The sequence below is a fragment of the Streptomyces sp. NPDC031466 genome (assembly GCF_055581265.1).
Genome location: NZ_JBVIJT010000006.1, coordinates 297,310 through 350,995, shown reverse-complemented (window position 1 = coordinate 350,995; position 53,686 = coordinate 297,310). Strand labels below are relative to the sequence as shown.

41 protein-coding genes and 1 pseudogene (1 of these 42 cut by a window edge) are annotated in these 53,686 nt (G+C 73.4%); 23 read left to right on the top strand and 19 right to left on the bottom strand.

Features of this window, described 5'->3' with window-relative positions:
• Window positions 1–156: 156 nt before the first annotated feature.
• From ACZ5GP_RS16825 to ACZ5GP_RS16810, 4 genes are read left to right on the top strand one after another with little or no spacing between them, the layout of a single operon-like run.
• Window positions 157–2,514, top strand: a complete 2,358-nt coding sequence (locus ACZ5GP_RS16825; RefSeq protein ID WP_468751556.1) for a tetratricopeptide repeat protein — start codon at window positions 157–159, stop codon at window positions 2,512–2,514.
• The gene (locus tag ACZ5GP_RS16820; RefSeq protein ID WP_468751555.1) at window positions 2,511–3,932 is read left to right on the top strand and encodes a VWA domain-containing protein; all 1,422 of its coding nucleotides are present in this window, start codon (window positions 2,511–2,513) and stop codon (window positions 3,930–3,932) included. The genes ACZ5GP_RS16825 and ACZ5GP_RS16820 overlap by 4 nt, the downstream gene beginning before the upstream one ends.
• Window positions 3,929–5,095, top strand: a complete 1,167-nt coding sequence (locus tag ACZ5GP_RS16815; protein WP_468751554.1) for a hypothetical protein — start codon at window positions 3,929–3,931, stop codon at window positions 5,093–5,095. The genes ACZ5GP_RS16820 and ACZ5GP_RS16815 overlap by 4 nt, the downstream gene beginning before the upstream one ends.
• Window positions 5,092–6,378, top strand: coding sequence for an extracellular solute-binding protein (locus ACZ5GP_RS16810; RefSeq protein ID WP_468751553.1), 1,287 nt, complete (start codon window positions 5,092–5,094; stop codon window positions 6,376–6,378). Before ACZ5GP_RS16815 ends, ACZ5GP_RS16810 begins: the two co-directional genes overlap by 4 nt.
• A 13-nt stretch (window positions 6,379–6,391) precedes the next feature.
• Here the strand turns inward: ACZ5GP_RS16810 and ACZ5GP_RS16805 are convergent, their stop codons facing one another.
• The gene (locus ACZ5GP_RS16805; RefSeq protein WP_468751552.1) at window positions 6,392–8,251 is read right to left on the bottom strand and encodes an MFS transporter; all 1,860 of its coding nucleotides are present in this window, start codon (window positions 8,249–8,251) and stop codon (window positions 6,392–6,394) included.
• Between the two features lie 204 nt (window positions 8,252–8,455).
• Window positions 8,456–11,071 carry a D-alanyl-D-alanine carboxypeptidase gene (locus ACZ5GP_RS16800; RefSeq protein ID WP_468751551.1) on the bottom strand — a complete coding sequence of 872 codons (2,616 nt, stop codon included), beginning with the start codon at window positions 11,069–11,071 and terminating at the stop codon, window positions 8,456–8,458.
• Window positions 11,072–11,270: 199 nt separating this feature from the next.
• Between ACZ5GP_RS16800 and ACZ5GP_RS16795 the strand changes: the two genes are divergently transcribed.
• The 3 genes from ACZ5GP_RS16795 to ACZ5GP_RS16785 all read left to right on the top strand — a co-directional run bounded on the left by ACZ5GP_RS16795 (window position 11,271) and on the right by ACZ5GP_RS16785 (window position 13,714).
• Entirely contained in the window at window positions 11,271–12,032 is a 762-nt protein-coding gene (locus tag ACZ5GP_RS16795; RefSeq protein ID WP_468751550.1) for a GOLPH3/VPS74 family protein, read from the top strand.
• A 389-nt stretch (window positions 12,033–12,421) separates the two neighbouring features.
• Window positions 12,422–13,279 carry a helix-turn-helix domain-containing protein gene (locus ACZ5GP_RS16790; protein ID WP_468751549.1) on the top strand — a complete coding sequence of 286 codons (858 nt, stop codon included), beginning with the start codon at window positions 12,422–12,424 and terminating at the stop codon, window positions 13,277–13,279.
• A 225-nt stretch (window positions 13,280–13,504) separates the two neighbouring features.
• Complete coding sequence (locus ACZ5GP_RS16785; protein ID WP_468751548.1) at window positions 13,505–13,714, top strand: DUF397 domain-containing protein; 210 nt, start codon at window positions 13,505–13,507, stop codon at window positions 13,712–13,714.
• A 142-nt stretch (window positions 13,715–13,856) separates the two neighbouring features.
• Here ACZ5GP_RS16785 and ACZ5GP_RS16780 read toward each other — a convergent pair whose 3' ends face one another.
• Window positions 13,857–14,696: a hypothetical protein gene (locus ACZ5GP_RS16780; protein WP_468751547.1), complete on the bottom strand. Its 840-nt coding sequence runs from the start codon at window positions 14,694–14,696 to the stop codon at window positions 13,857–13,859.
• A 90-nt stretch (window positions 14,697–14,786) separates the two neighbouring features.
• Here ACZ5GP_RS16780 and ACZ5GP_RS16775 point away from each other — a divergent pair, with 90 nt between their 5' ends.
• Both ACZ5GP_RS16775 and ACZ5GP_RS16770 read left to right on the top strand, forming a co-directional pair.
• Window positions 14,787–15,584 (top strand): SDR family oxidoreductase, encoded by a 798-nt coding sequence (locus ACZ5GP_RS16775; protein ID WP_468751546.1) that lies wholly within the window; start codon window positions 14,787–14,789, stop codon window positions 15,582–15,584.
• Window positions 15,585–15,790: 206 nt separating this feature from the next.
• On the top strand, window positions 15,791–17,350 hold the full coding sequence (locus tag ACZ5GP_RS16770; protein WP_468751545.1) for a sodium:solute symporter family protein: 1,560 nt from the start codon (window positions 15,791–15,793) through the stop codon (window positions 17,348–17,350).
• Here the strand turns inward: ACZ5GP_RS16770 and ACZ5GP_RS16765 are convergent.
• Together ACZ5GP_RS16765 and ACZ5GP_RS16760 are read right to left on the bottom strand one after the other, a co-directional pair.
• Window positions 17,335–18,453, bottom strand: coding sequence for an ADP-ribosylglycohydrolase family protein (locus tag ACZ5GP_RS16765; protein WP_468751544.1), 1,119 nt, complete (start codon window positions 18,451–18,453; stop codon window positions 17,335–17,337). The two genes, ACZ5GP_RS16770 and ACZ5GP_RS16765, sit on opposite strands and share 16 nt — an antisense overlap.
• A gap of 166 nt (window positions 18,454–18,619) precedes the next feature.
• The gene (locus ACZ5GP_RS16760) at window positions 18,620–21,037 is read right to left on the bottom strand and encodes a tetratricopeptide repeat protein (protein WP_468751543.1); all 2,418 of its coding nucleotides are present in this window, start codon (window positions 21,035–21,037) and stop codon (window positions 18,620–18,622) included.
• A gap of 194 nt (window positions 21,038–21,231) precedes the next feature.
• Here ACZ5GP_RS16760 and ACZ5GP_RS16755 point away from each other — a divergent pair, with 194 nt between their 5' ends.
• Together ACZ5GP_RS16755 and ACZ5GP_RS16750 are read left to right on the top strand one after the other, a co-directional pair.
• Window positions 21,232–22,662, top strand: a complete 1,431-nt coding sequence (locus ACZ5GP_RS16755; RefSeq protein ID WP_468751542.1) for an FG-GAP-like repeat-containing protein — start codon at window positions 21,232–21,234, stop codon at window positions 22,660–22,662.
• 46 nt (window positions 22,663–22,708) lie between these two features.
• Window positions 22,709–24,121: an FG-GAP-like repeat-containing protein gene (locus tag ACZ5GP_RS16750; protein ID WP_468751541.1), complete on the top strand. Its 1,413-nt coding sequence runs from the start codon at window positions 22,709–22,711 to the stop codon at window positions 24,119–24,121.
• A gap of 67 nt (window positions 24,122–24,188) precedes the next feature.
• Here ACZ5GP_RS16750 and ACZ5GP_RS16745 read toward each other — a convergent pair whose 3' ends face one another.
• Window positions 24,189–26,810 carry a bifunctional FO biosynthesis protein CofGH gene (locus tag ACZ5GP_RS16745; RefSeq protein ID WP_468751540.1) on the bottom strand — a complete coding sequence of 874 codons (2,622 nt, stop codon included), beginning with the start codon at window positions 26,808–26,810 and terminating at the stop codon, window positions 24,189–24,191.
• Window positions 26,811–26,873: 63 nt separating this feature from the next.
• Window positions 26,874–27,461: pseudogene (locus ACZ5GP_RS16740) on the bottom strand (LLM class flavin-dependent oxidoreductase); the annotation flags it as partial.
• Between the two features lie 135 nt (window positions 27,462–27,596).
• Between ACZ5GP_RS16740 and ACZ5GP_RS16735 the strand changes: the two are divergent.
• The gene (locus ACZ5GP_RS16735; protein ID WP_468751539.1) at window positions 27,597–28,013 is read left to right on the top strand and encodes an ankyrin repeat domain-containing protein; all 417 of its coding nucleotides are present in this window, start codon (window positions 27,597–27,599) and stop codon (window positions 28,011–28,013) included.
• A gap of 188 nt (window positions 28,014–28,201) precedes the next feature.
• Window positions 28,202–29,749, top strand: a complete 1,548-nt coding sequence (locus tag ACZ5GP_RS16730; protein WP_468751538.1) for a CehA/McbA family metallohydrolase — start codon at window positions 28,202–28,204, stop codon at window positions 29,747–29,749.
• Between the two features lie 52 nt (window positions 29,750–29,801).
• Here ACZ5GP_RS16730 and ACZ5GP_RS16725 read toward each other — a convergent pair whose 3' ends face one another.
• From ACZ5GP_RS16725 to ACZ5GP_RS16700, 6 genes are all read right to left on the bottom strand, one after another.
• Complete coding sequence (locus tag ACZ5GP_RS16725) at window positions 29,802–31,286, bottom strand: aldehyde dehydrogenase family protein (protein ID WP_468751537.1); 1,485 nt, start codon at window positions 31,284–31,286, stop codon at window positions 29,802–29,804.
• Complete coding sequence (locus tag ACZ5GP_RS16720) at window positions 31,283–33,022, bottom strand: N-acyl-D-amino-acid deacylase family protein (protein WP_468751536.1); 1,740 nt, start codon at window positions 33,020–33,022, stop codon at window positions 31,283–31,285. Before ACZ5GP_RS16720 ends, ACZ5GP_RS16725 begins: the two co-directional genes overlap by 4 nt.
• A 271-nt stretch (window positions 33,023–33,293) precedes the next feature.
• Window positions 33,294–34,421, bottom strand: coding sequence for an LLM class flavin-dependent oxidoreductase (locus tag ACZ5GP_RS16715; RefSeq protein WP_468751535.1), 1,128 nt, complete (start codon window positions 34,419–34,421; stop codon window positions 33,294–33,296).
• Window positions 34,422–34,570: 149 nt separating this feature from the next.
• Window positions 34,571–35,380, bottom strand: a complete 810-nt coding sequence (locus tag ACZ5GP_RS16710; protein WP_468751534.1) for an SDR family NAD(P)-dependent oxidoreductase — start codon at window positions 35,378–35,380, stop codon at window positions 34,571–34,573.
• A gap of 42 nt (window positions 35,381–35,422) precedes the next feature.
• Entirely contained in the window at window positions 35,423–36,331 is a 909-nt protein-coding gene (locus ACZ5GP_RS16705) for an LLM class F420-dependent oxidoreductase (RefSeq protein WP_468751778.1), read from the bottom strand.
• Window positions 36,332–36,535: 204 nt separating this feature from the next.
• Window positions 36,536–37,774: an amidohydrolase family protein gene (locus tag ACZ5GP_RS16700; protein ID WP_468751777.1), complete on the bottom strand. Its 1,239-nt coding sequence runs from the start codon at window positions 37,772–37,774 to the stop codon at window positions 36,536–36,538.
• A gap of 311 nt (window positions 37,775–38,085) precedes the next feature.
• Between ACZ5GP_RS16700 and afsR the strand changes: the two genes are divergently transcribed.
• The 3 genes from afsR (at window position 38,086) to ACZ5GP_RS16685 (ending at window position 41,841) form a co-directional block, all read left to right on the top strand.
• Window positions 38,086–41,061 (top strand): SARP-family global regulator AfsR, encoded by a 2,976-nt coding sequence (afsR, locus tag ACZ5GP_RS16695; RefSeq protein WP_468751533.1) that lies wholly within the window; start codon window positions 38,086–38,088, stop codon window positions 41,059–41,061.
• A 205-nt stretch (window positions 41,062–41,266) separates the two neighbouring features.
• The gene (locus ACZ5GP_RS16690) at window positions 41,267–41,443 is read left to right on the top strand and encodes a sigma-like protein (RefSeq protein WP_468751532.1); all 177 of its coding nucleotides are present in this window, start codon (window positions 41,267–41,269) and stop codon (window positions 41,441–41,443) included.
• A gap of 224 nt (window positions 41,444–41,667) precedes the next feature.
• The gene (locus ACZ5GP_RS16685) at window positions 41,668–41,841 is read left to right on the top strand and encodes a hypothetical protein (protein ID WP_468751531.1); all 174 of its coding nucleotides are present in this window, start codon (window positions 41,668–41,670) and stop codon (window positions 41,839–41,841) included.
• Window positions 41,842–41,876: 35 nt separating this feature from the next.
• Here the strand turns inward: ACZ5GP_RS16685 and ACZ5GP_RS16680 are convergent, their stop codons facing one another.
• Window positions 41,877–42,743, bottom strand: coding sequence for a hypothetical protein (locus ACZ5GP_RS16680; RefSeq protein WP_468751530.1), 867 nt, complete (start codon window positions 42,741–42,743; stop codon window positions 41,877–41,879).
• Between the two features lie 77 nt (window positions 42,744–42,820).
• Here ACZ5GP_RS16680 and ACZ5GP_RS16675 point away from each other — a divergent pair, with 77 nt between their 5' ends.
• Window positions 42,821–43,435 (top strand): hypothetical protein, encoded by a 615-nt coding sequence (locus ACZ5GP_RS16675; protein ID WP_468751529.1) that lies wholly within the window; start codon window positions 42,821–42,823, stop codon window positions 43,433–43,435.
• A gap of 70 nt (window positions 43,436–43,505) precedes the next feature.
• On the opposite strand, the gene ACZ5GP_RS16670 is transcribed toward ACZ5GP_RS16675, so the two are convergent.
• The 3 genes from ACZ5GP_RS16670 to ACZ5GP_RS16660 all read right to left on the bottom strand — a co-directional run bounded on the left by ACZ5GP_RS16670 (window position 43,506) and on the right by ACZ5GP_RS16660 (window position 45,369).
• Window positions 43,506–43,841 (bottom strand): hypothetical protein, encoded by a 336-nt coding sequence (locus ACZ5GP_RS16670; protein WP_468751528.1) that lies wholly within the window; start codon window positions 43,839–43,841, stop codon window positions 43,506–43,508.
• Between the two features lie 18 nt (window positions 43,842–43,859).
• Window positions 43,860–44,765 carry a radical SAM/SPASM domain-containing protein gene (locus ACZ5GP_RS16665; protein WP_468751527.1) on the bottom strand — a complete coding sequence of 302 codons (906 nt, stop codon included), beginning with the start codon at window positions 44,763–44,765 and terminating at the stop codon, window positions 43,860–43,862.
• A gap of 82 nt (window positions 44,766–44,847) precedes the next feature.
• A complete protein-coding gene (locus ACZ5GP_RS16660; RefSeq protein ID WP_468751526.1) occupies window positions 44,848–45,369 on the bottom strand; it encodes an NUDIX domain-containing protein in 522 nt (173 codons plus the stop codon).
• 206 nt (window positions 45,370–45,575) lie between these two features.
• Between ACZ5GP_RS16660 and ACZ5GP_RS16655 the strand changes: the two genes are divergently transcribed.
• Complete coding sequence (locus tag ACZ5GP_RS16655) at window positions 45,576–46,931, top strand: tetratricopeptide repeat protein (protein ID WP_468751525.1); 1,356 nt, start codon at window positions 45,576–45,578, stop codon at window positions 46,929–46,931.
• Between the two features lie 138 nt (window positions 46,932–47,069).
• Complete coding sequence (locus tag ACZ5GP_RS16650; RefSeq protein WP_468751524.1) at window positions 47,070–47,420, top strand: hypothetical protein; 351 nt, start codon at window positions 47,070–47,072, stop codon at window positions 47,418–47,420.
• Window positions 47,421–47,566: 146 nt separating this feature from the next.
• Here ACZ5GP_RS16650 and ACZ5GP_RS16645 read toward each other — a convergent pair whose 3' ends face one another.
• Window positions 47,567–49,246, bottom strand: coding sequence for a FadD3 family acyl-CoA ligase (locus ACZ5GP_RS16645; protein WP_468751523.1), 1,680 nt, complete (start codon window positions 49,244–49,246; stop codon window positions 47,567–47,569).
• Between the two features lie 115 nt (window positions 49,247–49,361).
• Here ACZ5GP_RS16645 and ACZ5GP_RS16640 point away from each other — a divergent pair, with 115 nt between their 5' ends.
• From ACZ5GP_RS16640 to ACZ5GP_RS16625, 4 genes are all read left to right on the top strand, one after another.
• Window positions 49,362–50,513, top strand: a complete 1,152-nt coding sequence (locus ACZ5GP_RS16640; protein ID WP_468751522.1) for a lipid-transfer protein — start codon at window positions 49,362–49,364, stop codon at window positions 50,511–50,513.
• An 85-nt stretch (window positions 50,514–50,598) separates the two neighbouring features.
• Window positions 50,599–51,060, top strand: coding sequence for a Zn-ribbon domain-containing OB-fold protein (locus ACZ5GP_RS16635; RefSeq protein ID WP_468751521.1), 462 nt, complete (start codon window positions 50,599–50,601; stop codon window positions 51,058–51,060).
• Entirely contained in the window at window positions 51,057–51,845 is a 789-nt protein-coding gene (locus tag ACZ5GP_RS16630; RefSeq protein ID WP_468751520.1) for an enoyl-CoA hydratase/isomerase family protein, read from the top strand. The genes ACZ5GP_RS16635 and ACZ5GP_RS16630 overlap by 4 nt, the downstream gene beginning before the upstream one ends.
• A 101-nt stretch (window positions 51,846–51,946) precedes the next feature.
• Window positions 51,947–52,549 (top strand): hypothetical protein, encoded by a 603-nt coding sequence (locus ACZ5GP_RS16625; RefSeq protein WP_468751519.1) that lies wholly within the window; start codon window positions 51,947–51,949, stop codon window positions 52,547–52,549.
• Window positions 52,550–52,583: 34 nt separating this feature from the next.
• Here ACZ5GP_RS16625 and afsK read toward each other — a convergent pair whose 3' ends face one another.
• On the bottom strand, window positions 52,584–53,686 hold the end of the coding sequence (gene afsK / locus ACZ5GP_RS16620; protein WP_468751518.1) for a protein serine/threonine kinase AfsK. 1,264 nt of this gene lie beyond the right edge of the window; 1,103 of the gene's 2,367 nt are visible here — the last part of the coding sequence; its start codon lies beyond the right edge, outside the window — the gene reads right to left on this strand; it ends in the stop codon at window positions 52,584–52,586.

The window sequence follows — 53,686 nt, the reverse complement described above, 5'->3', positions numbered from 1 at the left end:
CGAACCACAGCGGCTCCTGATGGCCGGCCCCTGCCCGCTCGCCGACGCGGAACGGGCCGTCGAGGCCTTCACCCGCGTGGCGCGGCGCCTGGTCGCGGTGGGCGGTGGCGTGTGATGTCCGTCAAGGCCTGTCCGCATCCCGGGTGTTCGGGCACGGTGACGCCCACCGGTTTCTGCCTGGCCAGCGGGGAGCGCGTGGACCCCTCGACGGGGCGGCACTCCATGGAGCCCGCCCGGCCCTCGGCCCCGGCGCCTTCCCCGGTGTCCAGCCCCGCCCCACCCCCGTACCCCTCCCCGGGCCTCCCCCGCGAGCGCGCCTCGTCCCGGCAACGGAAAGCCGGCGCCGCCCCCTCGGCGCGCCCGGCGCGGGTGACGCTCCCGGCGGAGAACCCCGACCCGACGGTCCTGCCCGAGATCGCCCTGCGGGACCGCGCCGACAGCGCGGACGCGGAACCCGGCGCCCCGGGTGACCTGCCGCTGCCGCCCGGCACCCTGCTCGCGGGCCAGTACCGCCTGGTGCGGGCGCTCGGCTACGGCGGGATGGGCGAGGTGTGCCTGGCCCACGACACGAAGGTCGACGGCCGCGCCGTCGCCATCAAGATGCTCCACGCCGAGCTGGCCGCGGATTCGTACAGCCTCCTGGAGGGCGAGCGCAGGGAGCTGGTCGAGCTCAACCACGACGGTTTCATCCGGGTGTTCAACTACGGGCACCACCCCGGGGTCGGGGACTTCCTGGTCCTTCAGTACGTCGACGGCCTCAACCTCGAAGAGGTGCGGGCGCGCGCCCGCGAGCACCCCGAGGAGTTCGGGCACGCGCGCTTCAGGGAGTTCGCGCTCGCCTACGGGGTGCGGATCCTGGCCGGGCTCGCGTATCTGCACGCCCCCGGGCGCAGCAAGGTCTACGGCGACCTGAAGCCGCCCAACGTGATGCACGACGGGTCCACCACCAAGCTCGTCGACGTCGGCAGCGTGCGCCGCGCGGGCGCGCCCGGCCTCACCACGCCCCTGTACCGCGCGCCCAGCGTCGGCGACCACGGCGAGTCCGAGCCGCAGGACGACCTGTTCAGCCTGGGTGAGACGCTGCGCACCCTGTGCGGCCTCGGTGCGAGCCGCCACGACCTCGCGGACCTCGCGGCGCTCGACCCGCTGGACGATGCCGCGGCCGGACACCGCGGGCTCGGCCTGGTCTCCCTCGCCCGCGCCCTGCGCCGCGCCACCCGCACCCGGCGCGCCGACCGCTTCGCCACCGCCAAGGAGATGGAGGAGCAACTTCGGGGCGTGTTCCGGGAGTTGCGGTCCCTGCGCACGGGCGTGGAGACCTTCGAGCCGTCGCCGCTCTTCCTGCAGTCCGCGTACGCCCTGGACGCCGGCCTCGGCTCCGCCCCCGAGGTGTCGCGCTGGGCGGCCCCGCCGTCCGCGCCCCGCCATCCGCCGCCCGCCCCGCCCGAGGTGGCCCGGCGCCTGCCCGTGCCGCGCCCCGACCCCGACGACGACCACCACGGCGAGCTGAGCAGGCTCAGCGACGACGACCCCGTGGCGCTGCTCCAGCACACCGGCGACTGGCGGGACTCCCCCGAGGTGCATCTGCTGCGCTGCCGGCTGCGGCTGCGCACCCGGGAGGGGGCCGACCCCGAGGCCCTGTCCGCCGCCGAGACCGCGCTCGCGCTGGCCGAGGACGCCATCGGGCCGGCGCGGGCCCCGCACGACTGGCGGCTCGACTGGCACCGCGGGCTGCTCGCACTCGCCCGCCGCCGGGTCGCCGAGGCCCGCGACCACTTCGACCGGGTGTACGGCGCGATCCCCGGCGAGTACGCGCCCAAGCTGGCCCTCGGGCACTGCGCCGAGCACCTTCGGCGGCCCCACGAGGCGCTGACGTTCTACGAGGCCGTCCGGCTGCGCAACCCGTCGCTGGGCAGCGCGGCCTTCGGCGCCGCCCGCGCCCGGCTCGCCCTCGGCGGCCCCGACGCCCTCGCCGACGCCATCGCCGCGCTGGACGCGGTGCCCCAGCACTCCCGGCACCGCACCGCGGCCCGCACCGCCGCCGTGCGCGTCCGCGCCGACCACGCCCACGACGCCGAGAGCCTCGGCACCGCGGTGCGCGGCCTCGCCGCGCTCTTCACCGCGCACGGCCTGACCGACGAGCAGGCCCGGGTGCGGATGAAGGCGGAGGTGTGGGGCGTGGCCCACCGCCTGCTCGCCCCCGCCGAGGGCGCCCCGCGGATGACCGGCGCCGAGCTGCGCGCGATCGCCGAGCGGGCCGACCCGCTCCTCGACTTCCCCCGCGACGAGCGGCGGCTGTGCAAGGACCTGTCCCGCTTCTACCGGGGCCTGGCCCTCCAGGCCGCCCGCGACGCACCACCGCGGGACGCCGAGATCCCGCTCGCCGAACTCCTCCTGGACCGCGCCTACGCGGTACGCCCCTTCGCCTTACGACACCACAGGGACACCCCATGGCCGGGCAAGAAGATCAAGACCTGGATCAGGAACAGCACCTCCGCTCAGCGGGGCGGATGAGAGGGGCCGGGGCGGAGCCACGCGCCCGCGTCACCCTGGAGGTGAGCCAGGTCGTGGAGCTGGCGCGCCCGCGCGAGTCCGCCGCCGAGGAGCCCGCGCGGATGTACGCCGTCCTCACGGTGACGGTGCGCAGGCCCGGCGCCCCCGTGCCCCGCGCGGCGGACCGGCCGGCCGGGCCCCGGCTCGCGCAGGTGCTTCTGATCGACCACTCCTCGTCCATGGTGCTGCCGCCGAGCCGGCTGGGCGCCGCCCGCGCGGCCGCCGTGAGCGCCCTCGCCAAGCTCCCCGACGGCTCGCTGTTCGCGCTGGTCGCCGGGGGCGACAGGACCGCGATGATCTATCCGAGGCGGCCCGGGTTCGCCGTCGCGCACGCCGAGTCGCGGGCCGCCGCCGAGGCCGCCCTGCACGACTGCACCCCGGGCGGCGGCACCGCGATGGGCACCTGGCTGGAGCGCGCCAGGACCCTCTTCCGCGACCACCTGCCGGACGCCGGACCGGGCACGCACCTGCGCCACGCCCTGCTGCTCACCGACGGCAGGAACGAACCCGGCTACGAGTCGCCCGCGGAGCTGCGCGAACGCGTCGAGCGGTGCGCGGACGCCTTCGACTGCGACGTCGTGGGCATCGGGGACGCCTGGCGGACCGAGGAACTCCTGCTGATCGCGGGCGCGCTCAGTGGGCGGACCCGGGCCGTGGCGGACCTGACCCGGCTGCCCGGCGAGCTGGCCGCCCTCACCGGCCGCGCCGCCGCACGCGATGTGACCGGCCTGCGCCTGCGGCTGCGCCACCGGGCCGGGGTGCGCCCGCACTCCTTCGAGCAGGTCCACCCGACCCGCGCCCCCCTCGACCCCGCCCACACCGACCTGACCGGCGTGCACAGCGGGGCGGGCGGCCCCGTCGTGGAGTACGGCCTCGGGCCGTGCGGCGAGGAGACCCGCGCCTATCTCCTGTGCGTCGCCGCGCCCTACGACCCGGCGCAGCTCGGCAGGGAACTCCTCCTGACGGAAGTGGAGATCGACACCGCCGGCCCCCCGCAGGACGTCGAACTGCCCGCCCCGCGGCCCGTCCTGGTGCGCTGGACCGACGACTCCGACCTCTACAGCCGCCTGGACCCCCAGGTCGCCCACTACCGGCACGAGGAGGAGCTGCACCGCGCCTTCGAACGGGCCTGCGCCGAGCTGAAGCGGGGCGCGCGGGAGGCGGCCGAGGCGCTGCTCGGCACGGCCTGGCGGCTCGCGGTCGAGACGGGCGACACGGCGATGCGCGAACACCTGCGCCGCCTGGTGCGCGTGAGCGACGCGGAGCGCGGCACGGTACGCCTCCTGGACCGCGTCGCCCGCTTCGACGTGGAGGCGGCCCGCATCCAGTCGAGCATGACGGTCCTGCCCGGGACCCGCGCCCCCGGTGAGCTGCGGTGAGCGCGTCCTGGCGGGCGGCGCGGCTCGTCGCCGCCGACGCGCTGCGCCACCTGCACCGCCACCTGTGGCCCGCCCCGCTCGACCCGCGCACCCGCAACCGCGCCTACCTGCGCGAGCGTCTGATCGCCCTGCCGCTGCTCGCCGTCGTCGCGTCCCTCGCGCTCGGCTGGGCGTACGCGGACATCCGCGCGGACGCGGCGGAGCTGCGCGCGAGCCGGCTGCCGGCCCTCGCCGACCTGGCCGACGCGGAGATGTCCCTGCGCATCGCCGACCGCGAGGCCGCCAGGAGCCTGGGCGCCGGGGAGTCGGTACGGCTGTCCGGCATCGGCAGGCGCTACCTCACCCGCACGACGCGGGCCACGCAGCGCCTCAACCAGGTGGCCCGCAGCGGCGCCCTGACCACCGCCGAGCGCCAGGAGCTGGACGTGGTCTCCGGGCTCGTCGTCGACTACGGCACCTGGATCGTCTTCGCGCAGAACAACGTCGGCGACCCGGCCCTGCGGGACGCCGGCCTCTCGTACGCCCGCAGCATGCTCTGCACACCCCCCGTGCCGCCCCGCCGCACGGGCCCCGGCGGCTATCCGCCGTGCGAGCCCGGCACCGGGTCCGACGCGACCGCCGTGGTGGACCGCATCTCCGCGCTGGAGACGAGCCTGCGCGGCCGCCTCGCGGAGCGGGCGGCCCTCGGCGGCGGTGTGCTCGCCGCGTCCGCCGTCGCGGGCTGCGCGCTCGTCCTGCTCGCCGCCGGGCTGTGGCGCACCCAGGTCTTCCTCCGCCACCGCTTCCGCCTGCGGGTCAGCGTGCCGCTGCTCGCGGCCGGGCTGCCGCTGCTCGCCGTGCCGTTCCTGACCGCCGACGCGGTGCTCGCCCACCGCGCGCAGCAGCGGGTGGTGACCACGGCGGACCGGCTGGCCGACGCGACGTCGCCGGCGATCGAGTCCACCGTCGACGAGCGGCCCCTGGGCCCCCCGCACCCCGGCCTGATCGCCTCCCTGGACGCCCGGGCCGACCACGAGCTGGCCCGGGGCCGGCTGGCCGCGCTCGACGGGGTGGCGCCCTGGGTGGCGCCCGCCGGGCTGCTCGACGCGGGCCTGATCTACGTCACGCTGCACGCCTACCGCCGCGAGTACGTCCTCATCTCCCGCTCCGGAGCCGCCGCATGACCCGCGCCCACGCCGTCCTGCGCGTCTTCCTCGCGGCCTGCCTGCTCGCCGTGACCGCCGGGGCCTGCGCCGAACGCCCCGACGAGACGCTCGTCGTACTCGGCCCCTGGACGGGCGACGAGGGCGAGGCGTTCGAGGCGATGCTGAACAGGCTCGACGACGGCACCGGGCAGACGTACACCTACCAGGGCACCCGCTCCCTGCGCGAGACCCTCGTCGCGCAGCTGGAGGCGGACGCCCCGCCCGACGTGGCGATCCTCAACAGTGTCGGCGAGCTGACCGAGTACGCCCGCGCCGGCCGGCTCAGGCCGCTGGCCGCCACGGCCGCCGCCCGCGCCTATCCGCCGTGGGCGCCGCCGCTCTCCGTCGACGGCACCCGCCGCACCTACTGGGTGCCGCTCAAGGTCGATCTGAAGAGCCTGGTGTGGAGCCGGGAGGGCGAGTCGGCCAGGGCGCCGAGGTGGTGCGTGGGCCTCGCCTCGCAGGCCACCTCCGGCTGGCCGGGCACCGACTGGATCGAGGACATCCTGCTCCACCGGGCGGGCCCCGACGTCTATGCCCGGTGGGCGACGGGACGGCTCGGCTGGCGCGACCGGCGGGTCCGCGACGCCTGGACGACCTGGGCCGACCTGCTCGGCGAGCGCTCCAAGGAGTCCGTCGACCAGTCGCTCACCATGCCGTTCGCGGGCACCGCCGACCCGGCGGCCGGGGACGGGGCGGCCCCGCGCGGACTGCTCGGCTCCATGAGGCCGCGCTGCACGCACGAGCACCAGAGCGCCTTCATCCGGTACGTCTACGCGCACGACCCGGTGCGCGTCGATCCGTCCGCGGGCTTCCTGCGCGGCCGGTCCGTCCAGGACGGCGCCTACGAGGTGGCGGGCGACATGGCGGCGGTGTTCGGCGACAATCCGGCGGCCCGCACCCTCGTCCAACGCCTGTCGGGCAGGACGGCCCGCTCGCTCTGGCGGTCCGAGGCGAAGGACGCGCTGCGGCCGTTCTTCCCCGACGCCGCCGACCCCCAGCCGAGCGACCCGACGGGGCGGCGCATCGCGCGGATCCTCACCGAGAAGGCCCGCACGCTCTGCTTCGACGCCTCGGACGTGATGCCGCCCGCCCTGCGCGACGCCTTCCACCGGGCCGTCCTGCAGTACTTCAGGAACCCCACGGAACAGCGCCTGGACGAGCTGCTGGACCAGCTGGACACCGTCCGCGAGGACGCCGTGCCCGACACCGGGCCCGGCGCCCTGCCCGTCTCGGGGGTCTGCGCCCCGCCCGGCGGCTGAGGCGGGCGGGGCGTCAGCGCCGGAACTCCTCCGGGCAGGGCGTGCCGCGGGGCAGCTGGTAGGGCGAGCCGAGCCGGTAGGTGCCGGCCCTCGGGGCGAACAGCTCGATCCACTTGTCGCCGTTGTGGTCCTCCTCGGCCTCCAGCAGGCAGCCGTTGACGTTGTCGTACTCCCTGGGGGCCGACTCGTCGTCCGCGCGCCGCCGCTGCGACTCCGCGGTCTCCCGGGGCGGCTCCAGGCCCTTGCCCCGGGTGTCGACCACGCTCACCCACGGCGAGTACGGGACGCGGATCAGCACGCGCCCCGGCTTCTTCACGCGCAGCGTCATCTCGCCCTGCTCGGCGCGCTGCACGACGGCGTTCGGCTCGGCGAGCGGCGTGGGGTCGGTGACCTTGTAGAGCCGCCAGTCGGAGTTGCCCCACACCTGCTTCAGGTAGGGCAGGCCATCCGAGATCAGCTGCGTCTCGCGCTTGCCGCCGTCCCCGTCGGGCTCGCCCTTGGGGAGCACGATGTAATGCACGGCCCAGCGCTTGAGCCAGTCGTGGTAGTTCGCGGAGTTCAGGGTGTCGTCGTAGAAGATGGGGTTGCGCTCCATGTCCGCCTGCCGGTTCCAGCCGCGGGCGAGCTGGAAGTAGGGGGCGAACGCGGACGCCTCGCGGTGGCTGCGCGCGGGCACGACCTCGACGCGGCCCCGCTCGGCGCCGTGCTCCTGCAACTCCTTGATCAGCGGGGTCGCCAGGTCACGGGTCCAGGACAGCACGGGCCGGGTGTGCACCACGTCGTCGCCGGCCTTGAACCCGACCCAGCCGGTGAAGCCGACGAAGGCCAGGACGACCGCGTACCACTTGCGGGACTTCGGCACGGTGTACGGCAGCGCGGCGATCAGCACGACGCCGGCGAAGGACATCGCGAGCCGGGTGATGTTGGAGCCGATCTGCGAGCTGATGATCCACACCCCGAGCACGAAGGCCGCGTACACGGCCGTCGTGATCCGTACGGTCTTCCACTGCTTCGGTACGAGGAAGTAGACCAGCCCCGCGAACAGCAGCGGCAGCGACGCCGACCAGAACGACATCGGCTGCGTGCCGGAGAAGGGGAAGAGCCAGGCGGAGAGCCCGACGACCACGGCGGGCGCGACCCCGAGGGCGTACGCGCCCGGGTAGCGCTTGCTGAGGAAGAGCGCCACGGCGACGAGCCCGACGAACAGGCCGGCCACCGGGCTGCCCATCGTGGCGAGCGCGGCGAACGGCGCCGCGACCAGCGCCTTCGCCCACCGCTTGTAGCGCCAGCGGTGCGGCCAGCAGAACACGGCGGCCACCGCCATCAGGGCGAACATCTGGCCGAGGCCGTAGGTCACGCGGCCCGACACCGCGTTGCAGAACAGCGCGAAGAGCCCCGCGAGGGCGGGCCACAGCGGCTGCTTCACCGCCCGGCTGCGGACCAGGATCAGCGTGAGCAGCGTGGCGGAGAGCGTGCCCGCGATCATCATCGTGGTGCGCACGCCGAGCACCGACATCAGGTACGGCGAGATGACGCTGTACGACACCGGGTGCATGCCGCCGTACCAGGCGAGGTTGTACGCGGAGTCGGGGTGCCGCCCGACGAACTCGGCCCAGGCGTCCTGCGCGGCGAGGTCACCGCCGCTGTTGGCGAACGCGAACACCCACACGACGTGCAGCACCGCGGCGAGCACCGTCACGACGGCGACCGGGTGGCGCGCCAGGCGCGTCCGCCACGAGGAGGCGGCGGTCGGCGCCTGGGGCCGGCCGGGCGAGGAGGAAAGCGGTATTCGCGGAGCGGCGCCGGGGCTCACGCCCTCGCCGCCGTCCGGCTCGGTGTCTTCGTCGGCGCGCGTCGGCTCCGCTGTGGCCACTGAAGGCTCTCCCCGTGTCGTCCTGTCCCCCCGGGGCGGGCCGACGGGCGTCCGTCCCGGAACACCCCGATCTCAGCCCCGGCGTACTGCCCCCCGAGCTTGTGACGCTAGCACGCACGCGCGGGGGGCAGCCCCCCGTGGGCCGCTCCCCCGCGCGTGCTCGCCAGGTTCCGGCCGCGCCCTCGCCGGGCGCGGCCGCCCGCGTCAGCCGACGCGCTTCAGCTTGGCGCCGAGGCCCGGCTCGGCGAGGTCCTTCTGCAGGGCGACGGGCACCTCGACGGCCTCACCCTTGCCGTCGCCGACGCTCAGCACGCCGACCTTGGTGCCGGCCTTCGCCGTGTGCGGGACCGGCTTGCCCTTCAGCTGTTCGAGCCGCAGCTTCACCGTCAGGCCCGACCAGCCCACCGCGGAGACGTCCTCGGTGGCCACGACCGGCGTCGTGCCGCCGAGGCCGTCGTCCACCCGGCCGACGACGTCGCCCTTCTTGACGATGGTCTTGGCGGTGAGCGCCTCCTGCCCGGCCTCGATGAGCTTGCGCGTCACGCCGGTGACCGCGTCGATGTTGGCGACGCCGTCCTTGCCGAACTGGCCGAGGGCCGCGCCGATGATCGTCTGCGTCTCGCCGCCGACCTTCTTCTCCGCGGCGAAGAGGATGTTGCCGCCGGCGGCGGTGGTGGTGCCCGTCTTGATGCCGATGGCAACGGTCGGGACCAGGCCGAAGAAGTTGTTCTGCTTGTCGCCGTTGAGGTCCTTGTAGCTGGGCTGGCGGGAGATCTCGTTGAAGACCGGGTTCTCCATCGCGGCGCGGCCGAGCTTCACGAGGTCCTCGGCGGTGGAGACGGTCGTCTTGTCCAGGCCGCTGGGGTCCGTGTACCGGGTGTTCTTCATGCCCAGCTCCTTGGCGGTCTTGTTCATCTTCGCGACGAACTCGTCCTCGGAGTGGCTCTTGGTGTCCCAGCGGGCGAGCAGCTTGGCGACGTTGTTCGCCGACGGCAGCATGACCGCCTGGAGCGCCTCGTACTCGGAGATCTTCTGGCCCTCGGTGACCTTGACGACGGACTCCTGCTCCGCCTTGCCGGTCTCGTAGTGCTTCTGCGCGGCGGCGTCGACGGGGATCTTCGGGCCGTCCTCGCCCTTCTTCAGCGGGTGGTCGCGCAGGATGAGGTAGACCGTCATGACCTTGGCGATGCTCGCGATCGGCACCGGCTTCTGGTCGCCGGACGTGCCGAACGTTCCGATGCCGTTGACGTCCATCGCGGCCTGCCCCTCGGCCGGCCACGGCACGGACGGCTTGCCGCCCTCGAAGGTCACGCTCTGCTGGGCGGTGAGGTCGAGGGTGGGCGCCGGCAGCGGACGCACGGCCTGTACGACCGCAAAGACGACCACCAGGAGCAGGACCAGCGGCGTCCAGATCTTGAGCCGGCGCACCGCGGTGCGCGTCGGGGTCTCCGGCGGCGGCGGGGTGTTGGTCAGCTCGGCGAGCAGGTCGAGCGGCGGCTTGGGGGGCAGCGGCTGCTGGGTCGTACGCTCCACGGGCGGGGGCGCCTGGGGGGCGTCGGCCTCGGCGGCGGGGGCGTCGGCCTTCGCCGCGGCGGAGGCGGGCTTGGCGGACCGCTCGTCGAGCGGCTTCAGCGCGACGAACTTGCTGGTGCGCTCGGCGTCCCGCTCGGCGGTCGGGCCGGCCTCGGCGGGGGCCTGCGCGGAGTCCTTTGCACTGCCCTTTGCGACACCCTTTGCATTGGCCTTCGCGCTGTCCTTCGCGGGGCTCTTCGCGGCGCCCTTGGCGGGTGCGTCGCCGCCCAGCTTGAGCATGGTGGTCGGCTGATCCACCTCGGGCTTGACCGTCGGCGCCCGGAAGACGGCGGTGGCCTGGTCCACCCCGGTGGAACCGGCGCCCTCGGCCTCCTCGGCCTCGTCCCCGATGTCGCCCTTGCCCGAGGTGCTGCCCTCAGCGGCCGTCTTGGCCGAGGCGGCGGTCTTGGCGGCGTCGCCGGCTTCAGCGGCCTTGTCGGCGTCGGACGTGGCCGAGGCGTCGTCGCCCTTCGCGGAGGCGGTCTCCGCGCGGTCAGACTTGGCCCACGCGGGGGCCTTGGCGGCACCGGAAGCGGCCGAGGCGGCGCCCCCCTTGTCCGAGCCGGTCTCCTCGCCGCCCGACTCGGCCGAGGCGGCAGCCCTGGCAGCCTCGCCGGCCCCAGCAGCGCCCGACTTGCCCGGGGCGCGGTCGCCCTTGCCCGAGCCGGCTTCCTCGCCGCCCGACTCGGCCGAGGCAGCAGCCTCACCGGTGCCGGACCTGGCCGCGTCACCCTTGCCCGAAGTGGTGCCCTCGGCGGCCGACTTGGCCGACGCGGCGGCCTTGGCGGCGTCACCGGCCTCTGCAGCCTTGGCCACGTCGGACTTGGCCGCGCCGGACTTCGCCGCGTCGGACTTCGCCGCGTCGCCCTCGGCGGAGGCGGTGTCCTCGCCGGAGTCGCCCTGCGCGGAGGGGGACTCCGCCCCGGGGTCGGCAGGACCGTCACTGCCGGTGCCGTCACCGCTCCCGGCGCCCGCGGCGCCCTCGTCCTCGTCCGACGTGGCGACCCACGCCGCCACCGCCTTCCGCAGCCGCGCGTCACCGTTCGCCCCGCCGCCGGAAGCGGCCGGCGACGCGGAGTCGCCCCGCGCCCCCGAGGTCTCCCCGGCATCCTCCCGCGCCGCGGGGATCTCACGGGTGATCGCGAGCCGCGGGTCCCGTTCCTCCGGTGCCGGCGCTGAAGGGTCCGCCGCAGTCGGGTTCCCCGACGACTTCCGCTGCTTCGACCTGTCGGGGGTCTCGCCCGCCACCGATGCCTCCTCGTACCTGCGCCAAATCCGGGCCGGACCCACTGTCCGAACCGTGTACCAGTGTCCTGTGTGAGGGCTTAAACCCCCGTGGTAGACGAGAACGACATAGCTACTGGTTCCCGTACATCCCGCCCACGCGCTCTCGACAGACCAATGTGAGAGGGGTCACCCTGTCATTCATCCACGCGGGGAGGCATGGATGGGCAGGAGCCGCAGAACAATTCCGGAGGAGCTTCTGCTGCTCGCTTTGGACCCGGCCACGGGTACCACGGCGCAGCCGCAGTCGCTCGACCTCGGTCTGGCCGGAGCACAGCTAGTGGAGCTGGCGCTGGCCGGACGGATAGCCCCAGACGGGGATCGTATCGCCGTGGTGATGCCACGGCCGACCGGAGATCCGACTCTGGACTCCGCACTGGAGCTGCTGCGCAGACGCGGCAGTCCGGTTCGGGCGGTCCACTGGATCGGCGGGCCCCGGCTGGGGCTGCGCCAGATTTACCTCTCGCATCTGGAGCGGTGCGGCATGGTGCATGCCGTGGCGGGCCAGATGTGCGGAGTACTGCCGACGACTCGCTACCAGGCGACGGACACGGCGATCAGCCGGGACATCAGGGCCCGGCTGGATTCGGCGATCCGCACCGGCGTACCGCCGGACCCGCGGACCGCGGCGCTCGCCGCGCTGGCCCACGCGGTCGGTCTCGGCAAGCATCTGTACCCCGGGAACGAGGGGCGTTCATCGCGCTCCCGCCTCCGGGACCTGATCAGGCACGACCCCATGGGCGGCCTCGTGGCGCACGCCGTGATGGACGTCCAGAACGGCGTGGCGGCCCAGCCGCGCCGCAGCGCCGCACCGGCGGGCCCCACGGGTCCCGGCGGCCGGCAGCCGGCCAGGGCGGCGGCGGACGCGGACGGGATCCCGATGCAGCCGCGCCGCGGATCCATGGCACGCGCCGTGGCCCACTGAGGCACAGCACCGCGCCACCGCCGACGCACCGCGTCACCGGCACGCAACCGCTCAGCAGCACGGAACCGCTCAGCACCACAGAACCGCTCAGCACCACCGCACCAGTACCAGCGCCGCGCCGCAGTCCCCCGGGCCCGGTTCGGGAGCCGCTGGGCCGCGCGGGGAGGGGCACCGGACCGTCCGGACGACGACATCCCGGGACCACCGCCCCGCGCGGCCGCACCCCCTTCGCCGCGCCCTTCGGCGCCGAGGGGCCGGCCCGCACCCGCCTCAGTCCGCCCGCACGTTCGCACATCCGCTGTTTCCCAGCGGTGCCCCGCACGTTGGTGGCACTCTGCTGAGCAGTAGATACGCAAAGTCGTGGCAGGCAAGCCGGAGGTGCGCGTCCCGTGGCGTCCAATGTCAATCCCACCGTCAGACGACGTCGTCTGGGCCAGGAGCTGCGCCGGCTCCGCGAGTTGAAGGGCATGACGGCCGAGGAGGTCGCCGAGCGCCTGCTCGTCTCGCAGTCGAAGATCAGCCGCCTGGAGAACGGCCGCCGCTCGATCAGCCAGCGCGACGTGCGTGACCTCTGCGGTGTCTACGAGGTCGAGGACCACCGCATCGTCGACTCCCTGATGCAGATGGCCAAGGACTCGCGCCAGCAGGGCTGGTGGCACTCCTTCGGCGACATCCCGTACAGCGTGTACATCGGGCTCGAGACGGACGCCGCCTCCTTGCGCGTGTACGACCCGCAGGTCGTCCCCGGCCTGCTCCAGACCCGCGCCTACGCCGAGGCGCTCATCACCGGCGCGCTCCCGGAGACCACGACGACCGACATCGAGAAGCGGGTCCAGGTGCGCATGCGCCGCCAGGAGCGCATCGCGGCCCCGGAGAACCCGCTGCGCCTGTGGACCGTCCTCGACGAGTCGGCGCTGCGCCGCGTGGTCGGCTCGCCGCAGCTGATGCGCGACCAGCTGGAGCACCTCCTGGAACAGTCCCGGCTGCCGCACGTCACGGTCCAGGTGATCCCCTTCGAGCTGGGCGCCCACCCCGGGCTCAACGGGCAGTACGCCATCTTGGAGTTCCCCGACGCCGCCGACTCCAGCGTGGTCTACATCGAGGGCGTCACCAGCGACCTCTACCTGGAGAAGGCGAACGACGTCCAGCAGTACAGCGTGATGTACGAGCACCTGCGCGCCCAGGCGCTGAACGTGGACCAGTCCCGCCGCCTCATCGAGGAGATCGCGAAGGGCTACGCCCGCTGACCGCGGGGGCCAGGACGCCGCCCCACCGGGAGAATCGGCGCACGGTACACCCTTGTCTTGTCGCGGCGGAAGACCCCCCTGGTATATGCCATCCGGTCGAGTGAACGTCCCCTTCATGCGTCGAAGTTGGCGAGTAGCGTCCATCACGCCATCGAGCACAAGCGTTGGCATCCACCGCGGCGACGCGGCGACAGCAACTCAACGACTGGGCAAAACGGAGAGACCATGGCAATCCAGCAGGGCGTTTCGCACATGTGGGTCAAGTCCTCGTACTCCACCGGCAACGGCGCGTGCGTCGAGGTCAAGTCGCCGCTGGCGACCGGCATCGCGGTGCGTGACTCCAAGGTGACCGAAGGCCCCGTCCTCGCCTTCCCCGCCGACTCGTGGAACGCGTTCGTCACCGAGGTGAGCCGGGGGGCTGCCGGGCTCGCGTGAGACAGCAGCGCCGGCCGGACCGCCCGGCCCCCGAGGAACAACCGCAGCACCACAACCGCATAGCACCACCGTATGAGCCCTCTCGACTGGCCCGCCGTCCCGGCCGAGGGGGCTCGGCCATGCGCCCGCACCGCCGCCCGGCTCAGCGCAGCCGGTCGACGTACAGGTCCGTGCCGGGCACCGTCGGAATGAAGGGCGCGACCAGTTCCACCCGGCCGAGGCCCGACGCGGCGACGGCGGCGTCCCGCCCGGTGAAGTGCGCCTCCCAGCACTCCCGGGGGTCGTCCTGGAGGAACCACAGGAGCGTCAGCCGGGTGTCCACCGCCTCGACCTGCTTCACGTACGTCATCCGGTCCCCGGGCAGCGGGGTCGGCCGGAAGAGCGTCACCATCGCGGCCGGCGATCCGGCGAGCGCGCCCGGCAGCTCCCGGGAGCACAGCCACTCCAGCAACTCGGCCCTGCGGTCCGGGCCGTCGGCGTCGATGACCTCAAGCACCAGGCCCTGGTAGGGGTGGTCGAGCGCGTGGACGTCGCGCGGGCCCGCCGCGCCGTCGCGATAGACGGTCGCCTCGTGGTCCTGGAAGGCGGTGAAGACGTGGGTGCGTTCCTGGTGGACGCGGCCGTCGCGGTTCAGCCGCTTGTTGATGCCGACCGTCCACTTCATGTGGTCGGCGTAGCGCCCCTCGGTGATCCAGTACGTGGAGAGGTAGCAGCCGGCGGTGACCGGCTCGGCCACGGCGGACCGGGCCGGATAGCGCAGGAGCTGGAGGCCGCGCGTGGCCACCCAGCGGCGCCCCGCGTACATCCAGGGCATGGCCATCGCGCCCGCGTAGTAGTGGTCGTCCTCGTACCAGCGGTTGTACGCGTGCTCGTGCCCCGGATGCGGCTCGACCATGGTGATCAGGGCGTGCCCGGGGTGCACGCCGTAGGGGCCGACGGCGGCCAGCTCGGCGTACAGGTCGCTGCGGGTGTCTCGCGCCACGGCTCTGCCCTGCCTCTCTCTTCCTTCCTCCGGTGGACGCCCATACTCTGACGCCCCGTCAGACAAACTGCCAGAGCCGGGAGGCATCCCATGACGCCGTCGTCGCTCCTCGCGGGAAAGACCGTCGTCGTCTCGGGCGTCGGCGCGGGACTCGGCCACCAGGTCGCGGCGGCCGTCGTGCGCGAAGGGGGCAACGCCGTGCTCGGCGCGCGCACGGCGGCGAACCTCGCGAGGACGGCCGCCGAGATCGACCCCGGCGGCGCGCACACCGCCCACCTGGCGACGGACATCACCGACGAGGGCCGGTGCGGAGCGCTCGCCGCGCTGGCGTGCGAGCGGTTCGGGGGAATCGACGCGGTCGTCCATGTCGCCGCCCGGGACAGCCACTTCGGCGGCCTGGAGGACGCGGACTTCGAGACGTGGCGCGGGGTGCTGGACGTCAATCTGCTCGGCACCCTGCGCATGACGCGCGCGTGCCTGCCCGCGCTCAAGGAGCGGCGGGGCGGTGCGGTGGTCCTCATCGGCACACAGTCGGCGGTGGCGGCGCCCTCGGAGGTGCGGCAGACGGCGTACGCGGCGTCGAAGGGGGCGCTGACCTCCGCGATGTACTCCCTCGCGCGGGAGCTGGGGCCGCACCGCGTCCGGGTCAACACCGTGCTGCCGGGGTGGATGTGGGGGCCGCCGGTGGAGGCGTACGTCCGGTTCACGGCGGGGTCCGAGGGGGTGCCGGAGGCGGAGGTGCTGGGGCGGCTCACCTCGCGGATGGCCCTGCCCGAGTTGGCCACGGACGCGGATGTCGCCGACGCGGTCGTCTTTCTCGCGTCCGAGCGGGCCCGGGCCATCACCGGGCAGTCGCTGCTGGTCAACGCCGGGGAGTTGATGCGGTAGACAGCCCGGCCCGATTCAGATACATGAACTCTGATCAACCTTCCGAACGAATTTGCCTGCTCTTGACCTTACCCCCCGTTGTCGCCGACGTGTGCCCGAACCCACGATGAGCACGCACTTCCGGGCCGTCCACGTCCCCCACGGTCTCTTGTGGCGAAGTGCGAGCCATTATGCGCAGTTCACCAGGCGGACCCCTGGAGGGCCACATGAACAGTCTCGACTGGGCCGTGCTCATCGGCTACTTCGGCGTGATGGTCGCGATCGGCGTGTGGTCCCACAAGCGGGTCGACAACGTCAGCGACTTCTTCACGGCCGGCGGGAAGATGCCCTGGTGGCTGTCCGGCATCTCGCACCACATGTCCGGCTACAGCGCGGTGATGTTCACCGGGTACGCGGGCATCGCGTACACCTACGGCGTGACGTCCTTCGTCACCTGGTCCTTCCCCATCGCCCTCGGCATCGCCATCGGCGCCCGGCTCTTCGCCCCCCGCATCAACCGGCTCCGCTCCCGCCTGCACGTCGCCTCGCCCCTCGAATACCTGGAGAACCGCTACGACCTGCGGACCCAGCAGGCGCTCGCCTGGTCGGGGATGCTGCTGAAGATCGTGGACGTGGGCGCCAAGTGGGCCGCGATCGCGACGCTGCTCTCGGTGTTCACCGGGGCGTCGCTGAACCAGGGCATCCTCGTCACCGGCGTCATCACGGCGATCTACTGCACCATCGGCGGCCTGTGGGCGGACGCGCTCACCGAGCTGGGCCAGTTCGTCATCCAGCTGTTCGCCGGCGTCGTGATGTTCGTGGCCGTCGTCGCCGAACTCGGCCCGCACGGCGGCTTCCTCGGGGTCTGGGACGAACCGGAGCTGGCCGGGCACGGCAAGCCGCTGGTCGGCCCGTACGGCACGGTCTTCCTGCTGGCGTTCCTCTTCATCAAGCTCTTCGAGTACAACGGCGGCATGCTCAACCAGGCGCAGCGCTACATGGCGACCGCCAACGCCAAGGAGGCCGCGCGCTCCGCGAGGCTCTCCGCGATCCTCTGGCTCGTCTGGCCCCTCGTCCTGTTCTTCCCCATGTGGATGTCACCGCTCCTGGTCGACGCCAAGAAGCCCGACGGTTCGGACGCGTACGCCCTGATGACCGAACAGCTGCTGCCGCACGGCCTGCTGGGCCTGGTCATCGTCGGCTTCTTCTCGCACACCATGGCCATGTGCTCCTCCGACGCCAACGCGATCGCCGCCGTCTTCACCCGGGACGTGGCGCCGGTGCTCTCCGCGCGGGCGAGGGGCTGGTCGGAGCGGGCGGGGCTGCTCGCCGCCCGGCTGACCACGGTGGCCTTCCTGGGCCTGTCCATGGCGGTCGCCACACAGGTCAACTCCCCCGCGTTCAAGGACATCATCACCGTCGTCATCAAGTGGGTCGCCGGTCTGATGGGCCCCATCGCGATCCCGATGATGCTGGGCCTGCTGCGCGCCTTCCGCACCTGTGGGCCGACGGCCGCGCTGACCAGCTGGGGCGCCGGACTGTTCGCCTTCTACCTGGTCAACTACCCCGTGGACGCCGCCGTCGAGGGCGGCGTCGCCCTCCAGTACCAGGTGTCGATCCCGCTGGCCGTCTCCCTCGTCCTCTACGTCCTCGTCGGCCGGCTGAAGCCCGAGGACACCCCGGAGCGGGACGCGCTCATCGAACGCGTCAACACCGACGACGACGGCCCCGCGGATGCCGCCGCGGCCGAGCCCCTCCCGGCGAAGTCGCCTCAGGCGCGCGGATAGCGGGCGAGCCAGCCCGGGGCGGAGGCGGCGGGGCCGTGCAGGGCCGGGCCCTGGGTCATCTCCATCGCGAAGTCGTCGGCCAGCTCCAGGATGGTGGGCCGGCCCTCCAGCTCGGTGAGCCAGCCCGGGGGCAGCGCCGTCTCCCCGTGCAGCGCGCCCAGCAGCGCCCCGCACAGCGCACCTGCAGCGGCCGACGCCCCGTCGTGGTTGACGGCGAGCCGCACCCCGTGCCGGACGTCCTCGCCGACCAGCGCGCAGTACACGGCGGCGGCGAGGACCCCTTCGGCGGTGCCGTCCGCGAGCAGCTCGCCCACCCGCGCGGCCGTCGGCATGCCCTGGCGCACGGCACCCAGCGCGTGCCGCAGGGCGTCCGTGACGGGCTGGTGGCCGGGGCGGGCGGCGAGCAGGGCGAGGGCCCGCCGGAGCGCGCCGTCCAGGGACTCGCCGCGGGCGAGGCCGTGCACGACGAGGGCGTGCGCGCCGGCCGCCAGGTAGGCGGTGGGGTGGCCGTGGGTCTGGACGGCGCCCTCGACGGCCAGTTGCAGCACGAGCTGCGGCTCCCAGCCGACGAGGAGGCCGAGGGGCGCGGATCTGACGGCGGCCTCGGGGCCCCGCGCGTCGGGGTTCTTGGGGGTCTCCAGCGTGCCCATGATCACGTTGCCGAGGCCCAGGAGGCAGGCCCGGGGAGGATCGCGCCGCTGGTACAGCCACTCCTCGCGGGCCAGCCAGCCGTCCTCCTCGCGCCGCTCGTCGGGCCCCCAGTCGCACTGGGTGGCGAGCCAGCGGCGGTAGGCGCGGTGCAGGTCGGTGGGCGGATGCCAGGCGCCGGTGTCGCGCCGGACCTGGGCGCGGATGAGCCCGTCCACGGTGAAGAGGGTGAGCTGGGTGGCGGCGGTGACCGCGCCACGCCTGCCGTACGCCGGGACGGGCTCGGTCAGACCGTCGGAGCCGTGCGCCGCGCGTATCGCCGCCAGGGGGAGGGCGTCGACGGGCGCCCCGAAGGCGTCGCCCACGGCGGCCCCGAGGAGCGCGCCGCGCACCCGGCTGCGGAAGTCCTGCTGCTCGGCGCGGCCCCAGACACCGGTGGCTGCTGCTGTGCCCACCGGACCTCCCCACACGCCTCGACCGGTTGCGACTGCGCAGCACTGTAATCGAACGGGAACGATCGGTTCAGCGTGCAAGGGGTATGCGGCAAGACGCCCCTGAGGTCGCTTTTGGACCATGTTCACGGGAGCTTCGCAGGGCCTTGGGACACCGCGTGCCGGGCCTTCATCCGCCGGACACGGACGGGCCCGCGGCACTGGCGCGCATCCGCTCCCGCTGCTCCCGCGCCCACGTGTACCCGGGGTCGATCCGCAGCGCCTCGTCCAGGGAGGCCAGGGCCTCGGTCACGTGGCCGAGGGCCTCCAGGGACAGGGCCCTGGAGCCCCACGCCCACGCGTAGCCGGGGTCCAGGGACAGGGCGCGGTCGTACTCGGCGACCGCCTCCTCGTGACGGCCGGCCGAGCGCAGCACATTGCCCCGCTCGCCCAGGGTGCCCGCGACGTCCGGGGCGAGCCGCTCGGCGCGGTCCAGGTCGGCGAGGGCGCCCGGCACATCGCCCAGGTGGTGGCGGACCCGGGCCCGGCGGGCCAGCGCCCAGGCGTACTCCGGCCACAGGGCGATCGCCTGGTCCAGGTCGTCCAGGGCCTCGCGGAAGCGGCCGAGCGCGCACTTGGCCTGGCCGAGGCTGCCCAGCGTCACCGGCTCCGCCGGGTCCAGCTCGTGCGCGCGGTCCAGCCAGGGCAGGGCCTCGGCCGGCCGGCCCATGCGCCGGTAGGTCTCGCCGCGCTGCTGGGCCACCCACGCCGCGTCGGGCGCCAGTTCCGCGGCGTGCGCGAGGTGTTCCAGCGCCCGCTCGTACTCCCCGAGGGCCCGGTGGGTGATCGCCAGGCCGTGGTGGCCCCAGGGGTCGGCGGGGTCGAGGGCGATGGCGCGCTCGTGGTCGCCGAGTGCCTCGCGCGGCCGGCCGAGGAGGAAGAGCCGCAGACCGTGCGCGTTGTGCGCGGCCGCCCGGCCCGCGTCGTCGAGCCCGGCACGGCCCAGGAGCAGTTCCAGCACCCGCAGCGCGCCCTGCGCCTCGTCGGCGAGCGCCGCCCTGCAGTCGTCGGCCCAGGCCCGCAGCTGCCGCGCGTCGGTGTCCTCGGCCGCGTCCTGCACGGCCCGCGCCCACTCGCGGGCCACGGCCGTGTCCACGCGGCACGCGCCGACGCCGTCGCGCAGGACGGCGGCCAGCGCCTCGTGCGGGCGGGCGCACAGCCGGTGGTACTGCTCCTCGACGCGCACCGCCCGCCAGGCGGGCCGCGACCAGGCGTCGTCCGGCCGCGGCGGGCTCCCCTCCGCCTCCTCCAGGGCGGCACGCCGCCGCCCGTACAGCTGGGCGAGGCGGGTGTGCCCCGCGGCCCACTGCTCGGGGGTCAGGCCCCGGCGCAGGCGCAGCATCGGGGCGCGCACGACGCCGTGGTAGCGGGTCGCGCCCCCGCGGTCGGCCCGTACGAACGGCATGGCGCGCAGCCAGGCGTACAGCTCCGCCGGGTCCTCGCCGCCCTCGCCGGTGGCCGCGCCCACGACCTCCTCGTCCAGGCGCCGGGGCAGCGCGCAGGCCAGGGCGGCCGTGCGGTGGGCGGGGTCCGGCTCGCCCTTCAGGAAGCGTTCCACCGCGGTGGCGCTGGGGTCGCCCACGTCGGCGGGGCCGGCGGGGCCGCTCTCGGCGAGGGTGGAGACGAGCACGGGCAGGCGGCCGGACAGGCGCAGCACCTCCGCGACCACCGGTTCGTCGGTGAGGCCCTTGGCGGCGAGCAGGGCGCGCGCCTCGGCGTCGGTGAAGGGCCGCAGCGGCAGTTCGGCCGCGAAGTGGGCGGCGCCCTCCCAGCGGGCGGGGTCGAGGGGGCGCTGGCCCGCGGTCACCACGACGACGTTGGCGGCCAGTTCGCCGTAGCGCTCGCTGGTCATCACGGCGTGCAGCCAGCGGTCGAGGAACGGCGCCGTGCGCTCGTACGTGTCGAAGAAGAGGGTCACCCAGGGCACGGCGCCGGCGGCCTCGGCCAGCTCGTCCATGAGCACGGGGGTGAGGAGGCGCTCCGGCTCCAGGGCGGGCGGCGCGTCCTCCTGGCCGCGCAGGCGCGAGCGCAGCCGGTCCGCGCCGCGCGCGAGGCGGTCCGCGTCGAGGACCCCGGCGAAGCCGCCCACCACCGGCACCATGCCAAGGCCCACCACGCCGGCGCGGGCCGCCACCGCGCTGCCCGTGGAGGGCCCGTCGGGGCCGGGCTCGCGCAGGGCGGCCGCGACGGCCTCGTGGCTGCGCTGCCGGTGGGTGGCCAGCGCCCGCTCCAGGGCCTTCAAGGGCCGTCCCTGCTGGGTGAATTGGGCCGCCATGTCGGTGATGGCCTCGGGGATGCCGGCCGCGCCCTCGTCGACGTGGGCGACGAGGGCGCCCCGGTCCCTCGCCAGCTGGGCCAGCTCCCGCACGAGCGAGGTCTTGCCGACGCCCGCCGGGCCGTGCACGTGGAACAGGAACCGGTGGCGGTCGTCGTCCACCGGCACGTCGAAGTTCTCCCGGAACAGCCGCAGTTCCTCGCCCCTGCCCACGAAGGCGGCCCGGCGCCTGCGCCGGATCAGCTCCTGCATCGACACTCTCGCCCGCGCCATCGTGCTCCTCCCCCCGGCCGTCCTGGCCGCCCGGACCGGCGGCCAGTCTCCCGCATCCGGGCGGGCCGCGAGGTGAACGGCCGCCGTACTCGATGGAACGTCCGCATCTCGTAACGGAGTTCCTGTGGTGTACAACCTTCGCTCCGGGCAGCCCGTCTCCCGTTGCGTCACAGACGTTTTCCACAGGAGGCTCAGTGCCCCGCCGCACCCTCATCACCGCGATCGCCGTCGCCGCGCTCGCGACCCCCCTCGCCCTCGTCGCCGCCGCCGGCACGGCGTCGGCCGCGCCCGTGCCGCCCCGCACGCCGGTCACCGACTTCAACCACGACGGGTACCCCGACCTCGCGGTCGCGGCGCCCTTCGGCACGGTCGACGGCGTCGAGAAGGCGGGCTACGTCTCCGTCGTGTACGGCACCGCCTCGGGGCCCGGCACGGCGCGCCACCAGATCATCGACCGCTCCACGCCGGGCGTTCCCGGCGAGCCGGCGGGGACGTACGCCTTCGGCTACCAGTCGATCCCCGGCGACCTGGACGGCGACTCCTACACCGACCTGCTCGTGTCCGGCGGGGACGACAACGGCAACAAGGCCACCGTGCTGTGGGGCTCCAAGGACGGCCTGACCGGCCAGAACACGCTCCTGCCCTACCAGTACTCCGAGTTCGCCCTGGGCGACTTCAACGGCGACGGCAAGCGCGACCTGGTCGTGAACGCCGAACCGAGCGACGACCCGGACGTCTCCGGGATGACGATCCAGTACGGCCCCTTCACCCGCGACGGCAAGACCCGCACCCAGGACAGCTTCACCACGAGCGACGGCCCGACGGGCATCCGCTCCTTCATCACCGGCGACCTGACGGGCGACGGCGTGGACGACATCGTCACCACGCACGGCTTTGAGGAGATGCAGCACGAGGCCCGCTTCTGGAAGGGGTCCAAGACCGGCGTCAGCCACACCTCCAAGACGCTCGGCACGGCCTACAGCGGCACCGTCGGCGATGTGGACGGCGACGGCTACGGTGACCTGATCACCCGGGACATCGGCTCCGTCACCGAGGTCATCGACAGCGACCCGGGCAGCATCACCATCCAGTACGGCGGCTCCACCGGCCCCACCGACGCCCGCAAGAAGGTCATCACCCAGGACACGGCGGGCGTCCCGGGCGCCAGTGAGCAGGACGACGCCTTCGGCGCCTCGCTCATCGCCGGTGACGTGAACGGCGACGGCAAGGCGGAGGTCGCCGTCGGCGTCCCCGGCGAGAGCCTCGACGCGGCCACCGGCACCGGCGCGGTCGTCCTGCTCAAGGGCGCGTCCAAGGCCAACGGCGGCATGACGGGCAAGGGCGCCGTCGCCTACAACCAGAGCACCGCCGGGGTCCCCGGGGTCTCCGAGGCGGGCGACGACTTCGGCCGCCAGGTGTCCCTCACCGACCTGAACAAGGACGGCAAGGCCGATCTGACCGCCACGGCTCCCGGCGAGGACGGCGCGTACACCGACTCGGGCGCCCTGTGGAACCTCTACGGCTCCGCGAGCGGCCTGACCACGACGGGCGCCGGCACGCTCAGCCCGGTCAAGCTCGGCGCGCCCGAGAAGGACGCCAAGTGGGGCCACACTCTCGCCGGCTGACCGCCCCTCCCCTCCCCGGACCCCTCCCCCTCACTCTGGAGAACCCATGCGACGCTCCCTCACGGCCGCTCTCGCGGTGACCACGCTCGTCACGCCCCTCGTGCTCGTCGCCACCGCGGGCGCCGCCTCGGCCGCCCCGACGGCGCCCCGCACGCCGCTCGTCGACTTCAACCACGACGGGTACGCCGACCTCGCGATCTCCGCCGTCGGCGGCTACGAGGGCACGACGCCCGGCAAGGTGACGGTCGTCCTCGGCTCGGCGTCCGGCCCCGACACCGCGCACGCCAAGACGTTCGGCCGCGCCACCCCCGGCGTGCCCGGCGAGCCGCAGAACGGCGGGCGGTTCGGGCAGGAGACGGCCGCCGCCGACCTCGACGGCGACCAGTACACCGACCTCGTCGTCAACGGCTACGACGGCAAGGCCGTCGTCCTGTGGGGCTCGGCCTCGGGCCTGTCCGGCCAGGGCAGCGCCGAGCTGCCCTGGAACGGCGGGCACGTCACCGCGGGCGACTTCAACGGCGACGGCAAGCGCGACCTGGTCACGGTCGACTTCCCGAGCAGCGACGACCCGGACAACGACGACCAGGGCATGCTCATCTCCTACGGCCCCTTCACACGCGACGGCAAGGCGGCGAGCACCCAGGCGGTCGCCACGAGCCGGACCTTCGGCCCCGGCGGCTTCGTCACGGGCGACGTCACGGGGGACGGCGCCGACGACATCGTCTCCAACCACGGGTTCGAGGAGATGGCGTACGGCAGCAAGTTCTGGGCCGGCGGCAAGGACGGCGTGAACACCACCCCGAAGCCACTCGCGGCCTCCGTCGGCGGCGCCATCGCGGACGTCGACAAGGACGGCTACGGCGACCTGATCGTCCGCGACATCGGCGGCAACTTCGAGGACATGCCGTACCAGAAGGGCACGATCCTCATCAAGTACGGCACGGCGGACGGCCCTTCGTCGACCCGTACGGCGAAGATCACGCAGGACACGGCGGGCGTGCCCGGCGTCGGTGAGGACGGCGACGAGTTCGGTGCCGCCATCAGCGCGGGCGACGTCAACGGCGACGGCTACGCGGACGTGGCCGTCGGCGTCCCCGGCGAGGACATCGAGTCCGTCAAGGACGCCGGCAGCACCGTGCTGCTCAAGGGCTCCCGCACCGGTCTGACCGGCACGGGCGCCCAGGCCTTCCAGCAGTCCACCACCGGGGTCCCCGGCGCCTCGGAGAAGAACGACAGGTTCGGCGGCCAGGTCCTGCTATCCGACACCAACAAGGACGGCAAGGCCGACCTGACGGTGAGTGCCCAGCTGGAGGACGGCACCTACGCCGACTCGGGCGCCGTGTGGCACCTGCGCGGCGCGGCGAGCGGCCTGACGGTCACCGGCATCACGTCGCTCGGCCCGAAGTCGCTGGGCCTCCCGGAGAACCGCGTGGAATTCGGCGGCTTCCTGACCCGCTAGCCGACCGGCGAAAGCCCCGTCCGCCGGGCGGCGCGCGGAAGCCCTCCGCGTGCCGCCCGGCGGGACGTCAGTCCACCAGGGGCAGCAGCTCCGGCAGGTGCCCGTCGGAGGCCTGCGCCGCGCGCCGGCGCTCCTCGGGGACCTCGCCGTAGAGCGTCGTACGGGGCTTCGCGGGCCGTCCGGCCGCCTCCGCGATGGCCGTCAGGTCCTCGACGGAGCGGTACGAGCCGTAGCTGGAGCCCGCCATCCGCGAGATGGTCTCCTCCATCAGCGTGCCGCCGAGGTCGTTCGCCCCGGACCTGAGCATCTCGGCGGCGCCCTCCTGGCCGAGCTTCACCCAGCTGGTCTGGATGTTGGGGATGTGCGGGTGCAGCAGGATCCGCGCCATGGCCGTGACGGCGCGGTTGTCGCGGGCGGTCGGGCCCGGCCGGGCGATGCCGGCCAGGTAGACGGGCGCGTTCGTGTGGATGAAGGGCAGCGTCACGAACTCCGTGAAGCCGGCGACGTTCTTGGCCAGCGCCCGCTGCTGGACGGCGGCCAGCGTGCGGAAGTGGCCGAGCCAGTGGCGCGGCTGGTCCACGTGGCCGTACATCATCGTGGACGAGGAGCGGATGCCCAGCTCGTGCGCGGTCTCGATGACCTCGATCCAGGTGGCCGTCGGCAGCTTGCCCTTGGTGAGGATCCAGCGCACCTCGTCGTCCAGGATCTCGGCGGCCGTGCCCGGGATGGAGTCCAGGCCCGCCTCCTTGGCGGCGGTGAGCCACTCCCGTATCGACAGGCCGGTGCGGGTCGCGCCGTTGACGACCTCCATCGGCGAGAAGGCGTGCACGTGCATGCCCGGCACGCGCTCCTTCACGGCGCGCGCGATGTCGAAGTAGGCGGTGCCCGGCAGGTCGGGATGGATGCCGCCCTGCATGCACACCTCTACGGCGCCGACGTCCCAGGCCTGGGCGGCCCGGTCGGCGACCTGGTCCAGGGAGAGGGTGTACGCGTCGGCGTCCGTCCTGCGCTGGGCGAAGGCGCAGAAGCGGCAGCCGGTGTAGCAGACGTTGGTGAAGTTGATGTTGCGGGTGACGATGTACGTGACGTCGTCGCCGTTGACCGTCTTGCGGATGTCGTCCGCGACGGCGCACAGGGCGTCCAGCGCGGGCCCGTCGGCGTGCAGCAGCGCCAGCGCCTCGTCGTCGGTGAGCCGGGTCGGGTCGTCGGCGGCCGTGGCGAGGGCGGCGCGCACGTCGCCGTCGATGCGGGACGGGACGCCTTCCCGCTGCCTGGCGTCAGCTACTTGCTCGCGCAGCGCCTCCCAGTCGCCGTACACCTCGTCGAAGTCGTCGCGCCGGTCGGCGGTGCGGCCGGTGGTGTCGATGGTGCGGTGCAGGTCGGTGCGGCCGGAGGCGGCGACGTACCCCTCGTCGGGCTCCTGCCAGGGCCGGCCCTCGACGGTGGCGTCAGGGCGGGCCAGGCCCGTCTCGGGGTCGGCGAGGGCCCGCAGGTGCGGCAGCAGGCGCGGGTCCAGCCAGGGCTCGCCGCGCTGGACGAACTCCGGGTAGACGCAGAGCCGTTCGGCGAGGGTGAAGCCCGCCGCCGCGGACCGCTCGGTCAGCTCCTCGATGCGGGGCCAGGGCTTCTCGGGGTTGACGTGGTCGATGGTGACGGGCGAGACACCGCCCCAGTCGTCGATGCCGGCGGCGATCAGCCGCTCGTACTCGCCCGCGATGAGGTTCGGCGGGGCCTGGATGTTGCCGGCCGGGCCCATGATGTGCCGGGCGACGGCGATGGTGGCGACCAGGTCGTCGATCTCGGCGTCGGGCATGCCGCGCATCGCCGTGTCCGGCTTGGCGCGGAAGTTCTGGATGATCAGCTCCTGCACGCCGTGGTACGAGCGGGCCACGCGGCGCAGCGCGAACAGCGACTCGGCGCGCTCCTCGTACGTCTCGCCGATCCCGATGAGCAGTCCGCTCGTGAACGGCACCGACGAACGCCCGGCGTCCTCCAGGACGCGCAGCCGGACGGCCGGCTCCTTGTCGGGCGAGCCGAAGTGCGGCTGCCCCGGCTCGCTCCACAGCCGCTCGGAGGTGGTCTCCAGCATCATGCCCATGCTGGGCGCGACCGGCTTGAGCCGCTGGAAGTCCGTCCAGGTCAGGACGCCCGGGTTGAGGTGCGGGAGCAGGCCCGTCTCCTCCAGGATGCGGATGGAGATGGCGCGGACGTAGGCGAGGGTGTCGTCGTACCCCTCGGCCTCCAGCCACTCGCGGGCCTCGGGCCAGCGGTCCTCCGGCTTGTCGCCGAGGGTGATCAGGGCCTCCTTGCAGCCCAGTTCGGCGCCGCGCCGCGCGATGTCGAGGACCTCGTCGGGGGACATGAACATGCCGTGGCCCTCGCGCCGCAGCTTGCCGGGCACCGTCACGAAGGTGCAGTAGTGGCACTTGTCGCGGCACAGCCGGGTGAGCGGGATGAACACGCTCTTCGAGTACGTGATGACACCGGGCCGGCCGGCCGCCGCGAGGCCCGCGTCCCGTACCCGCGCCGCCGACGCCGTCAGGTCGTCCAGGTCCGCGCCGCGCGCCTGCAGCAGGACGGCGGCCTCCCCCACGTCCAGGGCCACGCCGTCCCTGGCCCGCCGGAGCGCGCGGCGCATGGCGTTCGCGGTGGGTCGGTCGGCCTCGTCGGGCTGCGCGCTGTTGGTCATGTCTCCGAGCATACGAGCGAGAACACCTGACCTGTGCAGATACTTCCGATCACTCCGGTGCCGTCACGGACGCACGTGCCGCCGCGCCGCGTCGAGCGCCGCCCACACCTCCGCCTCGCCGGCCGCGGGCAGCTGCCCGATCACCTCGTCCACCCCCAGCTCGACGCAGTGCGCGAGCTTGCCCGCGTCGGGGGCGACGCCGGTCAGCGCCACGTACAGGTCGTCCGGCTCGCGTCCCGCGTCCGCCCACACCGCGCGCAGGACGGGCAGCGCCGCACACAGGCCGCTGCCCCCGACGGGCATCCAGCCGTCGGCGTACTCCGCGAGGTGCGCGAAGAGGCCGGGGCCCGCGGCGCCGCCGATGAGGGTGCGCGGCCCGTGCAGCGGCCCCTTCCCGGGCCGTTTGCGCGGCGCCCGGCGGGGTTCGGGATGGGCTTCGCTGGGCCGCACGGAGCCGAACTCGCCCTCGTACGCGGTCGGCTGGTCCGCCCGCAGTGCCCGCATGAGCGCCATGCGGTCGCGTACGACGGCCCGCCGCCTCGGCCACCGGACCCCGTGGTCCTCGGCCTCCTCGCGGTTCCAGCCGTAACCGATGCCGGGGGTGACGCGGCCCGCGCGGAGGTGGTCGAGTTCCCGGGCCAGGCGCACCGGGCCGATGGTGGCGTCGGTCATGTACAGCGCCGCGGGGACGCGCACGGGTGCCTCCGGGGGTCGGTGCTTCCTCGGCACTTCCTGTCCCCGGAAAGCCGGTTGGCCCGTGGCAGCGCCCTCATTACCCTGGCGCCGGTGAACCGACGCCGCCAGAAGAAACTGACCCACCGCCTGGTGTACGCCGCGCTGCTCGGCGACACCGCCGCCGTGGCCACCCTCCTGCGCACCGGGATCGACCCGCGCCTGCCGAACCCCGAGGGCACGCTGCCCCTGTACGCGGCCTCGGTGCACGGCGCCGCCGAGGCCGTGCGGCTGCTGCTGCGGGCGGGCGCGGAGCCCGACGCCGAGAGCGGCCACGGCGGCGAGGGCACCCCGCTGTGCGGCGCCGCCTGCTGGGGCCACGCCGACGCCGTACGCGAACTCCTCGCCCACGGCGCCGACCCGAACCGCCGCGAGGACCACGGCACGGGCCACGCCCCGCTGCACTGGGCCCGGCTCGGCCCGCACCCGGAGACGGAGGCGCTGCTGTTGGCGGCGGGCGCCACCGGGTGACGGGCCGCCGGGTGGCGGGGCCCCGGGGGACAGGGCCGCTGTCCCGGAGGGGGCGCCGACGGCGGAACCTTTCGTGGCCACCGGGTGGAAATACGTCAATCTCCTTCCCTTGCCGCGCAGTTCACGGCTCAATACCAGGGTTGCCCGCACCACTCACGTCATCATCGACACCCCCGGGGAGCCGCAGCATGTGCGAGGACGTCGTGCACGAGGGACCGAACAGGCGCGCACTGTTCGTGACGGGAGCCGCCGCCGCGCTCACGCTGAACGGCGTGGGTTTCGCGAGCGGCGCCGAGCGCGGCGCCGACGGCGGGGCGGCGGGCCGGGCGCCGGGGAGCACGGAGACGCGCACGGTGCGCGGCACGCTGCCCGTCGGGGCGCCGGACTTCGTGTACCTGCCGGTCGAGATCCCCGCCGGGGTCGCCGAACTCCGCGTCGCCTACAGCTACCAGAAGCCGCCCGTCCCCGCCGGGACGCAGGGCAACGCCCTGGACATCGGCGTCTTCGACGAGCGCGGCACCGGCCTCGGCGGCGAGGGTTTCCGGGGCTGGTCCGGCGGCGCCCGCACCGAGTTCTTCCTGCGCGCCGACGACGCGACGCCCGGTTACATCCCGGGCCGCATCCGCCCCGGCACCTGGCACATCGCCCTCGGCCCGTACACGGTCGCCCCCGAGGGCCTCCCCTACGAGGTGACCGTCACCCTCACCTACGGGGCGCCTGGCAGGACCCCGAGGCCCGGCTACCCGCCCGAGCGCGCCAAGGGGCGCGGCCGCGCCTGGTACCGGGGGGACTGCCATCTGCACTCCGTGCACTCCGACGGGCGGCGCACCCTCGCCGAGATCGCCGCGCTCGCCCGCGCCGCCGGTCTCGACTTCATCAACAGCTCGGAGCACAACACCCACTCCGCGCACGCCCACTGGGCCGAGCACGCCGGGGACGACCTGCTGATCATGCTCGGCGAGGAGGTCACCACCCGCAACGGCCACGTGGTCGCCCTCGGCACGGACCCCGGCACGTTCGTCGACTGGCGCTACCGCGCCCGCGACAACCGCTTCGGGAGGTACGCGCGGAAGATCCGGGACGCGGGCGGCCTCGTCGTGCCCGCCCACCCGCACGCGACCTGCGTCGGCTGCAACTGGAAATTCGGCTTCGGCGAGGCGGACGCGGTCGAGGTGTGGAACGGCGCGTACACCCCGGACGACGAGGTGTCCCTGGCCGACTGGGACAGCATGCTCGTCGCCTCCGTACGCGGTGGCCGGCCGTGGATCCCGGCGATGGGCAACAGCGACGCGCACCGCGACCCGGACCGGATCGGCGGCCCCCAGACGGTCGTCCTGGCCGACGGCCTGACCCGCACGGCCATCCAGGAGGGCCTGCGCAGGGGCCGTTCCTATGTGGCCGAGTCGAAGTCGGTGGAGCTGGCGTTCTCGGCGGCGGGCGGCCGGGGCGCGCACGCGGGCATCGGCGGCCGCCTCGCCGTCGACCGCGACACCCCCGTCACGGTCCGCCTGGACGTCGAGGGCGCCCCGGGCTGCACGGTCCGCATCGTCACCGACCAGGGCGTCCTGCACACCAGCGCCCCGCTGCCGGAGTCCGGCGCGGGCACGGTGGAGTGGCGCACGACCCCGTCGTACGCGGCGTACGTCCGCGCGGAGGTCCGCCACCCCGCGACGACCCCGAACCTGCCGGGCCCCCTGACGGCCTTCACGAACCCGATCTTCCTGGGCCGCGCCTGACCGGCCCGGGTCCTGACAGAGCCCCCGGCCGAGGGCTCTGTCAGGGCGGTCCTCAGCCGGGCCAGACGATCGACTGGAGTTCGCTGTAGGCGTGCAGCGCGTACGAGCCGACGTCGCGGCCCACGCCGCTCTTCTTGAAGCCGCCGAACGGCGCCTCCATGTTGCGGGCGACCGTGTTGACGCCGACGCCGCCCACCCGCAGGCGGCCCGCGACACGGAAGGCGCGGGCCACGTCACCGGACCAGACGTAGTCGATGAGCCCGTAGTCGCTGTCGTCGGCGAGGGCGAGCGCCGTCTCCTCGGCGGCCTGCGGGGTGGCCCCTTCGAAGGGGACGACCACGACGACCGGGCCGAAGATCTCCTCCCGGACGACCCGCATGTCCGGCGTGCAGTCGGCGAGCAGCGTGGGGGCGACGTAGCAGCCCTTGTCGAGGCCGGGCCCCACGGGGCGTTCGCCGCCCGCGACGACCCGGGCGCCCTCCTCGCGGCCGATCCGCACGTACGACTCGATCCGGTCGCGGTGCGCGGCGGAGATGACGGGCCCGACGACCGTGTCCGGCGCGCGCGGGTCCCCGACCTTCAGGCGGCCGGCGTATCCGGCCAGCATCTCCACCAGCCGCTCGTACACCCCGCGCTCGGCCAGGACGCGGGTGGGCGCGGTGCAGATCTGGCCGCTGTAGAAGGAGAAGGTGGTGCCGATCCCGGCGACCGCCGCCGTCAGGTCGGCGTCGTCGAAGACGATCGCGGCGCCCTTGCCGCCCAGCTCCATCAGCTGCCGTTTCATGTGCCGCCCGCACACCTCCCCGATGCGCTGCCCGACGGCGGTCGACCCGGTGAAGCTGACCATGTCGACGTGGCGCGAGCCGACGGCGGCCTCGCCGACGGCCGCGTCCGTGCCGCAGACGACGTTGACGACCCCCGGCGGCACCCCCGCCTCCGCCAGCGCGGCCGCCATCCGGAAGACGGAGAGGGGGTCCTGCGGGGCCGGCTTGACCACGACGGTGTTGCCCATGGCGAGTGCGGGCGCGACCTTGCCCGCCGGGTTCGCCCAGGGGTTGTTGTACGACGTGACGCAGGTGACGACCCCGACGGGCCGCCGCACCGCGACCGCGCCCGTCACCCCGGCCCTCCCCATCGGCCCCGCCTCGCTGAGCTGCGGCGGAAGTCCGCTCTCCACCGGCTCCAGCGCGCCCTTCGCGTACCGCTGGAAGCGGGCTGCCGCCACCGCGACCTGCATGCCCCGCGCGGTGGCGGTCGTCGCGCCGGTCTCGGCCCGGGCGAGTTCCGCGTACGGGACGAGGTCGCGCCGGATGATCGCGGCCGCGCGGGACAGGACGGCGGCCCGCTCCTGCGGCGACGTGCGGGACCAGCCCGCGAGGGCGGCACGGGCCGCCGAGGCGGCGTCCTCGGCCTGCGCGCGGCTCGCCTCGGGCGCGAGACCGACCACCTCCCCGGTCGCCGGGTCGATCACCTCGTAGTGCCCGCCGTCGGGCTCGACCCACTCGCCGCCGACGAACAGCCGCTGCGCGTCGCTCACTTGGTGCTCACCGTCCTGGTGTCCCGCCCGGAGCGCAGCACCCTGCCGGGCACGGCGCCGGTGACGGCGTCCTCGCGGATGACCTCGACGCCGTTGACCCACACCGCGTCGACGCCGATCGCCCTGGAGTCCAGGCGGGGGCTCTCGCCGGGCAGGTCGTGGACGAGGGTGGCCTTCCCCGCGTCGATCCGCTCGGGGTCGAACAGGACCAGGTCGGCGTGGTGGCCCTCGACGATCCGGCCGCGCTCGCGCAGTCCGAGGAGCCGCGCGGGATCGTCGGTGAGCATCTTCACGGCCTGTTCGAGCCCGACCAGCTTGCGCCCGCGCAGGCAGTCCCCGAGGAACCGGGTCGTGTACGGCGCCCCGCACATGCGGTCCAGGTGCGCCCCGGCGTCGGAGCCGCCCAGCAGGACGTCCTCGTGCTCCCAGGTCCGGGCGCGCAGGGCCCAGGAGTCGGGGTCGTTGTCGGCGGGCATCGGCCACAGCACCGTACGCAGGTCGTCGTGGGCGCAGATCTCCACGATGCACTCGAAGGGTTCCTGGCCGCGTTCGGCGGCGATGTCGGCGACGACGCGTCCGGTGAGGCCGTCGTTCGCCGTGGAGTACGTGTCCCCGATGACGTACCGGTCGAAGCGGGCCAGGCGCCGGAAGACGCCGGCCTCCTTGCTGTCCGCGCGCCGCAGCATCCCGGCGCGCACCTCCGGGTCGCGGAGCTGCGCGATCCGCTCGGGCACGGGCAGCCCGAGGACGTCGCCCCAGCCGGGGATGAGGTTGAGGGCGCAGAACGTGCCGAGCGACATGTTCATCGGGGTGAGAATCGGCATGGTGAGGGCGACGACACGGCCGCCGGCCCGGCGGGCGCGTTCGCTCGGCACGAGCTGGCGGGGCACGCGTTCGGGGACGGCGGCGTCGATGGTGAGGACGTTCCAGTTCAGGGGCCGCCCGGCGGCGACGCTCATCTCCACCAGCAGGTCGATCTCGTCGTCCGCGAACTGGTCCAGGCACCCGGCGACGATCGCCTCCAGCTGCGTGCCCTCGTGCTCGGCGACGGCCCGGGACAGGGCGAGCAGCTCGTCGGGCCGTGCGTACCGGGACGCCACGGGCTGCCCGTCACCGTCGGAGTGGGTGGTGGACCGCGTGGTGGAAAGGCCCCAGGCGCCGGCGTCCATCGCGTCGTGGCAGAGGTCGAGCATCTGCCGCAGCTGGTCGGGGGTGGGCTGCCCGCCGACGGCGTCCGCGCCCATCACGTACCGCCGCAGGGCGCAGTGCCCGACCATGAACCCGGCGTTGACGGCGATCCGCCCCTCCAGGGCGTCCAGGTACTCCCCGAAGGAACTCCACGTCCAGGGCGCGCCCTCCTCCAGCGCGACCAGCGACATGCCCTCGACCTTCGCCATCATCCGCCGCGTGTAGTCGGCGTCCTCGGGCCGCGCGGGATGCAGCGGCGCGAGCGTGAACCCGCAGTTGCCGCCCGCGACGGTCGTCACGCCGTGGTTGAGGGACGGTGTCGCGTACGGGTCCCAGAACAGCTGGGCGTCATAGTGCGTGTGCGGATCGACGAACCCCGGCGCGAGCACCCGCCCCTGGGCGTCCTCGCTCGTCACGGCCCGCTCGGTGACGGTGCCGGGTGCGGCGATGACGGCGATGCGGCCGCCCCGGATGCCGACGTCGGCGCCGAAGGCGGGGGCGCCGGTCCCGTCCACGACGGTGGCCCCCTTGATGAGGTGGTCGAGCATGACGGGACGTCCCCTTCCGGAGAGCGGAATGGTCTGCGCGCACCCGGCGCGTCGATTTCGGAGAGCGGAATGGTCCGTGCGCAATCGGTGCGTCGAGCGAGTCGAAGCCCGGACCGGCGGAAATCCAGCCCGTCCGGCGTTTGAGGACGAGCCCGAAGGGCGATGGGGGGTCCGGGGCACAGCCCCGCGTCGGCAACAAGGCCCCCGCCCGAGCCCGGCAGGGCCCCGGCCTCCGTCCGGGAGAGGAGGCCGGGGCAGCTGAAGGGCGCCCTCAGGAAGAAGCCGCCGCCCGGAACCGGGAGGTCCGATGCACGGGGTCCGTGTCGATCTTGGGAATGACATGCTCCCCGATCAGCCGGATCGTGTTCTTCGTGTCCTCGGGCGAGACCCCGATGGGAAGCCCGAAGCTGAGCTGGTCGGCCCCGGCCTGCTCCCACCGCTTGCACTGCCGGAAGACCTCGTCCGGGTCGCCGCAGATCATCAGCTCCTCGGCGATGAGCAGTTCGATGATCTCCTCGCTGTAGGCGGGGAGCAGCTCGGGCCACCGGGGGATGCCCTCGGGCCGGGGGAACGTGTCGTGGTAGCGGAAGAGCAGCGACTGGAGGTAGTTGAGCCCGCCGCCGACGGCGATCTCGACGGCCTTGGCGTGCGTCTCGGCGCAGATGGCCGTTGAGGTCACCATGACGTTGTCGTTGACGAAGTCCCCGACCGCCTCGGCGTCCTTGACGGCGTTCTTGTAGGACTCCACGACCCACTCCATGTCGGAGACCTTCTGCACGCTGAAGCCGAGCACGCCGAGGCCCTTCTTCCCGGCCATCGCGTACGAGGAGGGGGACCCGGCGGCGTACCACATGGCGGGGTGCGACTTCCCGTAGGGCTTGGGCAGGATCTTGCGCGGCGGCAGCGACCAGTGCTTGCCCCGGAAGCCGACGTATTCGTCCTGGAGCCACATCTTGGGGAACTCGGCGATGGTCTCTTCCCAGATCTCCTTGGTGTGGTTCATGTCGGTGATGCCCGGCATGAACCCGAGGATCTCGTGCGAGCCGGCGCCCCGCCCGGTGCCGAACTCGAAGCGCCCCTCGGAGAGGTGGTCGAGCATGGCGACCTTCTCGGCGACCTTCACGGGGTGGTTGACGGGCGCGAGCGGGTTGAAGATGCCCGATCCGAGGTGGATGCGGTCGGTGGCGTGGGCGAGGTAGCCGAGGTAGACGTCGTTGGCGGAGAGGTGGGAGTACTCCTCCAGGAAGTGGTGTTCGGAGGCCCAGGCGTACTTGAAGCCGGCCTTGTCGGCCTCGATGACGTACTCGGTCTCCTCGATGAGCGCCTTGTGCTCCGCTTCGGGGTCGACCCTGGCCCGCGCGGCGGGCACGTATCCCTGTACAAAGAGACCGAATTCCACGGAGGTTCACCGTCCTCGTGAGGTCTGGCGGTCGCGGCGGCAACCCTTTCTGACGCCCCGTCAGTTCAGGATGCGTCGACTGTTCCACCCGCCCCCCGGACCGTCAAGACCTGACGGCCCGTCACCTACGGGGGTGCACTCCCCGCGTCTCAGATGACGCTGACGCCCGCCAGCCAGCCGCCGTCGATGACGAAGGGCTGGCCGGTGATGTACGAGGAGTCGTCGCCGGTGAGGAAGAGCGCGAGGGCCGCGATCTCCTGGGGCGTGCCGATCCGCCCCATCGGCACCAGCTTCCGGTACAGCTCGGCGACCGCGCCCTTCGCCACCTCGGGGTCGGCGCCCGGATCGAGCTGGGCGGGGTTGGTCATGGCCGTGTCGACCGCCCCCGGGCACACGGCGTTGACGCGGATCCTGCGCGAGGCCAGCTCCAGCGCGGCGACCCGGGTCAGCCCGAGGACGGCGTGCTTGGTGGCGGCGTACGCGCCGACGTACGCCATGCCGGTGAGCGCCGCGTAGGACGCGGTGTTCACGATGGTGCCGCCGCCGGCGTCCGCGATCTCGGGGGCGACGGTGCGGATGCCGAGGAAGCAGCCGATCTGGTTGACCTGGATGATCTGCTGGAACTCCGCCAGGGGTGTGGCGAGGAGTTCGTTGAAGCGGAGGATGCCCGCGTTGTTGACGAGCCCGTCGACCTTGCCGAAGGTGTCCTTGGCGGTGGCCACGGCGGCCTGCCAGTCCTCTTCGCGGCCCACGTCGAGGTGGACGTAGAGCGCGGCGCCCTTCGCGCCCCGCACCCCGGCGTCCGCGCCGATCTCCTTGACGAGCGCCTCGCCCTGCGCGTCGAGCACGTCCGCGACGACGACCTTGGCGCCCTCGGCGGCGAACAGCCGCGCCTCCTGCTCGCCCTGCCCGCGCGCCGCGCCGGTCACGATGATCACGCGGTCGTCCAGCTTGCCCATGGGAACGCTCCTCGGTCGGTGGAGTGGGGTGGGGCGGTGTGCTCACGCGTCGAGATGCGGGGCCACGTCGGCAGCGAACGCCCGCATCTGGTCCGTGAGTTCGGTCCGGCTGCGGCTGCGGAAGCGGACCTGGATCTGGTCGACGCCCATCGCCGCGTACGCGCGCAGCGACTCCGCGAGGGCGTCCGGTCCGCCGTGGAGCGTCCGGCGGCCGACGGGCCGGCCCGGCTCCCCGACGTACAGGGGCTCGGTGATCGCGCCGACGACGATCGGCTCCTCGATGCCCGCCTCCTCCCGCAGCCGCCGGAGCAGCGCGATCCGCGCGGGCAGCTCGTGGCGCGGATCGCCCTGCGGCAGCCAGCCGTCACCCCGAGTCGCCGCGCGGCGGACGGCGGCGGGCGAGGAGCCGCCGACCCACACGGGGACGTGGCGCTGCGCGGGGCGGGGCAGCTGGCCGAGGTCGCCGAAGTCGTAACGGGGGCCGTGGTGTTCCGGATACGCGTCCGGGCCGAGCGCGGCCTTCAGGGCGTCGATCGTCTCGTCCAGCAGCGGGCCGCGCCGCGCGAAGTCGACGCCGAGGGCGGCGAACTCCTCCGGCACGTGCCCCGCCCCGACCCCGAGGATCAGGCGGCCGCCGCTGAGGTGGTCCAGGGTCGCGTACTGCTTGGCGGTGACGAGGGGGTGACGCAGGCCCACGACGGCCACGTGGCTCAGCAGGCGGACGTGCTCGGTGACGGCGGCGAGGTGGGCGAGGGTCGCGACGGGGTCGTACCAGACGAGACCCATGGCGTCGGCGAGACGGCGGGGCACGGCGACGTGATCGCAGCAGGCGACATAGGCGAAGCCGGCGCGGTCCGCCGTGCGGGCGATCTCGACGAGGTCGCCGGGGGTGGCGGCGGCCTCCCACGCCTCGGCGTAGAGGGAACTCTGCGACTGGACGGGCAACTGCATTCCGTACACGACCACTGGCCCCACACCCCCACCTCACCCCGGCGGCACGGCACGCACCGGGGAGGGTCCATGGTCGTAGCTGACACCTCGTCAGACAAGGGCGCCGGAAGCCTGCGTCACCTTTCGGTGCGCGAGGCCCGTGCCCCCGGAGGGGGAATCAGTGTGCGGCCAGGGGGCATGCACGGAGCACCGAGGCGGGCGGCGTCACGCCCCCGCCCACAGTCCCGCCCCCGTCAGACCCAGCAGCTCGATCGCGTTGCCCCGTACGATGCGGTCCACGACGTCCGGCGCCAGGTGGCCCATCTGCGCCTGGCCCACCTCACGGGACTTCGGCCACGTGGAGTCGGAGTGCGGGTAGTCCGTCTCGTAGAGCACGTTCCCGACCCCGATCGACTCCAGGTTCCGCAGGCCGAAGGCGTCGTCGAAGAAGCATCCGTACACGTGCTCGGCGAACAGTTCGGACGGCGGCCGGTGGACCTTGTCGGCGACGCCGCCCCACCCCCGGTTCTCCTCCCACACCACGTCCGCGCGCTCCAGGACGTAGGGGATCCAGCCGATCTGGCCTTCCGCGTACATGACCCGCAGGTTCGGGAAGCGCTCGAACTTGCCGCTCAGCAGCCAGTCGACCATCGAGAAGCAGCAGTTGGCGAAGGTGATCGTGGAGCCGACCGCCGGCGGCGCGTCCGCCGAGGTGGACGGCATCCTGCTGGAGGAGCCGATGTGCATGGCGATGACGGTCCCGGTCTCGTCGCACGCCGCGAGGAAGGGGTCCCACGCGTCGGTGTGGATCGACGGCAGCCCCAGGTGCGGCGGGATCTCGGAGAAGGCGACCGCCCGCACCCCGCGCGCGGCGTTGCGCCGCACCTCGGCGGCGGCCAGCGATGCGTCCCACAGGGGGATCAGGGTGAGCGGTATGAGGCGGCCGTGGGCGTCGGGGCCGCACCACTCCTCGACCATCCAGTCGTTGTACGCGCGGACGCCGAGGAGCCCCAGTTCGCGGTCGGCGGCCTCGGTGAACGTCTGCCCGCAAAAGCGCGGGAAGGTGGGGAAGCACAGGGCGGACTGGACGTGGTTGACGTCCATGTCGGCGAGGCGGTCGGGCACGCTGAAGGAGCCCGGGCGCATCTGCTCGTAAGTGATGACCTCCAGCCTGATCTCGTCCCGGTCGTACCCGACGGCCGTGTCGAGGCGGGTGAGCGGCCGGTGCAGGTCCTCGTACACCCACCAGTCCCCGACGGGCCCCTCGTCCCCTTTCTCCCCCATGACCGGGGCGAACCTGCCGCCCAGGAAGGTCATCTCCTTCAGCGGGGCGCGGACGACCCGTGGGCCGGTGTCCCGGTACCTGGCCGGGAGCCGGTCCCGCCAGACGTGCGGGGGTTCGACGGTGTGGTCGTCCACCGAGATGATCCTCGGGAAGCTCGCCGTGCTGTCCGCGCTCTCCATCGTCTCCATGCGGCCCACGGTAGCGCCGATCTGATGGGCCGTCAGCTAGTCATGCCCGGGTCGCCCGCGCCCCCTTGGGGCACCGGCGTCACGCGGGACGCGGTGCGAGGACCCTGTGAGAGCCGTCTCCCACGGCTGACGCATCCGGCGTGGACAAGGCAAACTGGCGGGGTGCACGACCGAGGCACGGCCCGGGCCCGCCACAGGCGCCGCACGGGCACGGCCGAGGGCATGACCGAACGAGGCACGACGCGGGCAGGGCAGGCCCGCGACCGGCAGGATTTGGGAACGGCAGGGCGGCAGGGGGAGCGATGGTCGATGTACCGCGAGTACCGGAGCAGTGGCGTCCGGCCTCGGGGAACATCCCCGAGGAGCGGACCGAGGGGCACCCCGAGGCCGGGGCACCACGCTTCACCGTGCTCGGACCGGTGCGGGCCTGGCACGGCACGGAGCAGCTCCCGACCGGCTCACCACAGCAGCGGGCCCTCCTCGCGGCCCTCCTGCTGCGGGACGGCCGTACGGCCACGGCCTCGGAGCTGATCGACGCCCTGTGGGGCGAGGAGTCACCTTCCCAGGCACTGGCGGCGGTCCGTACGTACGCGTCGCGGCTGCGCAAGGTGCTGCCCCCCGGAGTTCTCATCAGCGAATCCGGCGGGTACGCCCTCCAGGTCGCCGACGGCGCCCTGGACCTGGCCGTGGCGGAGGACCTCTGGGCGGCGGCCGAGAAGGCGCGCGGCGTCGGTGACCTGTGCACGGCGCGCACCCTGGTGAACAAGGCACTCGCCCTGTGGGACGGCGAACCGCTCGCCGGCGTGCCCGGACCGTACGCCGAAACCCAGCGCACCCGGCTCGACGAGTGGCGACTGCAACTGGTCGAATCGCGCCTCGACATGGACCTGGAGGTCGGCTGCCACGCGGAGGCCGTCTCCGAGCTGACGGCCCTGACGGCCGCCCACCCGCTGCGCGAGCGCCTGCGCGAACTGCTGATGCTGGCCCTCTACCGCAGCGGCCGCCAGGCCGAGGCCCTCGCGGTCTACGCGGACACGCGGCGGCTGCTCGCCGACGAGCTGGGCGTGGACCCGCGCCCCGGCCTCAAGGACCTCCAGCAGCGCATCCTCCAGGCCGACCCGGCCCTCACCGAGCCCTCGGCCGCCGCGCCGGAACCGGCGGCCGCCGTGGTCCGCCCGGCCCAGCTCCCCGCGACGGTCCCCGACTTCACGGGCCGCGCCTCCTTCGTGAGCGAGCTGAGCGACATCCTCTCCGCCGCCGAGGGCCGCGTGATGGCGGTCTCCGCGCTCGCGGGCATCGGTGGCGTCGGCAAGACGACCCTCGCCGTCCACGTCGCGCACGTGGCCCGCGCCCACTTCCCCGACGGCCAGCTCTACATCGACCTCCAGGGCGCCGGCGCGCGGGCGGCGGAGCCGGAGACCGTCCTCGGCGCGTTCCTGCGGGCCCTCGGCACCCCCGACTCCGCGATCCCGGACACCCTGGAGGAGCGGGCGGCCCTCTACCGCTCCGTCCTGGACGGCCGCCGCGTCCTGGTCCTCCTGGACAACGCGCGCGACGCCGCGCAGGTACGTCCCCTGCTGCCCGGCATGGAGGGCTGCGCGGCGCTGGTCACCAGCCGCGTCCGCATGGTCGACCTGGCCGGCGCGCACCTGGTGGACCTCGACGTGATGTCCCCCGAGGAGGCGCTGCTCCTGTTCACCCGCATCGTCGGCGAGGAGCGGGTCACCTCGGAGCGGGAAGCGGCCCTCGACGTCGTCGCGGCCTGCGGCTTCCTGCCGCTCGCCATCCGCATCGCCGCCTCGCGCCTCGCGGCGCGCCGCACCTGGACCGTCTCCACGCTCGCGGCGAAGCTCGCGGACGAGCGCCGCCGCCTGGACGAGCTCCAGGCGGGCGACCTCGCCGTCAAGGCCACCTTCGAACTCGGCTACGGCCAGCTGGAACCGTCCCAGGCCCGCGCCTTCCGCCTGCTCGGCCTCGCCGACGGCCCCGACCTGTCCCTCGCCGCCGCGGCGGCCGTCCTCGACCTGCCCCTGGAGGAGACGGAGGACCTCCTCGAGTCCCTGGTCGACACCTCCCTGGTCGAATCGGCGGCCCCCGGCCGCTACCGCTACCACGACCTCGTACGTCTCTACGCGCGCGCGTGCGCCGAACGCGACGAACAGCCGCCGAGCGAGCGCGAGGCGGCGATGTCGCGGCTGCTGGACTTCTACCTGGGTTCGGCGGCCCGGGTCTACGCCATCGAACGCCCCGGTGACCGCACGGTGGACCACCTGGCGGTCACCACCCGGGCCGGCCTCGACTTCACCGACAGCGGCACCGCCTTCGACTGGCTGCACACGGAGGCGTCCTGCATCCTGGCGTGCGTCCAGCACTCGCTGGGCCGCGACAGCCTGCGGCGCGCGGTGGACCTGCTGCTCGCCTCGAAGGACCTCGCGGAGTCGGGGGCCATCTCCTACCGGTACGAGATGGCGACGCGCGCCGCCTGCGAGGCGGCCGCCGAGGCGGGGGACGCGCTCGCCGAGGGCCGGGCCCGGGTGACGCTCGCCCAGGTGCTCAACAAGTACGGACGCTTCGACGACGCCTCCGCCCAGCTGGAGCGGGCCGCCGCGCTCGCCGCGCGGTCCGAGGACCCGTGGACCACCGGCAACGCCCTGAACGAACAGGGCATCGTCAACAACTGCGTCAACCGGCCCGCCGTGAGCGAGATCCATCTGCGGACCGCCATCGAGGTCTTCCGCGCCGACGGCAACCGCCACAGCGAGGCGAGCGCCCTGTGCAACCTGTCGCGGGCGCTCCTGGCGATGGGCCGCACCACCAGATCGATCGAGCTGGCCCGGCAGGGCATCGCGGTCTACAGCGACCTCGGGGTCACCTACCGGCTGGCCAACGCGAAGTACGCCCTCGGCCTCGCCCTCAGCGACGCCGGGCGCCGCGCGGACGCCCTGGACCAGCTGACCGACGCCCTGCAGATCTTCGCCACGAACCGCCAGCGCCTGTGGCAGGGCACGACGCACTACCGCGTCGCCCAGGTGCACCTGGCGGACCGGCGCGCGACACAGGCGGCCCAGCACGCCGAGCAGGCGCTCGCCATCGGCTGCGTGGGCGGTGAGTGGATGCGGGCCAATGTGCTGACCCTGCTGGGCGAGTCCCTCGTCAGCCTCGGGCAGTCGGACCGGGCTCAGGCCTGCTGGCGCGAGGCCCTGGCCATCCACGAGGAGGCGGGCGCCCCGGAGGCCGACCGGGTGCGGTTCCTGCTGGCGCCGTCCGCCTGCGCCTGACCCCGCTCGCGGCGGCGTTCATCGAACGTTTATGAGGAGCTGCCACTCTCAAGGAGTCGATCCGTCGCGTCGGGGGGCAGACGGGTCGCACGGGCCCTGCGGTTAAGGTGAGCGGCCCACTACGCCCGTTCGGCGATCCTCGGGGGAGTTGCCGAGCGGGCGTGGCTGTCCCGAAAACCCCGCTCAGACGAAGGAGTTGTCGTACATGAGCGAGATCGACAAGAACATCGGTGTCACCACGATGGCGGAGGGCCACACGCCCGTCCCGCCCAAGGACGGCGCCGTCACCACCCAGGGCGAGGGGCACACGCCCCTGCCGCCCAAGGACGGCGTCTTCACCACCCAGGGCGAGGGCCACACGCCGGTCCCGCCCCAGGGCTGACCCCACAGCTGCACATCACGACGGGGGAGTGATCGGCCGCGGCGGCGCGGAGGGGAAGCCGCCGCGGCCGACGCATGCCCGGGGTGCCGGGCCCGCTGGGCCCGCCGTCGCGCCTCGGGTGTGCCACGCCGCCCCGCCGTCCCGCCGCCGGAACCGAACGTTCGGCCGTCTCGTCAGTAGGGTCCCCTGCTGTTGGAAGTCCCCGCCCCACCCGAGGAGTTGGCATGACCCGTAGCAAGAAGTTCCTCGTCGCTCTCGCCCTGGCGGCCGCCGCCACCGGCATAGCGGCCTCACCGGCGCTCGCCGACAGCCACACGCCGTCCATCACCCTCGGCGACAGCCACACGCCGTCCGTGCCGCTCGGTGACGGCCACACGCCGTCGGGCCCGCAGGCCTGATCCGCCCGCCCCCGAGGGGGCCGACGGGGCCGGGCTCACCGCTCGGCCCCGTTCACCAGGCGCCGCAGCGAGTCCTTGACGGCCGCCACGAAGGACTCCCGCGTCGCCTCGTCCAGCAGGTCCAGGGACAGGTACGGGTTGAGGTCCTCCAGCTCGACCAGGAGCAGCTCGCCGGTCCGGGTGCGGCAGGCGTCCACGCGCTGGATGCCGTGGTCGATCGCGTTCCAGTCGACGAAGCGCTGCGCGAAGGCGAGGTCCGCGGGGGTGGGGGCGTAGCGCTCCAGGTGCCAGCGCTTGTCGGGGGCGGGGGCGTGGAGCGCGTACTGGAAGGCGCGGTCGACGAAGTAGAACGAGACCTCGTACGTGAAGTCGACGCGCGGCTGGATCAGCAGGTCGCGGCGGCCGGGGGGCAGCGCCGCGAGCGCCCGCCTCGACAGGAACTCCAGGCCTATCGAGTCCGCGCCCTGTTTCGGCTTGACCGCGTAGGTGTCCGCGTCCGGGAGCCGGCCGATGTCACGGGGGTCGTCGACGGTGGGGATGACGGGGAGGCCGGCGGCGGTGAGGTCCAGGAGGTACTGCTTGCCGACCATGTCCGCCCTGCCGGTCAGCTGGTTGTACACGCGTGCCCCGGCGCGCGCCGCACGGGCGGTGAAGTCGTCCCACCGGTCCTGGTAGTGCAGGACGGGCCCGCTGTTGCGGACCATGACCGCGTCGAAGGCGGACGTCTCCATCAGGGCGGCCGCGTCCAGGGGGTGGCACAGGGCCACGTCGAAGTCCTCGCGGAGTCGGGCGGTGAGGTGGATGTCCTCGTCGCAGTAGCGGCGGCCCTTGGCCTGGTAGGCGGGGTCCGTGACGAACAGGAGGCGGGGGCGGGTGGGCCGGGCGGGGTGCTCTGGGTGCATCCCGTGATCGTCGCAGAGGGCAGAGGGGTGACGGCGGGGCCGCCGTGGCGTACGCCCTGCATGGCAGAGTCGTGCACATGCCGACCACACCGACGAACCGACGACATGTCGCCCTGGCCGCAGTCCTGTTGGCGGCCGCGCTGCCCCTGACCGCCTGCGGCGACGAGAAGCGGACGGATGCCGCCCCGGCCGCCCCCCGCGACGCCGCCGGCCCCACCGCGTCCGCCACTCCCTCGGCGCCGGGCGCCTCCCCCTATGTGGAGCCCGGAGTGGGGGACGGCGCCCCGCACTACGGCGAGAACAGCGCCCCACGCCGCCCCGGCGACATGTCCGCCGCCGACGAACGGGAAGCGCGGGCCGAGGCCGCCCGCATGAGACCCGTCCTGAAGCGGCTCTGGCGGCAGCGGAAGTGGGACCCGGACAGCGTGCGCGCCGCGCTCACCGACAACCTCGGGTACAAGCCGCGCGAGACGACCCGCGCGGGCAAGCTGCTCGGCGGCGAGCTGGAGGTGAGGGAGATGTACCAGCGCTACGAGGGCGACGACTACGTCACCCCCGAGGGCGCGATGATCGGCCTCTACGTAGGGGACGACGCCTGCGTGACCGCCTTCGTCCAGAAGGCCGACTACGGCGCCAGGGCCAACGGCCGCTTCATGGAGACCGGCTGCATGGAACCACCCATCGGCCACTGACCCGTAGCCCGCGGTCATGGCACGCGAAGCCCCGCCGAGCGGCGGTGTCCCGGAGCCCGTCAGCGCCCTCTCAGTGCTTGTCATGCTCGCGCAGTACGGCCCGCCTCCGGTGATAGAGCGGACCCGCCGCGAAAGCCGCGTGCGCGGGTGAGGGCGCCGCCTCTTCGATCACGTGCTGAGCGGCTGCCTTGACCGCCGCTCCCCACGCGAGGACGTGCTGTCGGGCGGTGCGCCCACACTGCTGCGGCTCCCCGGGCAGACACAGCGGCAACGACGGACCGAGCTGATTCGCCGCGTGCCGCAGGTAGCGCGCGATGGCGGCCCAGTCGTCGTCGGTGCGGTCTGCCGCCGGGTCCGGAACGGTGTCCCCGACCCATGCGCCGTACTCGTCGCCGTGGTCGTCCATGGTTCTCCTTGATGCGGGTCAAGCAGATGCGCCGATGGTAGCGACGCCCGGCGCACTTCCCGCCTCCCTCGGGTCACAGAAACCCACCGAGGGAACGCAGGGTTGGCAGGGACCGCACATCGGGAGGAACTGCGGCGGTGTGCACGCCTGTGCTCCGGGACCGTGCACCGCCGCGATATCGGCGGCCACCGCGGCCATCTGCGAGCCGCCCCACACTTCGGCGAGCGGCGCCGCCTTGACGTTGCCAAGGCTGAGGAAGCGTCCGAGCACACAGGGCCAGACGTCACCCGTAGGGCCGATGGCGCACTTTTCATGCGCGCAGTGCCCGCACAAGTCCTTGATGGTGGGGGCCGCGCCAAGACTGGCCCGACCGAACGCGCGGGCCCTGTCTCCACCCACCGCATCGACACCGAGCACCGTGAGGTCCCGAGCCGCTTCCTGTGCGCGCTGCCCCGCACGCACGGCGACGACTCCGCCGCGCAGGGGGATGCCGAGTTCCAGCGCTCTCACGACGTTGGCGCGTGTCTTCTTGTGCGATCCCTTGAGCTGCGTCACCTGATCGTGTTCCTGCGCGCTGTCCGAGTAGTACGACGTGGCGAGCTTGACCCCGCAGCGCTTGAAGGTGTCCCACAAGGGCTCTCGGACGTGCGTCAGGTTCGAGAACACCTCGATGCCGAGTCCACGTCCATGTGCGTGCTCGATCAACTCGGGCAGGTGGGGGTACAACGTCGGCTCGCCCCCGATGAACTGAACGTCCAACGCGTCCATGTCGGCGAGCTGGTCCAGCACGTTCGCCCAGTCCTTCACGGTCATCGTGCCGTGGGTGCCCTGCGGTGACGAGTCGGCGTAACAGTGGGTGCAGATTTCGTTGCACACCCCTGTCACCTCCAGCCATGCAAACTTGAGTGGCGTCGTTGCTGCCATGAGCGATCCCCTGTCCGTGTCGGCGGGTCCTCTGGTGCGCGGTCCGGCGGGGAAGCGGCCACTTCCCCGCCGGTTTCACGGGTCAGCCGGTCGCAACCACCGGCTCGCCCAGCTGATACAGCGGCAACCGCATTCCGAAGGAGAAGGCGCGCGCCGCGGCCTGCACCCGCCTCACCTCGTAGGGACACGCCACGCTGTCCAAGTCGGCGGCCGCCACCCATCGCACGTCCGACAACTCGGAACGCGCCGATTCCGGCAGCGCTACTGCGGCGGCTTCATTCGCGGTGAGTGTTCCGCCGTCAACGACGATGTTGTATTTTTCGGCACTCGTGCCGTCCTCACTCGCGGGCACCTGGTCGATCATCAGCGCGTGCGTGACGTGCGCCTTGATTCCGGTCGCCTCGTGCAGCTTTCGCACGGCGGCAGCGGCAACGGTCTCCCCCGAAAGCACACCGCCGCCGGGGAGCTGCCACCCCCGCTTGTCGTCTGCCTGCTTGTACCGGGGCTTGACCATGAGTACGTCCCCGTACCCGTTGCGGACCAGGACCACGGCCTCGATGCGCCTGCGGGGCGGGGCAGCGGGATCAATGTCAGCATGTGCCATCTGGATTGCCTCTCTTGGTGGGGATCCCGGTACCGAGCACGGCGACCGCGGAGAGCACCATCCACTTCACGTCCACGGCTCGGCTCCGTTCACCGGTGATCGCTCCTGCCTCTACGCAACCGTGTGAACACGCTGAGGGGTACCTTGGAAGCAGTGCCGAAGTATGAAAGCCATGAACGCCGGACCGTCTGGCAGGAGTTGAGGGCATGGCGCCACGCACACGCACGCCGAACGTTGATCTGGCGCGACTGCTTGAGCAGGCCAAATGGAGCCGGTCCCAGTTCGCTATCGTCATCAACCGGCTGGGGGCGGAGGCCGGATTGGCGCTCCACTACGACCAGTCCGCGGTCTCCCACTGGATCAGCGGCACGGTCCCAAGGGTTCCGGTCAGGCGCGTGATCCTTGAGGCGTTCTCTCGAAAGCTGCATCGCACCGTGACGCACGCCGAGGCAGGGCTACCGGTCGCACCGTCCGACCAGGCGTCGCCGGGCATCGACACGGTGGAAGAACTAGTCGACCTAGGGAGGGCCGACATGGACCCCACTCGTCGCGGTGTCATCGCCGCGGGCGGTCTGTTCTCAGCAGCCCTGACCGTGCCATTGTTCACCGACGTGGCGCGAGCCGCTGGAACTGTCCCGGTGGTTCCCGGTAAGGCCACGGTTCGGATCGGGTCAGGGCAAGTCGAGTCAGTGCGGAGGATGACGGAAAAGATCGCGGATATCCTGGACGAACTGGGAGGGGCTCACGCCCGCCCCATGGCCGCCGCCTTCCTGGTCCACACGGTGGCCCCGTGGCTCCGCGCCGAGGCATCTGCGGCCGTCAGGACAGATATGTACGCAGCGGCGTCCGACCTGACCTACCTGACCGGCTGGATGGCCATGTACGAGCGGGACCACCGTACCGCCCAGGAGTACTACACAAGGGCGCTGGAACTCGCCGGCTACGCGGACGATCACGTGACGTACTGCCGAACATTGCGGGGCATGAGCCTCCAGGCGTCCAACCTTGGATACGGTGCACGGGCCCTGCAACTTGCCGACTCGGCGGCAGAGGCTGCCCCGAAGGGCGGCCCTCGACTCAGCGCCTTTCTGACGGGACAGCAAGCACACGCCACGTCAATGGTCGGCGACCACAGACGCGCAAGGCGCTTGCTGGCGGAGACAGAGGTATCGCTGATGAAAGCCGACAACCGTCGTGAAGCCGTCGGAGGTTACGACCAGTCCGCCTACGCGTTCCACGTCTCCCATGTGCTCTACGAGGCGAAGGATCTCCCCGGCTCGATCAGCGCGTTGCAACAGGCACTAAAGGTGCAGCCGAAAAGCGAGCGGCAGGGCCGGGTGCATTTCAACGCTGTACTTGCCCAACGCCAACTGCAGTACGGGCATGTCGATGCTGCGTGCGAGTCGTGGAGAAGGTTCCTGGACGACTACGAACACATTTCCTCTGCCCGAGGGGACGAGCACTTCGAGACCATGCGGCTCCGTCTGAAGCCCTACGCGCGTACACGTGCTGTGCGGGCCATCTCCCCACGAATCGCTGCCGTAGCGCAGTTAAAGGGGTAGGAGGTCGCTCCGGCATCCGGGGTCCTTGTGCGGGCGTCGCCGACGGGGGCAAGGCCCGGAGTCTCCGGTGCCGTCGCCACCCGGGTGGCTGCTACCAGTGACGGGAACCGGCACAGGCAGTTGATCGTCATGCAGAGCATGCCCTCCGCTCTCATTCTCGGTTTCGACCCGCACGCAGTGCCCGGTATGGACGGGGACGCCATGCGCGCCGTCCTGGACGAGGAACTGGCCCGTTTCGGCGAACGTGGCGTCGATGTGTCGATGACGCTGATCGCGCCGGACGAATCAGCCGGGGCCACGGTGGCCGCGGCGCTGTCCGAACGCGACTGGGACGTCGTCGTCATCGGGGGCGGGATACGCAAGCCCGAACCCCTGCTGACGTTCTTCGAGCAGGTCGTGAACCTGGTCCGGCAGCACGCGCCGGGGGCCGCCATCGCGTTCAACACGGGCATCGACGACAGCGTCGAGGCAGCCATGCGGTGGCTGTGAGCCCCCGCCCGGCAAAGGGCCCGGGAGCTACCATGCCGGTCAGGGCGTCGAGTCGCCACTGACCTTGTCGTGGTGGGCGTCGAGGACGTCGAATGAGCCGAACAAGGGGGGCTCGGAACCGTCCGGCGCGCGGTGGGCCCCAGGGTTCAGGGTCGTCGTGGCGCACCCGGCGCGGTGGGGCCGTCCTCCGGCCGGCCGGTCGGGGGCCTCTCCCGCAGCTGCCCCTTCACCACCTTCCCGCTCGCGTTCCTCGGCAGGTGGTGGACGAACTCCACCGTCCGCGGCACCTTGTAGTTCGCCATCTCCCGGCGGGACCAGGCGATCAGGTCGTCCGCCGTCACCGTCGAGCCCGGGCGTCGCACCACGTACGCCCGGCCGACCTCGCCGAGTCTCGGGTCCGGTACGCCGATCACCGCGACGTCCGCCACGTCCGGGTGGGCGGTGAGCAGTTGCTCTATCTCGGCGGGGTAGGCGTTGAAGCCGCCGACGACGAACATGTCCTTCATGCGGTCCGTGACGCGCAGGTTGCCCCGCACGTCCAGGACGCCGATGTCCCCGGTGCGCAGCCAGCCGTCCGGTGTCACCGCGCGGGCCGTCTGCGCCGGGTCCTCGAAGTAGCCCCGCATGACGTGGTGGCCGCGGACGTGGATCTCGCCGGGGTGGCCGGGGGAGAGCGGCCGGCCCGCCGGTGACACCACCCGCACCTCCGTGTCCGGTATGGCCCGGCCCGACGTCGAGGCGATGACCTCCGGCGCGTCGTCCCTCCGGCACATCGTGACGATGCCGCTCGCCTCCGAGAGGCCGTACGCGGTGAGGACCGTGCCCACCCGCAGTTCGTCGCGCAGCCGCTCGACCAGCCGGAGCGGCACGACCGCCGCGCCCGTCACCACGAGCCGCAGCGCCGACAGGTCGTGCCGGCCGCGGGCGGGGTGGTCGAGGATCGCCTGGTGCAGGGTGGGCGGGCCCGGCAGGACGGAGACGCGTTCGGCGGCGATGTTGGCGAGGACGGTGTCGACGTCGAAGACCGGCTGGGGGATCATCGTGGCGCCCCGCGTCAGGCAGGCGATGATCCCGGCCTTGTAGCCGAAGGTGTGGAAGAAGGGGTTCACGATCAGGTAGCGGTCGCCCTCGCGCAGGCCCGCCAGTTCGCTCCACACGTCGTAGCAGCGCAGCGTCTGCGCGTGGGTGGTCACGACGCCCTTGGGGCGCCCGGTCGTGCCCGAGGTGAAGACGATGTCCGAGGGCGCCGAGCCGTCGATCGCCCGCGCCCGCGCGCGGACGGCCGCCGCGTCCACGCCGTCACCGCCCGCGAGGAAGTCGTCCCAGGTCCGGAAGTCCCGCGGGGCGTCGTCGCAGAGGACGACCACCTGTTCCAGGTGCGGAAGTCCCGGCAGCGGCCCGCTCCCCGGGCCCTCGGCCGCCGCACGGCGCAGGGAGGCGACGTAGGACGTGCCGAGGAAGGTACCGGTGACGAAGAGGAGCCGCGCGCGGCTGCGGGCCAGGACGTAGGCGGCCTCCGCGCCCTTGAAGCGGGTGTTCACCGGGACGAGGACGGCCCCCGCCGAGACCGCGCCGAGCGCGCAGACGATCCAGTCGAGGGTGTTGGGGGCCCAGACGGCGACGCGGTCGCCGGGCTCGACGCCGCTCACCGCGCAGGCCGCCGCCGCCCGCTCCACGCGCCGGCCCAGCTCCCCGTACGAGATGCGGGTGCGGCCCTCCACGACCGCCTCCCGGTCGCCGTACCGCTCGGCGGCCGACCGGACGAGGCCGGGGACGGTGCCCCACCGCAGGTCGCCACGGATCACAGGCCCCAGGTCGCCGCGCATCGCAAGCCCCTCCCACCGCACCAGCTGACTGACCGTCAGATTAGCGGTAGCCTGACGCACTGTCAGCAGCCCGGACGCCCGCCGGGTCGCCCCTCTCGCGGAGGTGTCGCCACCCATGCCTTCCCTCAAGGACGCCACGGCGATCGTCGGGATCGGCCAGACCGCGTACGCCCGGCAACTGCCGGACAGCGAACGGACGTTGGCGTGCCGGGCGATCCTCGCCGCGCTCGACGACGCGGGCATCGCCCCGTCCGAGGTGGACGCCTTCGCCTCGTACACGATGGAGGAGACCGACGAGGTCGAGGTCGCCAAGGCCGTCGGAGCGGGCGACGTCACCTTCTTCAGCAAGGTCGGCTACGGCGGCGGCGGCTCCTGTGCCACCGTCGCGCACCTCGCCGCCGCGATCGCGACCGGCCAGGCGGGCGTCGGCGTCGCCTGGCGGTCCCGCAAGCGCGGCAGCGGCCCCCGCCCCTGGAAGAACACGGCCGTCCAACTGCCCACGCCCGCCCAGTGGACGCGCCCCTTCGGCCTGCTCCGCCCGGCCGACGAGATCGCGATGCTCGCGCGCCGCCACATGCACGAGTACGGCACCACCCGCGACCACCTGTTCAACGTCGCCCTCGCCTGCCGCAACCGCGCCAACCAGAACCCCGCCGCGATGATGTACGACCGTCCGCTGACCCGCGACATGTATATGACCTCGCGCTGGATCAGCGAACCGCTCTGCCTCTTCGACAACTGTCTGGAGACGGACGGGGCGTTGGCGTGCGTGGTGGTCTCCGCCGAGCGGGCCCGCGACTGCCGCGCCCGGCCCGTGTACGTCCACTCCGTCGCGCAGGGCCTGCCCGCGCAGCACCACGGCATGGTCAACTACTGGAACGACGACCCGCTCTCCGGGCCCGCCTGGACGGCCGCCCGGCACCTGTGGAAGCAGGCCGACTTCGGCCCGCAGGACGTGGACGTCGCGCAGATCTACGACGCGTTCACCCCGCTCATCCCGCTCTCCCTGGAGGGCTACGGCTTCTGCGGGCGCGGCGAGGGCGGCGCGTTCACCGAGGGCGGCGCCCTGGAGAGCGGCGGCCGGCTGCCCCTCAACACGGGCGGCGGCGGCCTCAGCGAGGCCTACGTCCACGGCTTCAACCTCATCACCGAGGGCGTCAAGCAACTGCGGGGCACCTCCACCGCCCAGGTCCCGGACGCGGCCACCTGCCTGGTGACGGCCGGCGAGGGAGTCCCCACCTCGGCCCTGCTCCTGCGGGCCCCCTGAGGGGCGGGGCGCCCGCGAACCCTCAGGGGCGCGGTGAACCGCGTGAGCGGCCACGACGATCCCCCTCCCGGCAAAGGACGATCACATGGCAGACGCGACCACGACGACCACCGGGCTGCTCCGCCCCACCATGGACGACGACGGCGCCCCCTTCTGGAGCTACGCCGCCCGAGGCGAACTCCGCGTACAGCGGTGCGCCGCCCCCGCGTGCGGCGAACTCCGCTTCCCGCCCCGCCCCTGCTGCCCGCACTGCCACTCCTTCGACAGCGAGTGGCACAGGACGAGCGGCCACGGCCGCATCTGGTCCTACGTCGTCCCCCATCCCCCGCTCCTGCCCGCCTACGCCGCGCTGGCCCCGTACAACGTGGTCCTGGTCGAGCTGGCCGACGCCCCCCGCATCCGCCTCGTCGGCAACCTCGTCTCCTCCCCCGACGCCCCGCTGGGCTCCGTCGACCCGGCCCGGCTGCGGATCGGCGCGCGGGTCCAGGCGGTCTTCGCCGACGTGGACGGGGTCACGCTCCCGCGCTGGATCCTGGAGCGCCCGTGACCGGGCCCGGCGGTGCCCTGCGCACCACCCTCGACGAGGACACCGGCGTGGCGGTCCTCACCCTGGACCGCCCGGAGCGGCACAACGCGATCGACCTGGCGACGGCCGCCGGGCTGACCGCCGCCTGGCGGCGGTTCCGGTACGACGACTCGGTGCGCGCGATCGTGGTGACCGGCGCGGGCGACCTGGCCTTTTGCACCGGCATCGACCGGGCCGCCGAGGTGCCGCAGCCCGGCTCCCCGTACATGATCGACGACCCGCTCGTCGCGATCGGCCCGAAGGCGAACGACCTCTGGAAACCGGTGATCGCCGCCGTCAACGGCATGGCGTGCGGGGGCGCGTTCTACCTGCTGGGCGAGGCGGAGTTCCTGATCGCCGACGAGCACGCCACGTTCTTCGACCCGCACACCGCCTACGGGATGGTCAGCGCGTACGAGACGATCCACATGGCGCAGCGCATGCCGTTCGGCGAGGTCGCGCGGATGGCGCTGCTCGGCACGGCCGAGCGGATCTCGGCGCGCAGGGCGTACGAGACGGGTCTCGTCTCGGAGCTGACGGCGCCGGGCGGCGCACGGGAGGCGGCCGTGCACGCCGCCGAGATCATCGCCTCCTACCCCCCGGAGGCGGTGCAGGGCACGGTCCGGGCCCTGTGGACGGCGAAGGAGGCCGCCCGCTCCCAGGCGCTGGCCCACGCGCCGCATCTGATCGCCCTCGGGAACCTGCCGCCCGAGCGGCAGGCGGAGCTGTTCGGGGGACGCCGGGGCGGCGGCTTCCGGGTCCGCTAAGGCGTGCGGCCGCGTGGCGGGGGTGCCGGACCCGGCGTAGCGTCGATCTTGAGAGCCGCGTACGGAGCCACCGTGCGTGGACGACGTACGAGGAGGCCGGCATGGTCCGCAACGTCCTCGGCACGGTCCTCGCTCTCATCGGAGCGACGGCCGCCGTATGGAGCCCCTTCCGAGCCTGGTACGACGGCCGTCACGGGCGCGACTACCGCCTGGGCGAGCTGTTCTCCGGGGGCGGGATCACCGACTCCGGGGCGGAGCTCTTCGGCTCGCTCTTCCTGCCCCTTGCCTGCGCGGCGCTGGTGACGCTGGTCGGGCTGCTGCTGCGGTCCCGGCTGCTCGTGGCGCTCGCGGGCGTCGTCGTGCTCGGTTTCGCGGTGCTGTGGATGGTCCGCCAGGGCCAGGAGGAGGGGAGCCTGTCCGTCTCCGGCGACGGCTCGGGCCTCGGCCTCGGCGTCCTCGCGGCGCTCGGCGGCGGGGTCCTGCTCCTGCTCGCGGCGGCGCTCATGGCCGGACGCCCGCGCGCCGCGGGGCCGGCGTACGACGACACCGGCACACCGGAGCCCCGCCGCCCCGGCCGCCGTCCGCGCCGCGCCGGGCGTCACGCGCAGGGCCACCGGGACGACCCCGACCGCAACCGCCCGTTCTGGGAGAAGCGTCCGGAGGACGCCCTGGACCATCCCCCGGAGGACCCCCGGGACCGGTGAGGTTCCCGCGCCGGGCCCGGGGTGAGGTGCCGCCCTAGGCCCGGGGTGAGGTGCCCGTCCCCCGCTCCGCGTCCAGCGCGTACACGCAGCGGTCCTTGCTGCACGCGTACACCACGCCGTCCCGCACCACGGGTGTGCCCGTGATCTCGCCGCCGGTGGCCAGCTTCCAGCGGAGCCGGCCGTCGTCGGCCTTCAGGGTGTAGAGCAGGTGGTCCGTGGAGCCGAAGTGGATGCGCCGGTCGGCGACCACGGGCGCCCCGACGACCTCGCCGCCCGCCTGGAAGCGCCACTTCGGGGTGCCGGTGACCGCGTCCAGGGTGTAGAGGCCCTTGCCGCTGCCCACGTGGACGTGGCCGTCGGCGACGAGGACCGGTTCGATCGAGGAGCGGGACTCCGTGGCGATGCGCCAGCGGTCGCGGCCGTCCGTGGCGTCCAGGGCGTACACCGTGCCGAGGTAGTCGGCGAGGTACACGCCGCCGCCCGTCACGGCGGGGCCGGGCGCGAAGGCGGGCGGGCTGAGGAAGGCGGCGGGCGCCTCGAAGTGCCAGCGGACGTGCCCGGCGGCCACGTCGACGGCCAGGACGCGGGTGCCGGCGGCGACGTACACGTAGCCGTCCGGGGCCTGGGTGACGCGCACCGGCACGCCGCCGCAGGAGGCCGCGTCGCCCACGGGGTAGGACCAGCGCTCCTCGCCCGTACGGGCCTCCAGGGCCCGCAGCCGCGCGTCCTTCCAGACGTACACCGTCCCGTCGAAGACGGCGGGCCCGGCCTCCGGCGTCTCGAAGTCGGTCTGGGCGCCGGTGATCTCCCAGAGCTTCTCGCCGTTGGCGGCCTCCCAGGCCTGGACGCCGCCGCCCCGCGTGCCGGTGACGACCGTGCCCCGGGCCGCCTGGAGGGAGTACACCCAGGCGTCGGTCGGCAGCCGCCACAGGTCGGAGCCGTCGGCGCCGTCGAGGGCGTAGAGGGTGGGGCCGTCGGAGGCGTGGACGCGGCCGTCCGCGACCGCCATGGACCAGGCGACGTCCCGGGTCTTGAAGCTGCGGCGGCCGGTGCCGACGTCCAGGGCGTGCACCTCGAAGGAGGTGACGTAGACGAGGTTGCCGGCCACGGCGGGTGTGCCCCACACGTCGTTGGACA

Bases quoted from the DNA above. Each gene is read 5' to 3' on its own strand.
- ACZ5GP_RS16820 (WP_468751555.1), top strand. From the start codon at position 2,511: ATGAGAGGGGCCGGGGCGGAGCCACGCGCCCGCGTCACCCTGGAGGTG.
- ACZ5GP_RS16810 (WP_468751553.1), top strand. From the start codon at position 5,092: ATGACCCGCGCCCACGCCGTCCTGCGCGTCTTCCTCGCGGCCTGCCTG.
- ACZ5GP_RS16795 (WP_468751550.1), top strand. From the start codon at position 11,271: ATGGGCAGGAGCCGCAGAACAATTCCGGAGGAGCTTCTGCTGCTCGCT.
- ACZ5GP_RS16785 (WP_468751548.1), top strand. From the start codon at position 13,505: ATGGCAATCCAGCAGGGCGTTTCGCACATGTGGGTCAAGTCCTCGTAC.
- ACZ5GP_RS16775 (WP_468751546.1), top strand. From the start codon at position 14,787: ATGACGCCGTCGTCGCTCCTCGCGGGAAAGACCGTCGTCGTCTCGGGC.
- ACZ5GP_RS16770 (WP_468751545.1), top strand. From the start codon at position 15,791: ATGAACAGTCTCGACTGGGCCGTGCTCATCGGCTACTTCGGCGTGATG.
- ACZ5GP_RS16760 (WP_468751543.1), bottom strand. From the start codon at position 21,037: ATGGCGCGGGCGAGAGTGTCGATGCAGGAGCTGATCCGGCGCAGGCGC.
- ACZ5GP_RS16750 (WP_468751541.1), top strand. From the start codon at position 22,709: ATGCGACGCTCCCTCACGGCCGCTCTCGCGGTGACCACGCTCGTCACG.
- ACZ5GP_RS16745 (WP_468751540.1), bottom strand. From the start codon at position 26,810: ATGACCAACAGCGCGCAGCCCGACGAGGCCGACCGACCCACCGCGAAC.
- ACZ5GP_RS16730 (WP_468751538.1), top strand. From the start codon at position 28,202: ATGTGCGAGGACGTCGTGCACGAGGGACCGAACAGGCGCGCACTGTTC.
- ACZ5GP_RS16720 (WP_468751536.1), bottom strand. From the start codon at position 33,022: ATGCTCGACCACCTCATCAAGGGGGCCACCGTCGTGGACGGGACCGGC.
- ACZ5GP_RS16710 (WP_468751534.1), bottom strand. From the start codon at position 35,380: ATGGGCAAGCTGGACGACCGCGTGATCATCGTGACCGGCGCGGCGCGC.
- ACZ5GP_RS16705 (WP_468751778.1), bottom strand. From the start codon at position 36,331: ATGCAGTTGCCCGTCCAGTCGCAGAGTTCCCTCTACGCCGAGGCGTGG.
- ACZ5GP_RS16700 (WP_468751777.1), bottom strand. From the start codon at position 37,774: ATGGAGAGCGCGGACAGCACGGCGAGCTTCCCGAGGATCATCTCGGTG.
- afsR (WP_468751533.1), top strand. From the start codon at position 38,086: ATGGTCGATGTACCGCGAGTACCGGAGCAGTGGCGTCCGGCCTCGGGG.
- ACZ5GP_RS16690 (WP_468751532.1), top strand. From the start codon at position 41,267: ATGAGCGAGATCGACAAGAACATCGGTGTCACCACGATGGCGGAGGGC.
- ACZ5GP_RS16685 (WP_468751531.1), top strand. From the start codon at position 41,668: ATGACCCGTAGCAAGAAGTTCCTCGTCGCTCTCGCCCTGGCGGCCGCC.
- ACZ5GP_RS16680 (WP_468751530.1), bottom strand. From the start codon at position 42,743: ATGCACCCAGAGCACCCCGCCCGGCCCACCCGCCCCCGCCTCCTGTTC.
- ACZ5GP_RS16675 (WP_468751529.1), top strand. From the start codon at position 42,821: ATGCCGACCACACCGACGAACCGACGACATGTCGCCCTGGCCGCAGTC.
- ACZ5GP_RS16670 (WP_468751528.1), bottom strand. From the start codon at position 43,841: ATGGACGACCACGGCGACGAGTACGGCGCATGGGTCGGGGACACCGTT.
- ACZ5GP_RS16665 (WP_468751527.1), bottom strand. From the start codon at position 44,765: ATGGCAGCAACGACGCCACTCAAGTTTGCATGGCTGGAGGTGACAGGG.
- ACZ5GP_RS16660 (WP_468751526.1), bottom strand. From the start codon at position 45,369: ATGGCACATGCTGACATTGATCCCGCTGCCCCGCCCCGCAGGCGCATC.
- ACZ5GP_RS16655 (WP_468751525.1), top strand. From the start codon at position 45,576: ATGGCGCCACGCACACGCACGCCGAACGTTGATCTGGCGCGACTGCTT.
- ACZ5GP_RS16650 (WP_468751524.1), top strand. From the start codon at position 47,070: ATGCCCTCCGCTCTCATTCTCGGTTTCGACCCGCACGCAGTGCCCGGT.
- ACZ5GP_RS16645 (WP_468751523.1), bottom strand. From the start codon at position 49,246: ATGCGCGGCGACCTGGGGCCTGTGATCCGTGGCGACCTGCGGTGGGGC.
- ACZ5GP_RS16640 (WP_468751522.1), top strand. From the start codon at position 49,362: ATGCCTTCCCTCAAGGACGCCACGGCGATCGTCGGGATCGGCCAGACC.
- ACZ5GP_RS16635 (WP_468751521.1), top strand. From the start codon at position 50,599: ATGGCAGACGCGACCACGACGACCACCGGGCTGCTCCGCCCCACCATG.
- ACZ5GP_RS16625 (WP_468751519.1), top strand. From the start codon at position 51,947: ATGGTCCGCAACGTCCTCGGCACGGTCCTCGCTCTCATCGGAGCGACG.